Genomic DNA, 47,676 nt, shown 5'->3' on the forward strand with positions numbered 1-47,676 from the left:
CCTCTCGGGCTTTCCTCCGGGCTTTTCCCTTCGGTCTTTCGTGTTTCCAGCTTAGCAGATCCGTTTTCCGTTTCCGCCACCCGCTGGAGCGGGTTCCACCTTCCGGGAATTCGCTTTCGCGCTTTCCTTTCCGGCGGCTCCGACTTTATCAGAACTTCTGAGTCGGAATTCCCGCCCCTCCCGTTCCCCCGTTCTCGCACGCAAGCGTGCCCGGTTCCCGTTCAGGCGGAGCCGTAAACGTACTGGAGCGGGGCGCCCCGATGCAAATCGAGGCGCCCCGCTCCTGGTTGGGGGGTCGAGGGTCAGACCTCGACGACCACCGGGAGGATCATCGGACGCCTGCGGTAGGTGTCCGAGACCCACTTGCCGACCGAGCGGCGGATCAGCTGCTGGAGCTGGTGCGGCTCGACCACGCCGTCCTGCGCGGACTTGTTGAGGGCCTCCTCGACCTTGGGGACCACGGCGTTGAACGCCGAGTCCTCGATGCCGGAGCCCCGGGCGTGGATGTTCGGGCCGCTGACGATCTTGCCGGACGAGGCGTCCACGACGACGAAGACCGAGATGATGCCCTCGTCGCCGAGGATGCGGCGGTCCTTGAGGTGGACCTCCGTGACGTCGCCGACCGAGAGGCCGTCGACGTACACGTATCCGGCCTGGACCTTGCCGACGATTTTGGCCTTGCCGTCGACCAGGTCGACGACGACGCCGTCCTCGGCGATGACGATGCGGTCCTTCGGAACACCCGTCATGGCGCCGAGCTCGGCGTTGGCGCGCAGGTGGCGCCATTCGCCGTGGACCGGCATCAGGTTCTTCGGCCGGCAGATGTTGTAGAAGTACAGCAGCTCGCCGGCCGAGGCGTGGCCCGAGACGTGGACCTTGGCGTTGCCCTTGTGGATGACGTTGGCGCCCCAGCGGGTCAGGCCGTTGATCACCCGGTACACAGCGTTCTCGTTGCCCGGGATGAGCGAGGACGCCAGGATCACGGTGTCGCCCTGGACGATCCGGATCTGGTGGTCGCGGTTGGCCATGCGCGAGAGCGCCGCCATCGGCTCGCCCTGGGAGCCCGTACAGACGAGCACGACCTCGTCGTCGGGGAGGTCGTCGAGGGTCTTGACGTCCACGACCAGACCCGCGGGGACCCGCAGATAGCCCAGGTCCCGGGCGATGCCCATGTTGCGGACCATCGAACGGCCGACGAAGGCCACCCGGCGTCCGTACTCGTGGGCGGCGTCGAGGATCTGCTGGATGCGGTGCACATGGCTGGCGAAGCTGGCCACGATGATGCGCTTCTGGGCGTTCGCGAAGACGTTCCGCAGAACGTTGGAGATGTCCTTCTCCGGCGGGACGAAGCCCGGGACCTCGGCGTTCGTCGAGTCGCTCAGCAGGAGGTCGATGCCCTCCTCGCTGAGCCGCGCGAACGCGTGGAGGTCGGTGAGCCGGCCGTCCAGCGGGAGCTGGTCCATCTTGAAGTCACCGGTGTGCACCACCATGCCCGCGGGGGTGCGGATGGCGACGGCCAGCGCGTCGGGGATGGAGTGGTTGACCGCGATGAACTCGCAGTCGAAGGGGCCCAGGCTCTCGCGCTGCCCTTCGACCACCTCGAGGGTGTAGGGCCGGATGCGGTGTTCCTGGAGCTTGGCCTCGATCAGGGCGAGGGTCAGCTTGGAGCCGATGAGGGGGATGTCCGGCTTCAGCCGGAGCAGGAACGGAACGGCTCCGATGTGGTCCTCGTGACCGTGCGTGAGCACGATGCCCTCGATCTGGTCGAGGCGGTCACGGATGGTGGTGAAATCGGGCAGGATCAGGTCGATGCCCGGCTGCTCCTCCTCGGGGAAGAGGACGCCGCAGTCGACGATCAGCAGCCGGCCGTCGTACTCGAAGACCGTCATGTTGCGGCCGATCTCACCGAGCCCGCCGAGCGGGGTGACACGCAGGCCGCCCTTGGGGAGCTTCGGCGGGGCGCCGAGTTCAGGATGCGGATGACTCAAAAGACTCTCCTCACCACACGCGCCACGTACCGCTTGGGCACGTGGCGCGCATGACATTCGTGCACTTGCTGTTGTCTGTCGGATCGATCTCGTCGGACGTCGGGTGTCGCTCGTCGCGCCCGCAGATCGGATATTCAGTTGTGAAGTCTGTTGCTAGATCTGTACCCCGCCTGCGGCGAGATCGAGCTTGAGCTGGGCGGTTTCCTCGGCCGAAAGCTCCACGAGCGGCAGCCGCAGAGGCCCGGCCGGCAGGCCCTGGAGGGCGAGCGCGGCCTTGGTGGTGATGACGCCCTGGGTACGGAACATGCCGGTGAAGACCGGGAGCAGCTGCTGGTGGATCTCCGTCGCCTTCTGGACGTCGCCGTTGAGGTGGGCGTCCAGGAGGGCGCGCAGCTCGGGGGTGACGACATGGCCGACGACGGAGACGAAGCCGCAGGCGCCCACGGAGAGCAGCGGAAGGTTGAGCATGTCGTCGCCGGAGTACCAGGCGAGGCCGCTCCGGGCGATGGCCCAGCTGGCGCGGCCGAGGTCCCCCTTGGCGTCCTTGTTGGCGACGATCCGGGGGTGCTCGGCGAGCCGCACGATCGTCTCGGTGTCGATCGGGACACCGCTGCGGCCGGGGATGTCGTAGAGCATCACCGGAAGCTCGGTGGCGTCGGCGATGGCCGAGAAGTGCCGGTACAGGCCCTCCTGAGGGGGCTTGTTGTAGTACGGCGTGACCGCGAGCAGGCCGTGCGCGCCGTCGCGTTCGGCGGTGCGCGCGAGCTCGAGTGAATGGTGGGTGTCGTTGGTGCCGACACCCGCCACGACATGGGCGCGGTCGCCGACCGCCTCCAGTACCGCTCGTACCAGCTCCGATTTCTCCGCATCGCTGGTGGTCGGGGACTCGCCGGTGGTGCCGTTGATGACGAGGCCGTCGTTGCCGGCGTCCACCAGATGGGCGGCGAGTCGCTGGGCACCGTCGAGGTCGATTGCGCCGTCAGCCGTGAAGGGCGTGACCATGGCGGTGAGGACCCGCCCGAAGGGGGTCTGCGGAGTGGAGATCGGAGCCATGGGTAACACGCTACTCGTTGCTCGGCGTCCGGTGTCCCCTCGGGGGACGTGAGAAGAGGAGCCCGGCACTGCCTGCTCGGGGGTTCAAGCAGTGCCGGGTCCGTTTGATCAGCCTAGATGAACTTCGTGAAACGTCGCAATACGGACACTTCGCGTGACGGGATCGCACAGATGTGCTTTATGGGGCCACGCGGCCGTTGTTGTTGAAGGCGGCGTAGGTCAGCGGCATCAGCCGGGCCCAGTGCTCTTCCATCTTCTCGCCGACCATCTCGATCTCACGCTGCGGGAAGGACGGCACCTTGGCCAGCTCGTGCTGGGTGCGCAGGCCGAGGAAGTGCATCAGCGAGCGGGCGTTGCACGTGGCGTACATCGAGGAGAAGAGACCGACGGGCAGGACCGCGCGAGCGACCTCGCGAGCGACACCGGCGGCGAGCATCTCCTGGTACGCCTCGTACGCCTGGACGTACGAGTCCTCCATGGCGCGGCCGACCAGCTCCTGCTGGGCCTCGGTGCCCTCGACGAAGACGTACTTGCCCGGGCGGCCCTCCTGGACGAGCTTGCGGGAGGCGTCCGGGACGTAGAAGACCGGCTCCAGCTCCCTGTAACGGCCCGATTCCTCGTTGTACGACCAGCCCACGCGGTGGCGCATGAACTCGCGGAAGACGAAGATCGGAGCGCTGATGAAGAAGGTCATCGAGTTGTGCTCGAAGGGGCTGCCGTGCCGGTCCCGCATCAGATAGTTGATGAGCCCCTTGGACCGCTCGGGGTCCTTCCGCAGCTCTTCGAGCGACTGCTCGCCGGCGGTGGAGACGCGGGCCGCCCAGAGCACGTCCGAGTCGGCCGCACTGTGCTTCACCAGCTCCACGGTCACATCGCTGCGGAAACTGGGCTTGAGGTCTTCTGCGGGGGTGTCGCTCACCGCGGGTCCTTCCATCGCGTCGCTCGGGCGGCGCCCACTTTACGGGGAGCCGCCGACAACGCGGCCGTGCACCCACCTGGGCGGCCTTCTTTGACCAATCCGGGGAAAAAGGGCACCGAGCCGCGACTTCGATCGTCTGACTCTGTGACACCGCACACCACCCGACCCAAGGAGTGTTTCCCCATGTTCAGCCGGCGAGAGCCCGTTCCGTTCGCGTTCGTCGCCGAGGCAGACCGCTTCCGCAGTAACGTCACTCCGCCGCCGAGGGAGCGCCTCACCGTCTCCCAGCTCGCGGGCCGTACGCTGGTCGGGCTGACCGTCGTGGCCGGTCTCGTCGGATCGCTGCTCTTCGGCATGCCCGCCCTGCAGTCGGGCGCCGCCGACGGCCCGCGGCAGCACTCCGAGGCCTCCGTCGGCCGCTGAGCAGTACAGCCCCCTGAGGTGGCCCGGTCGAGACCACCTGGGTAGCCTCACCGGGCACAGCCCCTTCGAGCGTGCTTGTGAGTGAGGAACCGCCGTGCCCCTGCCCTTCCTGACGGCCGACCGCGCTTTTGACGCGACCGACGATGTCGCGCTGCCGTTCGACGACCACGACCAGTGGCGGCGTCCCTATCGGCCCGGCCCCTGGAGGGTGGGCGCGGCGGCGCTCGCCCTGCTGCTGGCGTCGTTCGTGCTCGTCGCCGCGGTGATCATCGCCGCCGCCGGAACCATGGCCGGGGCGGCGGTCACCTTCGCGCTGGCGGCGCTGATCATCGTCTCCGCGCTGCGGATGCTCCGGGTGGGCGCCTGGGTGAGCCGCCACGGGGTGCGGCGGGTCGGGTTCTTCTCGACGACGACCGTGGAGTGGCGGCAGGTCGGCGCCGTGCGCACGGCCCAGCAGCCGGTGCGCTGGCTGGGGCTCCCCCGCACCGTCCAGGGCCAGGCCCTGATCCTCGTACGGCAGGGCGGTGAGCAGACCACGCTGCTCACCGACCACAGTGCCGACTTCCTCTCCCGCGTCGAGGCGTTCGACCGCGCGGCCGACACCGTCGAGGCGTGGAACGCCGAGTACGGCGTGGTGACGGCTACGCGCTGATCGCGCGGCCCTCGTGGAGGGCGATCGCGCGCTGCATCGCCTTGCGGGCACGCGGGGTGTCGCGGGCGTCGTGGTAGGCGACCGCGAGACGGAACCAGCAGCGCCAGTCGTCCGGGGAGTCCTCGGTCTCGGCGCGCCGCTTCGCGAACACCTCGTCGGCCGAGTCGCGGTCGATCCGACCGCCGGGCGTCCGCTTCAGCTCGTCCACCGGGAGGCCGCCTTCGGCCTCCAGCTCCTGGGCGAGCCGCTGCGCCCGGCGCGCGAAGCGGGTGTTCTTCCACAGGAACCAGCCGCCGACGCCGGGCAGCAGGAACGCCACCGCGCCCATGCCCATGGCGGCCGGTTCGCCGGTCAGCAGGAGCAGGACCCCCTCCATCGCCACCACCGCGAAGACGAGCACGAGGACGGTGGCGAGGAAGAAGTACGTGATCTTTCCGCCCATGGCCGTCAGCCCAGGTCCAGGAAGTGCTCCAGGCCGAAGGTGAGGCCCGGGGCGGTGGTCACACGGCGGGCGCCCAGGAGGATGCCCGGCATGAAGCTGGAGTGGTGCAGCGAGTCGTGGCGGATGGTCAGCGTCTCGCCCTCGCCGCCGAGCAGCACCTCCTGGTGGGCCAGGAGACCCCTCAGGCGTACCGCGTGGACCGGAACGCCGTCGACGTCGGCGCCGCGGGCGCCGTCCAGGGCGGTCGCGGTGGCGTCCGGCTGGGCGCCGAGGCCGGCCTCGGCGCGGGCGGCGGCGATCAGCTGGGCGGTACGGGTCGCGGTGCCGCTGGGGGCGTCGACCTTGTTGGGGTGGTGCAGTTCGACGACCTCGACCGACTCGAAGTACGGGGCCGCGATCTGCGCGAACTTCATGGTCAGGACCGCGCCGATGGAGAAGTTCGGGGCGATCAGGACGCCGGTTCCGGGAGAGGCGTCGAGCCAGGTCCGCAGCTGCGCGAGGCGGTCCTCGGTCCAGCCGGTGGTGCCGACGACCGCGTGGATGCCGTGGCGCAGGCAGTAGTCGAGGTTGTCCATCACGGAGGCCGGGGTGGTCAGCTCGACCGCGACCTGGGCGCCCGCGTCGGCGAGCGTCTCCAGCTTGTCGCCGCGGCCGAGGGCCGCGACCAGTTCCATGTCCTCGGCGGCCTCGACGGCCCGTACGGCCTCGGAGCCGATACGGCCCTGGGCTCCGAGGACCGCCACGCGCAGCTTGCTCATTGCTCTGTGCACTCTCTCTAGGAGACGGATTCGTGCAGGCGTGCCGCCTGCTTGTCCTTCAGCGGCCCTATGACGGACAGCGAGGGGCGCTGTCCGAGCACATCACGGGCGACCTCGCGGACCTCGTCCGGGGTGACCGCCGCGATACGGGCGAGCATGTCGTCGACGGACATCTGGCTGCCCCAGCACAGCTCGCTCTTGCCGATGCGGTTCATCAGCGCGCCGGTGTCCTCGAGGCCGAGGACGGTCGAGCCGGAGAGCTGGCCGATCGCACGGTCGATCTCGTCGTCGGACAGGCCGTCGGAGGCCACCTTGTCGAGCTCGTCCCGGCAGATCTTCAGCACGTCGTGGACCTGGCTCGGGCGGCAGCCCGCGTACACCCCGAAGAGGCCGCAGTCGGCGAATCCGGAGGTGTACGAGTACACGCTGTAGGCCAGGCCGCGCTTCTCCCGGACCTCTTGGAAGAGCCGGGAGGACATGCCGCCGCCGAGGGCGGTGTTCAGCACGCCGAGGGCCCAGCGGCGCTCGTCGGTGCGGGCCAGGCCCGGCATGCCGAGGACCACGTGGGCCTGCTCGGTCTTGCGGCCCACGACGTCGACGCGGCCCGCGGTGCGGATGGTGCGGCGGCCCTCGCGGGGCGCGACGGGGAGCGCGTCGGTACGGGTGAGGGCGCCGGCCTTCTCGAAGGCGCGGCGGACCTGGCGTACCACCGTGGCGTGGTCGATGTTGCCCGCGGCCGCGACGACCAGGTGGGTCGGGTCGTAGTGCTTCTTGTAGAAGCGGGCGATCCGGCCGCGGTCCAGGGCGTTGATGGTGTCGACGGTGCCGAGCACCGGCCGGCCCAGCGGGGTGTCGCCGAACATGGTCTGCGCGAACAGGTCGTGCACGACGTCGCCCGGGTCGTCCTCGGTCATCGCGATCTCCTCGAGGATGACGCCGCGCTCGGCGTCCACGTCCTCCTGGAGGATCAGCGAGCCGGTGAGCATGTCGCAGACGACGTCGATCGCCAGCGGCAGGTCGGTGTCGAGGACCCGTGCGTAGTAGCAGGTGTACTCCTTCGCCGTGAAGGCGTTCATCTCGCCGCCGACCGCGTCGAGCGCGGCGGAGATGTCGAGGGCGCTGCGCTTCTTGGTGCCCTTGAAGAGGAGGTGTTCGAGATAGTGCGTGGCGCCGTTGAGGGTGGGCGTCTCGTCGCGGGAGCCGACGTGTGCCCAGATGCCGAAGGTGGCGGAGCGTACGGAGGGCAGGGTCTCGGTGACGATGCGCAGGCCGCCCGGCAGGGTGGTGCGGCGGACGGTGCCGATGCCGTCCTTGCCGGGGAGAAGCGTTTGGGTACGGGCGACGGCCCGCCCCTCCGAAGAGGGGCGGGCCGTCGTCACGGAACTACGGGACGTCACTGGTCGGTGTCGTCCTTCTCCGCGGCGGAGCCGCTAGTCGACGCAGTCTCGGAAGCGCCTTCCTCGTCCGCCATGACAGGGACGAGGGAGAGCTTGCCGCGCTGGTCGATCTCGGCGATCTCGACCTGGACCTTGGAGCCCACCGCGAGCACGTCCTCGACGTTCTCCACGCGCTTGCCACCGGCGAGCTTGCGGATCTGCGAGATGTGCAGCAGGCCGTCCTTGCCGGGCATGAGGGAGACGAAGGCACCGAAGGTGGTGGTCTTGACGACCGTACCCAGGTAGCGCTCGCCGACCTCCGGCATGGTCGGGTTGGCGATGCCGTTGATCACGGCGCGGGCGGCCTCGGCCTGCGAGCCCTGGGCGGCACCGATGTAGATGGTGCCGTCGTCCTCGATCGTGATGTCGGCGCCGGTGTCCTCCTGGATCTGGTTGATCATCTTGCCCTTGGGGCCGATGACCTCACCGATCTTGTCCACCGGGATCTTGACGGTGATGATGCGCGGCGCGTTCGGGGACATCTCGTCCGGAACGTCGATCGCCTCGTTCATCACGTCGAGGATGTGCAGACGCGCGTCACGGGCCTGCTTCAGCGCGGCGGCCAGGACCGAGGCGGGGATGCCGTCGAGCTTGGTGTCCAGCTGGAGCGCGGTGACGAAGGTCTTCGTACCGGCGACCTTGAAGTCCATGTCGCCGAACGCGTCCTCGGCACCGAGGATGTCGGTGAGGGCGACGTAGTGGGTCTTGCCGTCGATCTCCTCGGAGATCAGACCCATGGCGATACCGGCGACCGGGGCCTTGAGCGGCACACCGGCGTTCAGCAGCGACATGGTGGAGGCGCAGACCGAGCCCATGGACGTCGAGCCGTTGGAGCCGAGGGCCTCGGACACCTGGCGGATCGCGTAGGGGAACTCCTCGCGCGTCGGCAGCACCGGCACGATGGCGCGCTCGGCGAGCGCGCCGTGGCCGATCTCGCGGCGCTTGGGCGAGCCCACGCGGCCGGTCTCACCGACGGAGTACGGCGGGAAGTTGTAGTTGTGCATGTAGCGCTTGCGGGTCACCGGGGAGAGGGTGTCCAGCTGCTGCTCCATGCGGAGCATGTTGAGGGTGGTGACGCCCAGGATCTGGGTCTCGCCACGCTCGAAGAGCGCCGAGCCGTGCACGCGCGGGATGGCCTCGACCTCGGCGGCGAGCGTACGGATGTCCGTGAGGCCGCGGCCGTCGATGCGGACCTTGTCCTTGATGATCCGCTCGCGGACCAGCTTCTTGGTCAGCGCGCGGTACGCGCCCGAGATCTCCTTCTCGCGGCCCTCGAAGGCCGGGAGGAGCTTCTCGGCGGCGAGCTCCTTGATGCGGTCGAGCTCGGTCTCGCGCTCCTGCTTGCCGGCGATGGTGAGCGCCTGGGCGAGCTCGCTCTTGACGGCGGCGGTGAGCGCCTCCAGGACGTCGTCCTGGTAGTCGAGGAAGACCGGGAACTCGCCGACCGGCTTGGCGGCCTTGGCGGCGAGGTCCGACTGGGCCTTGCACAGGACCTTGATGAAGGGCTTCGCGGCCTCGAGACCGGCGGCGACGATCTCCTCGGTCGGCGCCTCGGCGCCGCCCTTGACGAGCTCGATCGTCTTCTCGGTGGCCTCGGCCTCGACCATCATGATCGCGACGTCGCCGTCCTCCAGGACGCGACCGGCGACGACCATGTCGAAGACGGCGTCCTCGAGCTCGGTGTGCGTCGGGAACGCGACCCACTGGCCCTTGATCAGGGCGACACGGGTGCCGCCGATCGGGCCGGAGAAGGGCAGGCCGGCCAGCTGCGTGGAGCAGGAGGCGGCGTTGATCGCGACCACGTCGTAGAGGTGGTCGGGGTTGAGCGCCATGATCGTCTCGACGATCTGGATCTCGTTGCGCAGGCCCTTCTTGAAGGAGGGGCGCAGCGGGCGGTCGATCAGGCGGCAGGTGAGGATCGCGTCCTCGGAGGGCCGGCCCTCACGGCGGAAGAAGGAGCCGGGGATCTTCCCGGCGGCGTACATCCGCTCCTCGACGTCCACCGTCAGGGGGAAGAAGTCGAGCTGGTCCTTGGGCTTCTTGGACGCGGTGGTGGCCGAGAGGACCATCGTGTCGTCGTCCAGGTACGCGACGGCGGAGCCAGCGGCCTGCTTGGCCAGGCGGCCCGTCTCGAAGCGGATGGTGCGGGTGCCGAACGTGCCGTTGTCGATGACGGCCTCGGCGTAGTGGGTCTCGTTCTCCACTATGGGTTTCTCCTACGTGTTCGTCTTTTCGTCCGTCGGCCCGTGTGGCCGGGGACGGTGGTGGAGGAGAAGCGCACCTCGGGTGCGGGCCGGTCTTCGATCGAAGCACCCGGGGGTATGGGTCCGGGGGCCACTACCGAGGACCGGCGGCGGTCGGCGGCTTCTCGCTCACTCCTGTGTGGCGTTGTGTGACCAGACTAAGTGCCGGTCGGCACATCGCGCACGTACAGCAAAGGGAGCGGCCCCCTTGTCGTGGGAACCGCTCCCTTCACAGCGTTCTCCATGGAATGGATTACTTGGCGCCGCCGGCCGCACCGCGGCGGATGCCGAGGCGGTCGACCAGCGCGCGGAAGCGCTGGATGTCCTTCTTGGCGAGGTACTGCAGCAGGCGGCGGCGCTGGCCGACCAGGATCAGCAGACCACGACGGGAGTGGTGGTCGTGCTTGTGCTGCTTGAGGTGCTCGGTCAGGTCCGAGATACGACGGGAGAGCATCGCGACCTGGACCTCGGGGGAGCCGGTGTCGCCCTCCTTGGTGCCGAACTCGGCCATGATCTGCTTCTTCGTAGCGGCGTCGAGAGACACTCGGTACTCCTCTTGGTGTTCGTGCGCCGGCGAGTGCCCCTGGTCTTGGTCTCAGGGGAGCTTCCGTGACTCGTCAGGCGAAGGTCCGATGGGCGCAGCTTCCAGAGCGGTGGTGCTCGGTGATCTCCGGGAGCGCGTACACAAACGGCCGTCACACAGCGTACCAGCCTCGCGGAGCGCCTCTTACGTGCCGGAGCGCCTCTTACTTGCTGGTGAGGGAGCGGGCCGCCATGAAGACGTCGAGGACGGCCAGGCAGAGCGGGACGAGGGAGAGCAGGACGAAGCTCTCGGCCAGGTCGAGCAGGCGCCCCCAGAAGGGCGAGAGGCCCTTCCTGGGGATGATCAGGCCGATGGCGGTGGTCAGGGCGGCGCCGGCGGCGACGGCCGCGGTGAGCCAGATCGTACGGATGTCCAGGCCGCCGCGGTCCCCGTACATCAGGAGGTCCTTGACCAGGTCGGCCGGCGGGTTCAGGGAGAGGCCGAGGATGAGCAGCGCGATCGCGGCGATCCCGGCGACCAGGACGCAGGCGACCTGCGAGGTGTAGCGGAAGAGCCGGGCGCGCAGCAGCATGGCGAGGCCGGCGGCGAGGGCGAGGAGCTGGCCCCAGACGTTGTCGGCGAAGCCGAGGACGGCCGCCGAGCCGACGACGACGGCGGCGCAGCCGCCGACCAGGCCGAGGAGCATCTCGTGGCCGCGGCGGGCCTGGAGCGCGATGCGCTCGCCGTCGACGGGCCGGCCCTCTTCGGCGGCGGGCTGGTTCGGGTCGGCGTGGAACTCCTCGTCGGTGGCGCTGCGCGGGGAGGCGTAGCCGATGGGGAGCCGGGCGAAGCGGGCGGAGAGGCCGGGCAGGAAGGCGACCAGGCCGATGGCGACCGGGGCGCAGACGGCGGCGGTGGAGGTGGCGGAGCCCTCGGCCAGGATCGCCAGGAAGGTCGCGAGGGTGCCGACGGCGGCCAGGAAGGTCGCGGCGACGAAGGGGGCGTCCCCGCTGGGGGTGAGCGCGACCAGGGTGACGGAGGCGACCAGGACGGTCAGGCAGCCGAGCAGGAACTGGAGGCGTCCGGGGCCCTGGCCGGCGTCGGGACCGATGATCCCGGAGCCCGCGATCAGCAGCAGCGGCAGGGCGCCGAGGCCGAGGGCGACGGCGGTGGCCCGGTCGCCGTAGACGCGGGCGCGCACCCCGGCGAAGGCGGTCAGCAGCACACCGGCGGCGCCGGCGACGATGCCGGGGAGGCCGTGCATGTCGTGGCGGACCGGGTCGGCGAACCACAGGACGAAGCCCATGAGGACGAGGAGCAGCACGCCGCCGACGAGGCCGGCGCCGCGCAGCAGGTCGTCGCTCCACAGGTGCCGGTCGCGGGTGACGGCGGAGGCGACGGCGTCGGAGACGTCGTCGAAGACGGCGGGCGGCAGCGACTGGGCGAAGGGCCGCAGCGAGAGCACCTCGCCGTCGAGCACCTGCTGGGCGGCGAGGGTGCGGGCGCCGTCGAGGACCGATCCGTCGCGGCGGACCAGGTGGTAGCCGGTCGGGGCGCCGGCGGCCTGGGTCTGGCCGGTGAGCCGCAGGATCTCCGGATAGACGTCGGCGACGGCGATGTCCTCGGGGAGTGCGACGTCGATGCGGCTGTCAGGCGCCACGACGGTGACGCGGCAGAAGCCGGTCGCTGCGGTCGTACTCACGTGTCTGGACCCCCTGATTCGCGGTTGCGCACAGTGCGCGGGCCACCCTACCGGGGACGGGTGGTGGTCGCTGCAAGTAGGATCGCGGTCTCTGGGGGAGGCCGTCGCCGACGGGGGCGCCGGTGCGGAACTCCCGCACGAAGTCCGCCCGTAACGAGGGATTGATGCGCCGGTGAGCCAGATCGTCGTCAAACGCCCGCCGAGGTCCCTTCCTCCGGAAGTACCCAGCGAGGAACTGGTCCTGGAGCCCCCGCCCGAACTGCCGCGGGGTCAGCAGGAGGGCATCCTGATGCAGCTCCTGCCGATGCTCGGCATGGGTTCGTCGGTGGTGTTCTTCTTCATGCCGGGCGCTCATCCGTTCATGCGCATCATGGGCATGCTGATGCTGGTGTCCACGGTCGCGATGCTCATCGCGCAGCTCGTGCGGTTCCGGAAGGGTACGCAGGGGCAAATTGCCGATGTCCGGCGCGACTATCTCAAATACCTCGCGCAGACCCGGCGTACGGTCCGGCGCACGGCGCGCAAGCAGCGTGACGCGCAGTTGTATCTGCACCCCTCGCCCGAGCAGTTGTGGTCCGTGGTGGCCGAGGGCTCGCGGGTGTGGGAACGCCGGGTCGGGGACAAGGACTTCGCCCAGGTGCGGATCGGGCTCGGTGCCCAGCAGCTGTCGACGCCGCTGGTGGCGCCGGACACGGCTCCGGTGGACGAGCTGGAGCCGCTGTGTGCGGGTGCGATGCAGCAGTTCCTCGCGGTGCACGGTTCGTTGGACGGGCTGCCCATGGCGGTCTCGATGCGCGCCTTCTACCACGTGACGGTCTCCGGTGAGCCGGAGGCGGCCCAGGCGGCGGCGCGGGGTCTGGTGGCCCAGTTGGTGACGCTGCACTCCCCCGAGGACATGATGGTCGCGGTGGTGGCGGCGCGGGGCGCGCAGGAGCGCTGGGACTGGACGAAGTGGCTGCCGCACACGCAGGTGCCGGGGCAGGTCGACGGGGCGGGCACGAAGCGCCTGTTCGGCGACGACCTCGGCGAGTTGGAGCAGATGATCCGCTCCCGGCTCGACGGGCGGCCGCGGTTCAGCCGGGACAACCAGCCGGTCCTCGACCAGCCGCACGTCGTCGTCGTCCTGGACGGTGGCATGGTGCCGCCGGACTCGCTGTTCGCGGCGCCGGAGGGCCTGCAGGGCGTGACGATCGTCGAGGTGGTCTCCGGTGAGCTCGACGAGCCGCGCGGCGGCCTGTCGGTGGTGGTACGGCCGGGGCGGCTGCGCCTGGAGTCGGGCGGCGGTTTCGCCTACGAGGGTGTGCCGGACGGGATCTCGCTGCCGGCCGCCGAGGCGCTGGCCCGGCAGCTCGCGCCGCTGCGGATGGGCGGCGGGGACGACGACGAACCGCTGCTCGCCAACCTGGACTTCACCGATCTGCTGAACCTGGGCGACGCGGGGTCGGTGGATGTGGCGCGGACCTGGCGGCCCCGGTCGGTGGCCGAGCGGCTGCGGGTGCCGATCGGTGTGGGCGAGGACGGCCAGCCGGTCATGCTGGACCTCAAGGAGGCCGCGCAGGAGGGCATGGGCCCGCACGGACTGTGCGTGGGCGCGACCGGTTCGGGCAAGTCGGAGCTGCTGCGGACGCTGGTCCTGGGTCTGGCGGTGACGCACTCCTCGGAGACGCTGAACTTCGTCCTGGCGGACTTCAAGGGCGGTGCGACCTTCGCGGGCATGTCGCAGATGCCGCACGTCGCGGCCGTCATCACCAACCTGGCCGACGACCTGACGCTGGTCGACCGCATGGGCGACGCGATCCGCGGTGAGCTCCAGCGCCGGCAGGAGCTGCTGCGCTCGGCGGGCAACTACGCCAACATCCACGACTACGAGAAGGCGCGCGCGGCCGGTGCGCCGCTGGAGCCGCTGGCCTCGCTGGTCCTGGTCATCGACGAGTTCTCCGAGCTGCTCACCGCCAAGCCGGACTTCATCGACATGTTCATCCAGATCGGCCGTATCGGCCGTTCGCTGGGTGTGCACCTGCTGCTGGCCTCGCAGCGCCTGGAGGAGGGCAAGCTCCGGGGCCTGGACACGTACCTGTCCTACCGGATCGGTCTGCGGACGTTCTCGGCGGCCGAGTCGCGTACGGCGATCGGCGTCCCGGACGCGTACCACCTGCCGTCGGTGCCGGGCTCGGGCTATCTGAAGTTCGGTACGGACGAGATGACCCGCTTCAAGGCGGCGTACGTCTCCGGTACGTACCGGACGGGCGGGCCGCGGCTGACGGCCGGGCAGTTGCCGATCGAGCGGCGGCCGGCGCTGTTCACGGCCTCGCCGGTGCCGGTGGTGTACGCGGCGCCGGACCCGGCGTATCTGACGGCGCAGCGTGAGGAGGAGGACGACGCCCTCGCGGACACCGTCCTGGACGTCATCGTGCGCCGGCTGGAGGGGCAGGGTGTGCCGGCCCACCAGGTGTGGCTGCCGCCGCTGGACCAGGCTCCCTCGCTCGACCAGCTCCTGCCGGGTCTCGCGCAGACGGCCGACCGCGGTCTGACGGCGACGGAGTACACCCGCCCGGGCGGTCTGACCGTGCCGCTGGGCCTCATCGACAAGCCCTTCGAGCAGCGGCGCGAGGTGCTGTACCGGGACTTCTCCGGCGCGGCGGGCCACATGATGGTGGTCGGCGGTCCGCAGTCGGGCAAGTCGACGCTGATGCGGACGCTGATCTCGTCGTTCGCGCTCACCCACACCCCGCGGGAAGTGCAGTTCTACGTACTGGACTTCGGTGGTGGCGGCATGGTGTCGCTGGCGGACCTGCCGCATGTCGGCGGGGTCGCGTCGCGGCTGGACCCGGAGCGGGTGCGCCGGACGGTCGCGGAGGTCCTGGGCGTGCTGAACCGGCGCGAGGAGTTCTTCCGGTCGCACTCCATCGACTCGATCGCCACCTACCGCCGCAAGCGGGCGGCGGGCGAACTGCCGGGCGAGGCCTGGGGCGACGTGTTCCTGGTGATCGACGGCTGGGGGGGGTTCCGGGGCGAGTACGAGGGGCTCGAAGCGGTGGTCTCGGACATCGCCGCGCGTGGCCTCGGGTACGGCATCCACATCGTCATCACGGCTGCCCGGTACATGGAGGTCCGTGCCGCCATCAAGGACCAGATGCTGAGCCGTCTGGAACTGCGCCTCGGTGACGTCATGGATTCGGAGTTCGACCGGAAGGTCGCGGCCAATGTGCCCACCGGGGTGCCCGGTCGTGGCCAGGTGCCGGAGAAGCTGCACTTCATGGGCGGACTGCCGCGGATCGACGGGTCGGGTTCCTCCGGCGACCTCGCGGAGGGAACGGCGGCGTTCGTACAGGCGGTGCGCAGTGGCTGGAACGGCCCGGCCGCCCCCGGCGTCCGGCTGCTGCCGCACAAGGTGCCCGCGGACCAGCTGCCGAAGGGCTTCGAGTTCCCGCAGCACGGTGTCGCGATCGGTATCGACGAGACCAGACTGGAGCCGGTGTTCGTCAACTTCGAGACGGACCCGTTCTTCCTGATCTTCGGTGAGAGCGAGTCCGGCAAGACGAATCTGCTGCGCCTGATCTCGAAGCAGATCGCGGAACGGTACTCCCCCGACGAGGCCAAGTTCGTCGTCGGCGACTACCGCCGGGCTCTGCTCGGCGCCCTGCCGGAGGAGCACCTCCTGGAGTACGCGCCGATGGCGAGCTCGATGCAGATGCACATGGAGGCCCTGGCGGGCGTCTTCGCGCGCCGCCAGCCGCCGCAGGACGTGACCCCGCAGCAGCTGCGGGACCGCAGCTGGTGGTCGGGGCCACAGGTCTTCATCGTCGTGGACGACTACGACCTCGTGGCGACGAGCGCCGGCAACCCGCTGGCGGCGCTGGCGGAGTACTTGCCCTTCGCCCGGGACACCGGCATCCGCTTCATCATCGCGCGTAACACGGCGGGTGCCTCCCGCTCCATGTACGAGGGGTTCATGCAGCGCATCAAGGAGCTCGGCGCGCAGGGCGTGGTTCTGTCGGGCGACCCGAACGAGGGCGATCTGCTCGGCAACGCGCGGCCGCGGCCGATGCCGGCGGGGCGTGGGTACTTCGTGGGGCGCAGGGGCGGTATGTCTCTGGTGCAAACCGGACGCATGCCGGGGTTGTGACGAAGCCGGTCAGGTTGTCGACGGACATGAGGTGGTTGATGGACGTGGGCACTTCGAAACTGCAAACATCGCCGTAATCCAGCAAGGGGGAAGCAATGTCGTTCCAGGACGAGTGGGCACAGGAGAAGAGTGCCGCGATCGAGCGTCAGTCGTCGAGCATGCAGCTCAACCAGGTCTCCGCCGAGAACGGCGGTGGCGGGCCGAGTAATCCGGACCTGGCGACCACGCCCGCGAGGAAGAAGAAGGCTGCCAACACCATCGAGAACAATATCCAGCCGGACACCAAGGCGGCCGCCGACGCGGCCGACGAGCCCACCACCGCCGCAGTGGCCGAGTTCAAGGGCTGGGACACGGCGGCCGGCCTGAAGAAGGCCCATGAACACTGGGACAGTCAGGTGAAGCGCCTCATGGCGCGGCTCGACTCGGAGAAGGTCGCACTGCGGAACACGTCGACGCTGTTCAGCAACAACGACATCGTGACGGGGGCGGGCTTCGCCCCGGCAAAGTCCAAGGTTTCGGGAATCTAGGGGGAGACGCGGTGCCTACGTACCAGGAGATCATGCAGATCTCCTTGCCCAAGCTGAACAGCGCCGCCGACGGCTGGAAGAGCATGGCGGAGAAGTTCAAGAAGGTCGAGGACCTGTACGCGAAGGAGGTCCAGAGCATCGCGGCGGGAGGGCCGCTCTGGACGGGTCACAGCCAGGCCGTCGGCCTGAACAACTTCAACATCACCCGGAACGAGCTGGCGGCCGCGCAGAAGGAAGCGCTGGCGATGGAGTCGTTGCTCCGGGACGCCCACAACACGTTCACGGAGCTCAAGGGCCGGGTGAAGGCGGCCGTGGACGAGGCCGTCGCCGCAGGTATGAAGGTCTCTGAGTCCGGCAGCGCGAGCTACGACTTCAGCAAGGTCAGCGCCAAGGAGGCGTACACCATCCGCCACGACCCCGACCTCCGCGAGGTCGAGATGTCGTACACGCGAAAGATCGGGGACGCGGTCAAGGCGGTCAATGAGTTCGACGCGGACGTCAAGGTTGCCCTGCTGAACGCGTCGGGGGCCGACGGCACGGCGCCGCTGGGCTTCAACTCCAAGCCCGTGGGCGACGTGGAGGCCGTCGAGGCGCTGGCGCTCTCGGAGAAGGTCCGGGAGGGCAAGGCGTCGAGGCAGGAGCTAGAGCACTACCGGGACCTGCTGAAGGAGAACTCCGGCGACAAGCGCTTCAGTGAGGCGTACCTGCACGCGCTGGGGGCCAAGGACACGCTGGCCATCGCGGACGCGATGAACCTGGCCGCGAACGAGCGGGGCGTCTCGGACGCGGACAGGAAGTTCTACAACTCGATCAACACCGGCCTGGCGGACACGATCGCCAGCGGTACGAAGGACCCGAACGGCTATGCGTACAAGCCGTTCGTGGAGGGCCTGAAGAGCCTCGGCGACAAAGACGTCACCGGCGGCCAGGTCCCGACGCAGGGCTACCAGGTCCTCGTCACCCTGATGAACCAGGGGAACCCGGACGGCTACGGCAAGGAGTTCCTCAACGATCTCGGTCACCACATGATCGAGATCGAGAAGAAGGACCCCGACAACTGGCTGCACTTCAACGACGTCAAGCGTCCCAACGTCGCCGCCGACCCGCTGGACGGCCTGCTCAACATCATGAGCAAGGACCCCGCGGACGCGGAGTACTTCCTGGACCCGAAGGCTCCGGGGAACGAGAACGAGCACCTGAAGTTCCTCCTCACGGAGCGGGAGTGGCCGAAGGAGGGGCTGAACAACATCTACGGGCCGCCCCAGTTCATGGACGACCCGGCGAGGGCCACGGGCCTCGGGAACGCCATCCAGGCGGCGGCGACGGGCCACGAGCCGGGCGAGAAGCCGGGTCCGGTCGGCGCGCACACCGAGGGCCAGGCGCGGGTGATGCACCACTCCGTCCAGTACCTCGACTCCAAGCTGGAGGAGGGCAAGTTCCCCCCGGACCTGGCGAACCTCGAGAAGCCGATGGCGCACGCCCTCGCGGACTACGTCAACGACACCCATGTGATCCTCAACGGCGAGAACGACGAGTACGGCCTCAGCAAGGGCAGGGAGACCAGCTTCGGAACCGGCGACAACGCGCACATGGCCGTGTCGCAGGGAAGCCTCATACGCGTCATGCGGGGAGTCGCCGAGGACGGGGACTCCTTCGCCCTCCTCTACGAAGCGGAACGCGCGTACTCCGCCAAGCAGCTCGACGAGCTCCGCGACTTCGAGGGTGACCCGAGGGACGGTCAGAGCTCCGACTGGGATCACACGGCGAAGCATGTCGGAGGTGCACTGGGTGCCCTCAACGGAATCGGCGCCGATGTCTACATTGACAAGAAGGACGACAGGATCGAGTGGGCCGAGACGACCGCGGAGTACTCGGCGAACGGCGTCAACAGTGTCGTGGGTGAGATTCCGTTCGCGGGTTCGGCCGCGGGCGCCATTGTCGACACCGCCAAGTACGAGTGGGTCAAGGACATCACCGACGCCGCCGAGGAACAGGCCAAGAAGGATTCCAGCGACAACTACACGTCCGGCAAGGACGGCACGACCGACCTTGTGAACGCCTGGGGGAAGAAGGAAGGAATTTTCGATAATGGTCCGCACAAGTCCGCGAGGGACGCTGCGAGCGGTGGCTACGAGGACGGACGCAGCGCCGCGGCGGCTCATCTGGGCAACTGACCGTGCTGGGGCCCTCACCCGCTCCGCGGCCGCGGTGGCGCTCGCGCTGGTCGCGGTCTCCTGCGGTTCTGGAGACTCCGGCTCCCAGGTCGAGGGAGTGTGCGGCCCGAGCGCCGACTCCGCGGCCGGAAAGGCGCTGCGCCAGGTACTGGGGACGGACGACTTCACGGCCGAGGCAACCATGTCGGACGAAAACTTCGCGGAGAAGTTCAAGAAGGACCTGAAGGAATGGCGGGGCGGCCCGGACTCGACCTCGCCCTCCTTCCTCTGCAAGTACCTGCCCGACGGCAGTGACGAGCGCGTCGTCCTGAGCTTCGCGTGGTCTCCCGCCGAGCAGCCGGTGAAGGTGCGCGCGGAGGGCGGCAAGGTCTACGACGTGAGCGGTGCCTTGGGGTCGGCGGGGCACCTGGCCGCAGAGCTCTACACACCGTGCACGCTGGGCGGCGGGCTAGGCGAGCCGTCACGCAAGGCCGTTCTCCGCGCGGATGCCACGCTTACGGTCGATCGCGGCAAAAACGTGGACCAGCGGAGGGAGTCGTCCGAACTCTCCTTCCTCTATCTCATGACGCGCGAGGTCACGGAGGCCCTGGACTGTCAGAACGAGCCGCTGGCGAAGGAGCCCGTGGTGAAGCCGTACTCCGCGACGCGTTGAGAGGGATCATGCATCACATGAAGCGCCGAGTCGCCGCAGCGGCCGGCATCACCGTCCTGTCTACCCTGGTCGGCTGTGGAAGCGGCGGGCCCGATACAGGCGGGTCCCTGAGCCTGGACCGGAGCATCACGCTCGCGGAGGAGACCGGGAAGGATGGGGCCAACAGTTGCCCGCTGCCGTACGACGTCGGCAAGGCGGCGGAGGCGGCCGAGCTGGACGAGACCATTGAGCCGGGCGCGGCGGGCGCGGAAGCGGACGAGCCGGTGGCGACCGCCGAGGGCGGGAGGAGGACGGATCCGCAGTCACCGTGGGCGGGCAAGGCCGGTGCGTGGATCACGTGCTCGTACCACGTGGGCGGGGAGGATCTGGATATCCACACCGCCGGTACGGAAGCGGGGAGCGCGGTCAACTTCCTGCTGCCCACAACGCAGCACGCCAGCGGCATGAGCGTCGAGGAGCTGAAGTCCTACCACGAGAAGACCGCGAAGGCGAAGCCCGGAGAGGCGGTGCCGAGCAAGGGCGGGAACGTCGTCACGGTCCGGCTCGACTCCGGCGGCAAGGGCGATGTGGCCCTGCTGCTGACCGTCGGCGAGTCTGACAAGAGCACGCTGAAGCCGGAGCAGGTCCTGGAGCTCGCACGGACCTTCGCCACACAGGCGAAGTGAATCTGTCGATTCCGTCTGACAGATGACCCGTCCGGCCCGATCATTGACCTGCGACGACGTTCCACCCGCACAAAGGAGCAGAGCCTGATGGGCACTCAGCAGGAGAAGGACGAGCTGTACGCGCTCGACATCAGCGATGTCGAGTGGCACGGCGCCCCCGGCACGAGCCCGGACGAGGAGCGCGTGGAAATCGCGTACCTCCCGGGCGGAGCTGTGGCGATGCGGTCCTCTCTCGACCCCGGCACCGTCCTGCGGTACACCGAGGCTGAGTGGACCGCATTTGTCCTGGGTGCCAAAGATGGTGAGTTCGACCTGAAGTGACTCAGGTCGAGTACATGCGAAGGGGCCCGTACCGCAAAGAACGGGCCCCTTCTTCGGCTTCTGGCCTCGGGCGAATCGGGGTCAGTAGCCCTCGGTGAACAGCCGCGACGCCTTGACGTCCGTGGCGCGGTAGCTGTCCTTGCCCGACTCAATCTGCTTGGCGACCATTTCGAGCCGGTTCTTCATGTCCTCGGCGCGCTTCTTGTACTTGCCCTGGAGGATCACGTACTGCTGGTGTGCCTCACCGTCCCAGGTGTCGGTGACGACCCGGAGGGCGGCGTTCATCTCCTCAAGGTCCTTGACGATGTTCTGAGAGACGACCCGGAGGCGGTTCGCCATCTCCTGGACGCTCTCGTACTTGACTTTGGTGTTCTGATCGATGCCGGACATCGTGCTCTCCTCGGATTCAGACGTTGTTCAGCGCGGAGTTGTTGGCCTTGAGGGTCTGGTACACCTCAAAGTCGTTGGCGGCGCTGAGGTTCTTCGTTTCGTTCACCGCGTTGAGCAGCACGTTGAGCAGCCGACGGATGGTGTCGTGGTCCTCGTTGAGGGCCGACTGGGCCGTCTTGAAGCCCGCCGCGCCGGCACCCGTCCAGCCCGCATGGACCGTCTCAAGGATGTTGGCCATCTCGCGGGCCTGCTTGGAGACCTCTTCACCGGTCTGCATGATCTTGTTCTTGGCCTGGGTTACCGGGTCCTCGGCAAGTCCGAACCCACCTGCGGGGCTGGTCATGTGATGCTCCTCGTTGTCGGAAAGGTGCTTGTGCGCATAGCTCGTGGCTACGCTCTCCTGTTGCGTCTGCCTACCGCCACGACGACGCCGATGACGGCGACGACCGCGACTGCACTCGCGGCGATGCCCCAGAGCGGGAATCCGCTCTCTTCGGGCCGGGCTGCCGACTCGGGCTTCTTCGGTTCCTGAGGCTGCCCGTTGCCGCTTGCCCCCGTGCTGCCAGGAGAGGGGGAAGTCTGAGGTGTGGGTGACTGGTTCTTCTTCTGTGCGGCGAGCAGCGGATTGACGTTGGGGTCACCCGGGTTGCCCTTGCCTTCCAGGAGGATCTGGGCGGGGCGGATGGAGCCGTACCCGATGTACTTGCTCGGAACGGCGCCGACGTGGCCAGCGGTCTCCATCATGACGCGGAGGACCTGGTTGGCGGTCCAGTCGGGGTGGGCGGACCAGATGAGGGCGGCGGCGCCGGAGGCGATGGCGGTGGCGTGGCTGGTGCCCTTGAAAGCGCAGTACTTCGTCTTGTCGTCGGTGCAACGGCCTGGCATCTCGACACCTGGGGCTGCGAGGGCGAGGTGAGAGCCATAGGTGGAGAAGTCGGCAACCTTGCCCTTGGTGTCGAGCGCGCCGACAGCGATCACTCCGGGAATCGATGCCGGGTAACTGGGGATCTCGAGCCCCTCGTTCCCTGAAGCTGCGAAAACCAAGGCCCCCTTCTTGTGGGCGTAGTCCACGGCCTCCCGCCAACCTCGATTTTCGTCCTCGTCGGCGGGGCCACCCGAGGAGATGTTGATCACTCGAGCGCCATTGTTCACGGCATAGCGGATGCCCTTGATTGTTGGCTCAGACCCGAAGAAGGCGTAGTCACCCGTCTTCACCGGAAGGATCTTCGCGGCCGGGGCAATACCCTTCACGCCGCCGTTGGCCCCACTGCCCGCAATGGTGATGGCCATGTTGGTGCCATGGCGATCGTCGTCTCGTTCGTCGATACGGCCCTCCCCTCCCCCCGCGTCGTAGAAGTTGCGGCCCGGCAGCACCTTCCCGCGGAGTTCCGACACCGTCGAATCAACTCCGCTGTCGAGCACGGCGACGGTGATCCCCTTGCCCGTGGCCACCTCCCACAGCTGGTCCGCCTTCATCGCGTCCAGGTACCACTGGCGCGCACGCATGTCGTCCGCGTGCGCAGCAGGCGCCGCGACGGTCCACGTCGCGACGACGGCGGCCATGGCGCCGAGCAGGCCGACCGCGCGGCTGCGGATGACGCGGGCAATCGGGGACATCAGCGGGTGACTCCTAGTCGATGACGGGCGGGACGATCTGGCGCTGGCCCGTGGCCCACGTCTCCTCATCCTCGGTCACATAATCTGGGCGAGGACGGGAGGCACGCCGCTCCTCCTGACCCGGCTCGGTCGAGCCCGGCGGACGAACCAGTCCGGTGCCGCCAGGGGTGAACGCCGGGCGTCCACTGGCACCGGACGCAGTAGGAGCACCTACGGTTCCGCCCGGCTGCGTGGCCAGTCGTCGGCCCGCCGCGCCGCCCGTGCCCCCGCCCGGTGCTCCCTGCATGCCGGCACCAGCGCCGGGCATTCCGGCCGCGCCACGACCGAACTGGCCACCGCGCTCCTCGCCGACGACGGTACCCATGGGAAGTCGAGGCCCCTGGCCGGTCATGGTCGGTCGGCCAGGCACCTGACGACCGCCGGTGATGCCCTCCGCGCGGGGCGGAGCGCCAAGGGGATTGGGCCCCGTCAAGCCCGTGCGAGCAGGGCCCGGCAGGCCTGGGGTGGCCGTGCGAGGCAAGCCAGCGTTCGAGTGAGGGCCGAACGGCTGAGCAAGGGGCGGCAGGGGAACAACCGGCGGGCCGCCCGTCGTCACCGGTGGCGCCGTGGGCGGCTGAACGGTGGGACGGGCCGGAGCCTCCGGTGTGATGGTCACGGAGTCTAGGTTCGTGTTCACCTCGGTCTCCGGCGGCGCTACAGGCGGGGTGGGAGGCAGGATCACCGGGTCGGGGAATTCGTCGGTACGGACAGGAGACGGCTTGTCGGCGCTCCGGAGGGTCGACTGTTCGGCGTGTGCCGCGCGCGTCCCGGAGGAAGTCGAGGAACTCTCGCTGCTCCCGCTCCCCGGGCCGTACGCACGTTCACCCGCGTCCCAGCTGGCTTTGACCGGCTTGAACTCCGGCTCCCGCTCCGTCGTCATCCGCTCCCGCGAAGCGTCGTAGTACGACGACAGCCGCTCCATCTGCTGGATCGCTTCCTGGAGCTTGGGGCCCGACTCCGACTCGATACGGGCCTTCTCCTTCTCCGGGTCCGCGAAGCACATCCCCGCTGGCTTCGGCACCGCTGCCTTCGCCTCAGCCAGCGCCTGGCCGGCTCGCTCCATCTCGTTGGCGACGACTTTCGTGTAGTCACCGAGAACCAGCGTTTCGGAGACCATCCCGGCACCCCAGGTACGGAAGGCGTTGGCTCCCTCGCCTTCCCACTGCACGCGGCTGATGTAGAGCCGCAGGTCCGCGGCGATGTCGAGGATCTTCGGCACCGCCGCCGCCAGCGCCGCGCCGGTGGTCGTGAGTTCCTCCGGCTTGGCGGACGCGATCATCGCGTACAGGGCGTCCAGGGACTTCCCCTCGAACTCTCCTGCCATGTTGCTGCAACTCCCCCGTTAGCTGAATCCGCCGGAATCGCCGGTGCCACCCGCGCCCTTCGCAGGCTGCTCCGGCTTCTTGGCGGTGCCCTGACCGCCGTCGCCGTTCCGCTCGTTGTACTCGTCCTGGGTGCGCTTCTGGATCTCCGCGAAGCGCTGGCGCTCCTCTTCGTCCACACCCGTGTAGCCCTTGTCGGCGATGTTGGCCGCGATGCCCATCGCCTCGATCGTCTCGCCGAACGTCCTCGTCAGCTCTTCGAGCCGGGTGTGCACCTTCTCGTACGCCGTGTGCAGTTCGGTCGCCGCGGAGAAGCCCGTGCCGTACGACGCCGCCGTGACCTTCTGCTCGCCGATCTTCTTGTGCTCGGCGGGCGAGCCCTTCAGTTCCTCGACGAGCTTCTGCATGCGCGCGTAGAAGCTCTGGAGAGTGACCTCTCCGATTTCCAGGCCCTGCTTGCCACTGCCCCCGTCCGGTCCTGCCACTTCATTTCCCCCTCGCCACGCTCGCGAACTCGGTCACCACTCTAGCCATTTGGTACGACAGTTCCAACTGCAAAGTCGTGTTCAGCAACCAGCTCACCGGGCGGCTCCGTGGCGGCGCCTGCTGTCACGGATCACGGTGGCGGTCCCGGCGACCACCGCCACCAGCACACCACCGATGCCGAGGGCATAGGTGGCGAGTCGTTCGGTGCGCTCCTGCGGCGTCTCGGTCAGCGCCAGGTGGGCCGGTTCGGGCGCGGGCGGCTTGGGCGGGCCCGGGTCCGGCGTGGGGGCGTTCTGCGGTACGGCTCCGTCGGCGAGCGCCCTGACCGGGTCGACGACGCCCCAACCCACGTGGTTGTCGCGGCCGTTGACGGACCGCACGGCGGTCTGCTCGATACGGGCGACGATCTGGGCGGGGGTCCAGTCGGGGTACTTGGCCCGGAGCAGGGCCGCGACCCCGGAGACGTACGGGGCGGAGAAGCTGGTGCCGTTGTCGACGCACTGGCCGCCGCCGGGGACGGTGGAGACCATGTCGACGCCGGGCGCCGCGACGCCCACGAAGGTGCCGGACTGGGAGAACACGGCCCGTTCGTTGTTGCGGTCGGAGGAGGCGACGGCGAGCACGCCGGGGAAGGCCGCGGGGTAGGTGTTCTTGAGCTTGCCGTCCATGCCGTCGTTGCCGGCCGAGGCGACGACGACGACCTTCGCCTTCAGCGCGCGGGCCACGGCTCTGCCCATCGCCGAGTCGGGGCTCAGCGGCTGGGTGGTGTCCTGCGAGATGTTGATGACGTGGGCGCCCTTGGCGACGGCGTGGTCGATCGCCTGCGCCATGGTGTCGGACTTGCCGCTGTTCTTCTCGTCGTTCTGGCGGATCGGGATGATCGTGGCCTCGGGGGCCAGGCCGACGAAGCCGGTGCCGGGGCGGGGCCGGGCGGCGATGATGCCGGCCACCTTGGTGCCGTGGCCGACCAGATCGACCGTGCCGTCGGTCTTGCCGCGCTGTTCGTCGCCGGGGCCCGGGTTGTTCTTGTCGGGCTTCAGATAGTCCTTGCCGGCCTTGGCGTCCACCGCGGTCTTCAGCTGGGGGTTGACGTCGTCGACTCCCGTGTCGATGACCGCGACCCGGATTCCCTTGCCCTTGGTGTCCTGCCAGAGCTCGTCGAGGAGGACCCGCTGGAGCGACCAGGGGATGCCCTCGATCTGCTTCTTCATGGGGAAGGTGCACTCGCCGCTGCCGTCGAGGGACGGCTCCCGCGGTTCCCCGGCCGCGACGGCGGCCGGCGGGGCGGCGAGCAGGCCCGTCAGGACGGTGGCGGTGAGGAGGGCCGCCGTTCGGTACGTCACCGGTGCCACCCCCTTACGAACCCTGCGGCTGACGCGCGCTGTTGGTGTCGAGTCGCGGTCCCTTGGAAAGGAACTCCGACCACGTGATCGGGACGAGGACCGGCGTGACCTTCTCGTAGCCCAGACGTGTCTGTGCCTCGCTCGGTTCCGGGCGGCCGTCGGTCTGCTTGTCCTGGTCGCCCGTTCCGATGTCGGAGCGCGCGGCGTCGCTGTCGCCGTTCGCCTGGACCGCGTAGCGCAGACCGGTGTCGGTGACCAGGAAGAGCGAGCCGTCGGGCTTGGTCTGGTTGCCCTGGACCTGGGTGTAGAGCAGGCCGCTGCCGGGCGTCACGTAGGTGCTGGTGCCGCCGGCGGTGATCTCGGCCGGGTACTTCGTACCGGCCCAGGTGGTCAGGGTGGTCCTGCCCTTGTCGTCCACGCTGTTGAGGACGCTGCACACGGTGTCGCGGGCGCCCGCGCCGCCGGCGGCGTTGACCTGGGTGGACTTGCGGGCCGGCCAGCGGTACTGGGCGGCGAAGGTGGCGGCGTCCGGGACGAAGGAGGCGGCGTCGACGGCGGTCGCCTGGCCGTCCATGTCGAGGGTGTCGGTCTGCGGGGAGTTGATCAGCAGCCAGGCGGTGAACTCGGAGACCGGCTGGACCTTGCCGGGCAGGACCACGTAGTGCTGCGGCCCGGAACCGGTCTGGGCGATCAGGACCATGCCCACCCGGTCCTCGGTCTTGGTCAGGCCCCCGCCGATGCCCGCCGGGTCGCCGACCTTGCCGGGGAGCCGCGGGAACTCGACCGGGCTGCCGGTGTGCAGGGTGGCGAGCCAGTCGTCGGTGACGGACTGCGGCTCCTTGTGGAGGCCGACGAGGGCGGTGGTGAGTCCGGCGGACTCGTCGGGCGTGCCGGGCACCAGGTACTTCGTACCGGTGTGGTCGACGAGGTAGCGGGCGCTGTCCTTCTGGCCCTTGACGTACATGATCTGTCCGTCGGCGAGCTTCTGCCCCTTGCCCTCGGTGCGGTGGAAGTCCCGCTCCGCGAAGACGAAGGTCGCCTTCTGGACGCTGCCCCCGGCCCCGCCGCCGGGCTGTTCGCACACGGCCCAGCGCTTGGCCTTGCCGGCCTCACCGGCGGCCGGGAGCCGGTCGGGCGCGTAGGGGATGCCGAGGATCGGTCCGCGCGGCGGGTTCCCCTTGTCGAGGGTGGAGTCGTCGACCTGGATGACCGCGAACTCCTGCGGGGTGAGCAGCAGGCGGGCGGAGGCGAGGTTGAGGACGGGGTGCAGCAGCGTCTTCTTGTTCTTGCCCTTGCCGGTGGAGAGCACGACGTAGCGGGTGGTCGACTGCTTGCCGACGATCACCTTGGTGCCCGGCTTGTCCCAGCCCTTGGGCGCCTTGGGGCTGAACATGCCCCAGGCGCCGAACCCGGCGAGCACCAGCGCGCCGACGATCAGGCCGGGCACGACCGCCCGCAGCGGCCTCGGCGCCCCCTCCTCCGTACCCGAGGGCGAGGGTTGGAGGAATGCGGCCACCGTGCGCTTCTTCGCAAAGGTGTACGCGTTGAGCTCATCCCGCCGTGATGCCATGAGTCCCCATATTCGTCAGACGCAGTCTTCACACGAGAGACCGGGGAGCATGGCACCCGGGCTCCGGCTGTCGGACCGGCCCCCTACTATGCCTGCTGTCCGGCAGTGCGTGTGGGGCGGGTAGGGTGATCCAGCCGCCAAAGCCCTGGCGGGCCAGGGGTGATCGGGACGAATTGGGGGGATTCTCCATGATGGCATCCGCGACGCGGACGCGGCCCGCGGCGGCCGCACCCTCCTCCGCGCCCCCGGCGCAGCCGCAGGGCGGGGCACCGGCGTCGGTGGCTCCCCGCCTGCGGGCACGCCCGGGACACTTCGGATCGTTCCGATTGCAACAGCTGGTACTGATCGAGGTCGCGGCGGCGCTGCTGCTCGTGGCGTGGGTCGTCGAACCGTTGTTGCTGCTCCCCGCGGGTGTGGTCGCGGCGCTGCTCGTGCTGCTCGCGGTGGTGCGCCGGCACCGCCGGTCGATGCCGGAGTGGCTCGGGACCTATCTCGCCCTGCGCGCGCGGACGCGCCGGGCCGCCTCGCTCTCGGTGCCGGAGGGCACGGAGCCGGGTCTCGCGCCGGTGGTGGAGTGCGATCCCGCGCTGCGGACCTACGCGTACAGCGACCGGGACCGCCGACCGGTCGGGATGATCGGTGACGGCACGTTCCTCACGGTGGTCGTGCGGGTCGAGTCGGACGGCACGGCGCTCCGCCCGGACCGCTCGGCACGGCCGCTGCCCGTCGCGCTGGTACGGGACGTGCTGGAGGTCGACGGCATCCGGCTGGAGTCCGCGCAGATCGTGCAGCACACCCAGCCCGCGCCCGCGCCGCATCTGCCCGCGCAGTCGATGGCGGCACGCAACTACGCCCCGCTGCAGGCGCAGACGGGCTCGCCCGCGCTGCGGATCACCTGGGTCGCGCTGAAGCTCGACCCGGAGCTGTGCCCGGAGGCGGTCGCCGCGCGCGGTGGCGGCATGGAGGGCGCGCAGAAGTGCGTGGTGCGGGCGGCGGACCAGTTGGCGAGCCGGCTGGCGGGCGCCGGGTTCCGGGCGACGGTGCTCACCGAGCAGGAGCTGACGGGGGCGATCGCCACGTCGACGTGCGCGAGTCCGATGGCCATAGCGCAGGCCGGTCGCGGCCAGGCGCAGGCGCGCCGCACCCAGGAGACCTCGCGGACCTGGCGGGTGGACGACCGGCGGCACACGACGTACTGGGTGGGGCGCTGGCCCCAGCTGGGCGGCGCGGGCGGCGCCGCGGGGGCGTCGATGCCGCAGCTGGTCGCGCTGCTGACCTCGCTTCCGGCGCTGGCGACGACGTTCAGTCTGACGCTGAGCGGCGGTGACCGTCAGGAGGTGACGGTGACCGGGCATGTGCGCATCACCGGGCGGAGCGACGAGGAACTGGTCACGGCCCGGCACGAACTGGAGCGCGCGGCACGCGGGGTGAAGACGGGTCTGGTGCGGCTCGACCGCGAACAGGTGCCCGGCATGCTGGCCTCGCTGCCGCTGGGAGGTGCGCGCTGATGTCCTTCTCTTCTTCCACGGGTACGGGTACGGGTCCCGGTGCGGGTACGGGTGCCGGACGGCACGGCCGGTCGGACCGGGGTGCCGGCCGGGCCGCCAAGCCGCGGTTCGGGTTCGGGCTCATCGGGCCGCGCCGCGACCGTCACGCGGTGGCGCTGGAGCAACTCGGCGCGCTGAGCCTGCCGGTCGGCGACGACGGCATGGTCATCGGGGTGGACGCGGAGGGCCGTCCCGCGGTCCTGGGCATCAACCGGCCCACGCCGTACGAGGTGACGCTCATCGGCGGCCTGTGGACGGCGCAGGTGCTGGCCTTGCGCGCGGCCGCGACGGGAGCGCGGGTCGCCGTGGAGACCGGCCGGGCGCCGGCGTGGACGGCTCTAGCGCAGGCCGCGGGCGGCGGTCAGCCGTGCGTCACGCTGCACGATGTCGGACGGGTCCCGCCGCAGGGCGCCTCGGCCGGCAGTCCGGTGGTCGTGGTGCGGGACTGCGGTATGCGGCCGCCGCGCGGCCGTGTGGTGTCGGGTCCCTGGCAGTCGGTGGTGACGCTGCTGCCCTATCTGAGTCCGGTGGCGCCGCGTCTTCTCGAGAAGTCCGCGCTGGTCGGGGTGCAGCGGGTGTCTCCGGACGAGGCCGCGCAGATCGGCCGGATCATGGGCATCCCGCGTGCGGAGTCGGAGGCGTTGTCGACGCTCGCCGACGGGGTGACACTGTGGTGTACGCCGGGTGACCGCCAGTTCGTCATGACCCAGGCGACCGATGCCGAGACCGGATTGTTGGGCAGCGCGCGGCGCATGGACTGAGCGCACACGACTACTCAAGTCCGTCCGTTTTTGTACCGATTTGAATCGCCATTCGATCACGCGGGTGTTCACTCTGCGCTGGGGGCAGGTCACTTGGGGGCGAGACGTGACCTATCGGGCGGGCGGGGACGGGTTGTCCGCCCTGCCCCATCGACACGGTTGGCGATTAGGGTGGGAGGGGCCCGCCCACGACGGCACAAGGGTGCGCGACCACACCAGGAGGCAAAGTGAACGGCGATCGGGACGAGATCCACGGGGGCTGGAATCCGCCCGTCGATGATCAGTCCGACGCGGATCCCGCCGAGATGACGGGTGAGTTCACCATCGACTACACCCCTCCGGCCTGGTACACGCAGAACGCGTCGGGCAGCGGGAGCACGGGGGGCTTGACCCCACCGCCGCCGACGGGCGCGCCCGTTGCCGTGCCGGGGCTTCCGGCGGGCAGCGGTTTCGAACCGCAGTGGACGCCGGCTCCCTCTCCGACCGCCGCTCCTGAGCCCCCGGCTTCGGCTCCCGTTCCGGCTCCGGCCGCTCCGGCGGACGGGGGCTCTTCCGGGGGCGGGGACCTGGAGAGCGGCGCGACGATGCGGTTCTCCCCCGCGACGCTGAAGCGCGAGATGGCGGAGATCGCCGAGCGCGCGGAGAACACCGGGACCGAGACCGCCGGCACGGGCGCGGACCAGGGCCCGGGGGACGGCGGTGTCCCACGGCAGGGCGGCTCCCCGGAGCAGCCGGCGGCGAGCGGCGCGTCCGCCGGTCCCGACGCCGGCTCGCTTGCGGGAGGAGCTGCCGCGAGCGCGTCCGCCGGTGACGGCCCGGCAGGGGCCGACCCGTCGGCGGCGACCGGCTCGGGCGGCACACCGGAATCGCCCGCCGCGAGCCCCGCCCTCCCCCAGGCCGACGCGGTGACCGGCGACGGCCACGCGGCGGGCGCGGACCCGTCCGCGACCGCCGCCGACGCGACCGCCGCGCCGGAGCGGCCCGCCCGGGCGGGCGACCGCCCCGCGGGAGCGGCCGATGACGAGGCGTCCGGCGCGGGCGAGAGCCCGGGGCCCGAGGCCACGGCCACGGGCGGCGACACCGCGGAGCCGGAAGGCCCGGAGGCCGGTACGGCGAACGCGGAGCCCGGTACGGCGAGCGCCGGTGCCGGTACGGCGGACCCGGGTGCCGATGCGGCCGTACGGGCGCCGGGCGACGGGGCCGCCGCGGCGCCGCAGGACGCCGCGCCCACCTCCACCCCCGTGGACGCCCCCCAGGACGCCGCGCCGACCGCGCCCGGCGCGCCCCCGCCGTGGAACCCCGGTGCCCCGCAGGGCGGCGCCGGACTGCCGCCGCTGCCGCCGTCCTTCCAGCCGGCGGCGCCCGCCGCCGCGCCGCAGTGGCCCGCGCCCACCGGTGAACAGCCGGTCCCTCCGGCCGCTCCGCTGCCCGCCGCCGCGTCCTGGCCCACTCCGGGGACGCCGGGCGCCCAGGCGCCCGTACCGCCGCAGGCCACTCCCGGCGGTTACGGCTTCCCGCACCCCGGGCAGCCGGGCCGACCGATGCCCGCGCCCGGCCCGGTGCCGCCGCAAACCCAGGCTCCCGACGCCCACGCGCCCACCCCCCAGGGCGGGTACGGCTTCCCGCACCCGGGCGCCGCCCAGCAGCCCGGAACACCCCCCACCCCCCAGGGCGGGTACGGCTTCCCGCACCCGGGCGCCGCCCAGCAGCCCGGAACACCCCCCACCCCTCAAGGCGGGTACGGCTTCCCGCACCCGGGCGCCGCCCAGCAGCCCGGAACACCCCCCGCCCCGCAGGGCGGATACGGCTTCCCCCACCCCGGCGCGCAGCCCATGCCCGGGCAGATGCCGCCCGAGCACCAGGTGCCCGCGCAGCAGGGTCCGGTGCCCCAGCAGCCCGGGCAGCCGGCGGTGGATCCGCGGACCGGGGGCGCCTGGCCCACGCCGGTCACGCACGACCAGCGCGAGCGTTCCGTGCCGGGCGCCCCGCTCGGGTACAACGCGGCCGTGGAGCTCTCCTCCGACCGGTTGCTGCGCAACAACAAGCAGAAGCCCAAGTCCAGCCGGACGCCCGGTGCCGCCGCCCGTTTCAAGCTCGGCGGCAAGAAGGAGGAGGCCGAGCGGCAGCGCAAGCTCGACCTGATCCGTACGCCGGTGCTGTCCTGCTACCGGATCGCGGTCATCTCCCTCAAGGGCGGTGTCGGCAAGACCACGACGACGACCGCGCTGGGCGCCACGCTCGCCACCGAGCGCCAGGACAAGATCCTCGCGATCGACGCCAACCCGGACGCCGGTACGCTCGGCCGCCGCGTGCGGCGCGAGACGGGGGCCACCATCCGGGACCTGGTGCAGGCGATCCCGTACCTGAACTCGTACATGGACATCCGCCGCTTCACCTCGCAGGCGCCCTCCGGTCTGGAGATCATCGCCAACGACGTGGACCCGGCGGTCTCGACGACGTTCAACGACGAGGACTACCGGCGGGCGATCGACGTCCTGGGCAAGCAGTACCCGGTCATCCTCACCGACTCCGGCACCGGTCTGCTCTACAGCGCGATGCGGGGTGTGCTCGACCTCGCCGACCAGCTGATCATCATCTCCACGCCGTCCGTCGACGGCGCCTCCAGCGCGTCGACGACGCTCGACTGGCTCTCGGCGCACGGGTACGCGGAGCTGGTGCAGCGCTCCATCACGGTCATCTCCGGCGTCCGCGAGACCGGAAAGATGATCAAGGTCGATGACATCGTGCAGCACTTCCAGACCCGCTGCCGCGGGGTTGTCGTGGTGCCCTTCGACGAGCATCTCGCGGCGGGTGCCGAGGTCGACCTCGACATGATGCGGCCGAAGACCCGTGAGGCGTACTTCAACCTCTCGGCGATGGTCGCCGAGGACTTCGTACGCGCGCAGCAGGCGCAGGGGCTGTGGACCGGTGACGCCCAGGGCGGCATGCCGCCGCACATGGCCCCGCCGATGCCGGGCCAGCCGGGCCAGCCGGGCCAGCCGCAGGCGCAGCCGTACCCGCAGCAGGGCCGGCCGTATCCGCAGCAGCCGGGACAGCCGTACGCTCCCCAGGCGCCGCAGCCCGGTCAGCCGTACGGCGGACAGCCGGGACAGCAGCCGTATCCGCAGCAGGGGCAGCCGCAGCCGTATCCCCCGCAGCAGCCCTATCCGCAGCAGCAGGCGGGGCAGCAGCCCGGACAGCCCGGCGTCCCCCAGGCCTGGCAGCAGCAGCCCCCGGCCCCGCAGCCGCAGGCGGAGGCACAGGGTCATGTCCCGCCCGCCGGATGGCCGCAGCAGCCTCCGCAGACGCCTCCGCAGGCTCCGCCAGCCTCTCAGCAGTAAGGCGTCACAGGAGTAGACCAATGAGGCTCCGCACCGGTGGTCCGGTGCGGAGCCTTCTTGTATTCCCGCAGCCCACAAGGGGTTTGAGTCATCGTTGACTCGCCCGTCCCCCGCTGATAGACCTTCGCTTCACCAGTTGGCGCCCCAAGATCCACGACGCGAGGTCACGTCCCATGGTCATGGTCACGAAGGTTCCACCCCGCCCGCTCGTCCCCCGCAGACTCCTGCGACTCCTCCTCGCCGCCGGCGTCACCGCCACCACCGTGGTGGCCGTCCCGCAGGCCGCCCAGGCAGCCGCACCCGCGAAGGACGACGCGAAGGGCGGCGGCACCACGCTCACCGTCGCCGTCTCGCAGAGCGTCGACTCGCTGAGCCCCTTCCTCGCCCAGAAGCTCGTCTCCACCAGCATCCACCGGCTGGCCTACGAGTACCTGACGAACTACGACGCCAAGGACGCCAAGCCCATCCCGGGCCTCGCGACCGAGTGGAAGACCTCGCCGGACAAGCTCACGTGGACGTACACGATCCGCGAGGACTCGAAGTGGTCCGACGGCAGGCAGGCCACCGCCGAGGACGCCGCCTGGACCTTCAACAAGATGATGACGGACGAGAACGCCGCCACCGCGAACGGCAGCTTCACCGCCAACTTCAAGAAGGTCACCGCGCCCGATCCGCGGACGCTCGTCATCGAGCTGAAGAAGCCGCAGGCGACGATGACGGCGCTGGACGTGCCGATCGTGCCCAAGCACGTCTGGGAGAAGGTCGGCGACTTCTCGAAGTTCAACAACGACAAGACGTTCCCGATCGTCGGCAACGGCCCGTTCGTGATCACGGACTTCAAGGTCGACCAGTACATCAAGCTGAAGCCGAACAAGACCTTCTGGCGCGGCGCGCCCAAGTTCGACGAACTGGTCTTCAAGTACTACAAGGACGGGGACGCGGCCGTCGCCGCGCTGCGGAAGGGTGAGGTGTCCTTCGTACCGAATCTGACGCCCGCTCAGGCGGCGTCGCTGAAGTCGGCGGAGAACATCAAGGTCAACGACGCCCCCGGCCGCCGCTTCTTCGCGCTGGCCACCAATCCGGGCGCGCGGTCCAAGGACGGCAAGACCTTCGGCAACGGCCACAAGGCGCTGCTCGACCCGGCCGTCCGCAAGGCGCTGTTCCTGGCCGTGGACCGGACCACGATCGTCGACAAGGTCTTCCAGGGCCACGCCGTGGAGGGCGAGGGCTACATCCCGCCGCGCTTCGGCCAGTACTTCTGGAAGCCGGGCGCCGGGCAGAGGCTCGGTTACGACCCGGCGGCGGCCGGGCGGATCCTCGACAAGGCCGGATACCGGAAGAACGGTGAGGGCAAGCGCGTCGGCAGGGACGGCAGGCCGCTGGACTTCCGGATCCTGTGCCACGCCACCGATCCGAACGACAAGGCGGTGGGCAAGTACCTCCAGGAGTGGTGGGGCGCGCTCGGCATCGGGCTGAAGGTCGAGTGCCTCGACAACGTCGGCGACCCGTGGACCAAGGGCGACTACGACCTCGCCTTCGACGGCTGGTCGGTCAACCCGGACCCCGACTACGTCCTGTCGATCCACACCTGCGGCACCCTACCCGCGACGCCGAAGGACACCGGCGCCACGGACAACTTCATCTGCGACCGCGAGTTCGACGCGCTGTACGCGCAGCAGTCGGCGGAGTACGACGGGGCCAAGCGGGCGGATCTGGTCAAGCGGATGCAGTCACGGCTGTACGACACCGGGTACATGAACGTCATGGCGTACCCGAACGCCCTCGAGGCGTACCGAACGGACCACATCGAGTCGATCACCACCATGCCGGAGGCCGCCGGCAACCTCTACGGTCAGGACGGCTACTGGAGCTGGTGGTCGGCCGTGCCCGCGGCCTCCGCCGACGGCGGGGAGTCCGGTTCGTCGACCGGTGTCTGGCTGGTGATCGGCCCGGCCCTCCTCGTGCTCGCCGCGGTCGGCGTCTGGGTCGCCGTGCGCCGCCGCTCCACCGCCGACGACCGCGAGTAGTGGCGTGACGACGGCAGGCACCCCCGCCGACGTGGTGCGGACCGACCAGGTCCGCGCCACGGACGGCGCCTCCCGCACTGGACCGGCCCTCGGCTACCTCCGCCACGCGGCGGGCAAGCTGGGCGGCGCGGCCGTCTCGCTGTTCGCCGTGCTCGTCACCAGCTTCTTCCTGTTCCGGATCATCCCCGGCGACCCGGTCAAGGCGATGACGCACGGCGTGCCGACCTCGGCCGAGCAACTCGCGACGCTGCGCAGGCAGTTCGGTCTCGACCTGCCGCTGTGGCAGCAGTTCACGGACTACTGCGGCAAGGCGCTGAGCGGCGACCTCGGCACCTCGTACCAGTTCCACGCCCCGGTCGGCGAGCTGATCGCGCAGAAGCTGCCCGCGACCCTGCTGCTGACCGGTGTCGCGGTGCTGGTCTACTCGGCGCTCGGGCTCTGGCTCGGCACCCGCTCCGCCTGGCACCACGGCGGGCTCGGCGACCGGCTGAACACCGGCATCGCCCTGACGCTGTGGTCCGTCCCGTCGTTCTGGCTCGGACTGCTGCTGATCATCGTGTTCTCGGTCGGCATCGGCCCGGTCCCCGGGCTCTTCCCGACCGGCGGCATGGAGTCGGGCGCGGGCGGGACCGGCTTCGCGTACGTCCTCGACGTCGCCCACCACATGGTGCTGCCGGTCCTGACCCTGGTGGCCGTCGGATACGCCCAGACCCTGCTGGTCATGCGCTCCTCGCTGCTCGACGAGATGGGCGGCGACTATCTGACGACCGCGCGGGCGAAGGGGCTCTGCGACGACCTCGTACGCCGTCGGCACGCCGTGCCCAACGCCCTCCTGCCGACGGTCACCATGGTCTTCATCAACCTCGGGCATGTGGCGGCCGGTTCGATCCTGGTCGAGACGGTGTTCTCCTGGCCGGGGCTGGGCGGGCTGTTCTACCAGGCGCTCAGCGTGCCGGATCTGCCGCTCGTACAGGGCCTGTTCGTGGTGTTCGCCGGAGCGATGATCGTGATGAACCTGATCGCCGACCTGCTCTATCCGCTGCTCGATCCCCGGGTGGGCCGATGACGACCTCGCCGACGGCGACCTCTCTGACCTGGGCGCGGCGGAGGAACGCCGTGGCCCGCTTCTGGCGGCAGTACCGCGGTCACCGCGCCGGGCTCTACGGCCTGGCGGGTCTGGCCCTGATCGCGCTGATCGCGCTGACCGCTCCGCTGACCGTCGGCGACGACGTGCGGTCGGTGACCAACGCGCCCGGTACGGCCATGGAGTCGCCGAGCGCCGCGTTCCTCCTGGGCACCGACCAGTTCGGCCGCTCGCTGCTCGGGCTGCTGATCTGGGGCGCGCGGATCTCGCTGCTCGTCGGGCTGCTCGCGGCGGCGCTCTCGGTCGCCATCGGGACGCTCGTCGGTATCGTCGCGGGCCACTACGGCGGCTGGTTCGCGACCGTCGTCATGCGGATCACCGACTGGTTCCTGGTGATGCCGGCGCTGGTCCTGGCGATCGTGCTGGCGACGGTGATGTCCCGCTCGATCTGGACGGTGATCCTGGCGATCGGTGTCACCAGCTGGCCGACGACGGCCCGGCTGGTGCGCGCGCAGACGATCGCGGTGGAGTCCCGCCCGTACATCGAGCGGGCCACCGCGCTGGGCGGCGGGCACGGGCACATCATGAGCCGGCACGTGCTGCCCAACGTGATGCCGCTGGTGCTCGCGCAGACCACGCTCGGCATCTCCACCGCGATCCTCACCGAGGCGACGCTGGCCTTCCTCGGCCTTGGCGATCCGACGGTGGTGTCGTGGGGCAGCATGCTCCAGGACGCACGGGAGGCGGGCGCGGTCTCCTCGGGCCACTGGTGGTACCTCGCCCCGCCCGGGATCGCGATCGCGCTGGTCGCGCTCGCCTTCACGCTGTGCGGCCGGGCGATCGAGTCCGTGCTCAACCCGAAGCTGGGGGTGGGGCGTTGAGCCTCCTGGAGATCCGCGACCTGTCGGTGACCTACGGGTCGGGGGCGGTCGCCGTCCCCGCCGTCCGGGGGGTCGACCTCACGCTGGGCGCCGGACAGAAGCTCGGGGTGGCGGGCGAGTCGGGGTGCGGGAAGTCGACGATGGCGCTGGCGCTGCTGCGGCTCCTGCCGCCCTCGGCCCGTCTGACCGGCGAGATCCTGCTCGACGGCGAGGACGTCCTGACCATGAAGTGGGGGCGGCTGCGGGCCGTGCGCTGGGCGGGGGCGTCGATCGTCTTCCAGGGCGCGATGCACTCGCTGAACGCGGTGCACCGGATCGGCGACCAGATCGCCGAACCGCTGCTCGTGCACGGGCGGGCGACGCCCGCGGCGGCGCGGAAGCGGACGGGTGAGCTCCTGGAGCACGTGGGGCTGCCGGCGGCGCGGGCGGTCGCCTATCCGCACGAGCTGTCCGGCGGGCAGCGCCAGCGGGTGATGATCGCGATGGCGCTGGCCTGCGGTCCTCGACTGATCGTGGCGGACGAGCCGACGACCGCGCTGGACGTGATGATCCAGGCGCAGATCCTGCGGCTGATCGAGCGGCTGGTCGCCGACGAGGACATCAGCCTGCTGATGATCAGCCACGACCTGGCCGTCCTCGCCGACACCTGCGACCGGCTCGCGGTGATGTACGCCGGGCGGGTGGTGGAGGAGGGGCCGGCGCGGGCGGTGTACGACGCCGCCGAGCACCCGTACGGGCGGGCGCTGTCCTCGGCGTTCCCGAGGATCGGCGACCCGGCGTCGCGGCGGGCGCCGCGCGGGCTGCCGGGCGACCCGCCGGACCCGGCGGACCTGCCGGGCGGGTGCGCCTTCCATCCGCGCTGCCCGGTGGCGGTGGAGGTGTGCGGCGAGCTGGACCAGGAACTGCGGGAGGCGGGCGCGGAGCGCCGGGCGGCCTGCGTACATGTCGGGAGCGGCTCATGAAACCACTGGATCCGCACGCGGCGACGTCGGGCACGGCGTCGCCGGACGCCGTGGCGGCCCCGGATGGGGCGCCGGCGCGGCCGCTCCTTGCGGCGTCCGGGCTGCGCGTCGCCTTCCCCGGGCGGCGCGGGGCTCCTGCGGCGCGGGCCGTGGACGGGGTGGATCTGGACATCGGCGCGGGCGAGATCGTCGCTCTGGTCGGCGAGTCGGGGTGCGGCAAGACGACGCTGGCCCGCTCGCTGCTCGGTCTGGTGCCGCCCACGTCCGGGACGGTGGCCTTCGCCGGTGAGCCGCTGGCGTACACCCCCCGCGCCCTGAAGGCGTACCGGAAGCGGGTCCAGCTGGTCCTGCAGGACCCGAGCGGCTCGCTGAATCCGCGGCACACGGTGTACGACGCGGTGGCGGAGGGGCTGCGGATCCACGGGTACGCCGGGGACGAGCGGGCCGCCGTCGCCGCGGCCCTCGCGCGGGCCGGGCTGCGACCGCCGGAGCGCTTCTTCCTGCGCTATCCGCACGAGCTGTCCGGCGGCCAGCGTCAGCGGGTCGTCATCGCGGGCGCCCTGATCCTCGAACCGGAACTGATCGTCGCCGACGAGCCGGTGGCCTCGCTGGACGCCTCGGTGCGCGGTGAGATCCTGGCGCTGCTGCTGCGTCTGCGGGACGAGCTGGGCCTCTCGGCGCTGGTCGTGACCCATGACCTGGGTCTCGCGTGGAACATCGCGGACCGGGTGGCGGTGATGTATCTGGGGCGGATCGTGGAGACGGGCTCCGTGGAGTCCGTACTGACGTCGCCCCGGCACCCGTACACACGGGCCCTGCTGTCGGTGCTTCCGGAGTCCGGGGGCGAGCCGGTGGTGCTGACCGGCGAGCCCCCGGACCCGTCCCGGATCCCCTCCGGGTGCCGCTTCCACGCCCGCTGCCAGGTCCTCGCCTCGGGCGAGGCGGCCGCGGTCGCGGACCGCTGCCGGGCCGAGGACCTGCCGGTGCTCGGCGGCGGCAGCGGGGCGCGGGGTGCGGCGTGCCACTGGGTGGCGAGCCGCGGGGCGACGGGAGGCTGAGCCCGTCGGGTGAGCGTCGGGTCAGTCGGCCTCGGGACCGCTGGGCTTCGACGCTCCCTCTCCCTGGGGCAGCTGCTCGCAGGAGCTGATGGACGTCCGCGTGGAGACCGACTTCACGAGGCAGGTGTCCTTGCCGACGCCGGCGTCCACCGACCCCCAGTGCTCTCCGACGGTCAGGATGGCACCGCCCGGTCCGCTGATCCTGTCGTTGCCGGGTCCGGCCTGGATCAGCCCACCGGACTCCGGGCCCAGGGCGGCGGCCTCGATGGTGTCGTTCTCGCTGCCGCCGAGGACACGGCCGGAGAAGTCGATGACGCCCGTCTTGATGGTGTCGGCACCGTCGTTGCCGGTCACGATGCCGCCGCCGCGGTTGAACTGTCCGGGTGCACCGGAGACCGAACCGGTGGTGATCTTGTCGTCACCGTCGTCGCCGTGGACGACCGCGCCGAGCTTCGCGCCGTCGCCGCGCACGGTGGCCACCTTGATGATGTCGTTGCCGCGGTTGCCCCGGACCATGCTGAACGTGGTCTGCGGCACCAGGTGCTTGGCGCGGATCACGTCGTCGCCCTCGCCGCCCATCAGGGCGGAGTCGATGAGCAGACCCCTGACCTCGATCATGTCGTTGCCGCCACCGCCCGAGACCGTGACTCCTTCCAGGTCGCTGTCGCAGAAGATGTGGTCGTCGTGCGGGGTGCCGTTGACCTGGTTCCCGGGCGGCGCGGGCACGTCGTTGACCCAGCACTGGTGCATGGGGACGCGGGCCTTGTGCGCGCCGGACGCCTGGGCGGGCGCTCCGGCCACGGTGACGACGGCGACGCCGGCGAGCAGCGCGGTCAGCGCGGCCGGGCCGCGTACGGCCTTGCGCAGGGATGGCGGGGTGGTGACGGACATTGCGGGTCTCCTTTGCGAAATGGCGAGAGATGCCAGGGGGACGAGCGGTCGAGCGGTCAGGTGGTCGTGGTGCGCGCGGGGTGCGCCGCGGGCGGGCAGCCGACGATCCGGCGGGTGTTGAGGTCGGGCTCCAGGGACGGCACGTCGGCCGTGGTCCATCTGCCGAGGCACATCTCCGCGGTGATGCCGGGGCCGAAGCCGGCCACGATGCCGCGGGCGCCCTCGGACAGGCCGCCCTCCTCGAAGAGCCGGCGTACCGCGTCCAGGACGACGGCGCTGGCGATGTTCCCGTACTCCGTGAGGGTGGCCCGGCTGAACCGGAAGTCCTCGGGCGGGACTTCGAGGAAGTGGCTCAGGTCGTCCAGGATCCGGGGGCCGCCGGCGTGGATGATGTAGAAGTCCAGGTCGCCGGCGTCCCAGCCGTGCGCGTCGGCGATCTCGCGGAGCGCGGGTGCCAGCGGCTCCATGGTGGTCGGCACCCGCTTGTCGAGCAGGAAGTGGAACCCGGTGGCCCGGACGCTGTACGCGATCCAGTCCTCGGTGTCGGGGACCAGGTGGGAGTTGTTCCGTTCGAGGGCGATCCCGGTGCCGCCCCTGCCCCGGACGACCGCCGACGCGACGGCGTCGCCGAACAGTCCGTTGGAGAGCAGCGAGCCCACACCGAGGTCGGTCGGCTGGTAGCACAGCGAGCAGAACTCGCAGGCGACGATGAGGACGTTGGCGTCCGGGTAGGCGACACAGAAGTCGTGCGCCCGGTTGATGGCGGCGCCGCCCGCCGCACAGCCCAGCTGGGCGATGGGCAGCTGTCGGGTGTGGCTGGGGAAGCCCATCGTGTTGATCAGCCAGGCGGTCAGCGAGGGCATCATGAAGCCCGTGCACGACACGAAGACGATCATGTCGATGTCGGCGGGGCGCAGCCCGGCGTTGCGCAGGGCCTCCTCGACGACCTTCGGCACGCGGGCCTTCGCCTCCGCCTCGTACAGCGTGTTGCGCTCCTCGAAACCGGGATGTTTCAGCGTCTCCTCGATGGGCTGGACGATGTGCCGCTGAGTCACACCGGTGTTCTCGATCAGCCGCAGGGCCAGCGGCAGTTGGGGGTGATCGGCATGGCGCGAACGGGCGAGAGCGAGCGTCTCCTCCCTTGTGATCACGTACTCGGGTACGGCCACCGCGGGTTTGCACAGAGTCACCACGACACTCGCTCCTTCGATCAGGTACGCCGTGAACTGCCGCCACACTCACCCGGCGGCGGCGACCTCGCAACCGCGAGCGTCATGAAATACGCACGGAGAGTCACCCGGGGCCCCTCGGCGGCCGGTCCCGGCCGTGCTCCGTTCAGGGGGCTGTGGCCGCCCACCGTGTCGCGGCCTCCCCCGCCCGGGAACAGCCTCACCATGAGCTCCGAACCGACGGCCGCGTCACGGCCGGCACACACCTGGGCGGTCGACGACCTGCCCGCGCTGGACTTCGACCCCCTGCTGACCGAACTGCTCGACAAGGAGCCGGTGGCCCGCATCCGGCTGCCCTTCGCCGCCGAGAACGAGGCGTGGCTGGTCACGCGGTACGACGACGTCCGCGCGGTGACGTCCGATCCGCGGTTCAGCCGGACGGCCCTGCTCGACCGCATGGTGACCGGGATGACCGGCCACATGGTGGCCTCGAAAGCGGCGCTGAACTACGCCGATCCGCCGTACCACACCCAACTGCGCAAGGCCGTGACCAAGGCGTTCACCGGCCAGAGCACCAAACGGCTGCGTCCGTTGGCGCAGGCGACCACCGACCGGCTGCTCGACGCGATGGAGGAGTCGGGCCGCCCCGCCGATCTGATGAGGCATCTGCACGGACCCCTGCCGATGGCCGTGGTCTGCGATCTCCTCGGCATCCCCGACGAGGACCGCGCGGAGCTGGCTTCCTGGCCGGACCTGATCCTGTCCTCGGGGCCCGGCCCGGAGAGCAGCAGGGCGGCCAAGGCGCAGATCCACGGCTACATCAGCAAGCTGCTCGACCAGCGGCGCGCGGAGCCGCGCGAGGATCTGGCCGGGGTGCTCGCGGAGTCGCTGGAGGAGGGCCGGATCAGCATGGACGAGGCCGTCTCGCTGGCCATGGCGATCCTGATCAGCGGCGCGCACGCGGTCCGGAACAACAGCGCCAACATGGTGTACGTGCTGCTCACCCGTCCGGACCTGATGGCGCGGCTGCGGGCCGAGCCGGAGCTGCTGCCCCAGGCGGTGGACGAGCTGCTGCGCTGGATCCCGCACCGCAACGGCGTCGGGCTGCCGCGGATCGCCACCGAGGACGTGGAGATCGGCGGGGTGCTGATCCGAGCGGGTGAGGCGGTGTACGCGTCCTACCTCGCCGCCAACCGGGACCCGATGGTCTTCAAGAACCCGCACGACGTCGACTTCGACCGTACGGGCACCGGGCACGTCTCCTTCGGGCACGGGCCCCACCACTGCATGGGGGCGATGCTGACCCGGATGGAGTCGGAGGTGATGCTCTCCACGCTGCTGAGGCGCTACCCGGAGCTGCGGCTCGCGGGGGCGCCGGAGGAGACCGTCTTCCAGTCCAAGGGCCTGATCCGCGGCCCGAAGGAGCTGATCGTCACCTGGTGACGCCGGAAGCCGGGCCGGACGGAAACCGGCCGGGGCCGCTTCCCTGACAGGGGCACCGTGCTCAGGCGCGGTGCCCCTGGTCGTACGCCTCGGTCAGCTCGCGGCACCGCTTCACGTCCCCGGCCATCGCTTCCAGCAGATCGTCGAGCGTGGCGAACTTGAGCATGCCGCGGACGTACGCGAGGAAGTCCACGGCCACGTGCAGGCCGTACAGCTCGAGGCCCTCGCGGTCGATGGCGTACGCCTCGACGGTCCGCTCCGTGCCGTCGAACTGCGGGTTGGTGCCGACGGAGATCGCGGCCGGCATGCGCTCCCCGGCGGCCGTCAGCCAGCCGGCGTACACGCCGTCGGCGGGGATCGCGGTGTGCGGCAGCGTCTCGACGTTGGCGGTGGGGAAGCCGAGCTGCCGGCCGCGCTGGGCGCCGCGCACGACGATGCCCTCGACGCGGTGCGGGCGGCCGAGGATCTCGGCGGCGCCCTCCACGTCGCCCTCGGCGACCAGACGGCGGGTGAGGGTCGAGGAGAACGGCTCGCCGCCGCCCGCCGTACCGCTCACATAGAGGTCGACCACTTCGACCTCGTAGTCGTAGGTGGCGCCCAGTTCGGCCAGGAAGGCGACGTCGCCGGCGGCCCGGTGGCCGAAGCGGAAGTTCGGGCCCTCGATGACGGCCTTGGCGTGCAGCTTGTCCACGAGGACCTTCACGATGAAGTCCGCCGGGGAGAGCTTCGAGAACTCGGCCGTGAACGGCAGGATGAGCACCGCGTCCACCCCCAGCTCCGCCATCAGCTCGGCGCGCCGGTGGTGCGGGGCGAGCAGCGGCGGGTGGCTGCCGGGCCGCACGACCTCGGAGGGGTGCGGGTCGAAGGTGACGACGACCGAGGGGATACCGAGCTCGCGCGCCCGCTCCACCGCCCGTCCGATGATCAGCTGGTGCCCGCGGTGCACGCCGTCGTAGGAGCCGATGGTGACGACGCTGCGCCCCCAGTCCTGGGGGATGTCCTCCAAGCCACGCCAGCGTTGCACTGTGACCGCTCCTCGTCCGCCTGTTCGCCGATTACGCAGGTCTAAGACTGCCATGCTCCCGGCCGTCGGTTCGCATCGGCATGGGACTGCCGAGGCTCTCGACGGTACGGCGGGTGCTCGACCCGACGAGGCCGGCCCATTCAGGGGGGTCCGCGCGCAGCCAGCCGGCCAGTCGCGCGGCGAAGGCGGGGACTTCACGGGCGAGCTCGACGAGCCGGCGGTCGAAGTGGGCGGCGCCCTCGGGGGTACGGACGAGGAGGAGACCGGTGCGGTGGACGAGATCGCGGGTGCGGACCTCGCTGCGCCGCTCGCAGCCGAGGGCGGCGGCGCGCAGCAGCGCGTCGAGGACGGCCGGGTCGCGCGACGCGTCCGGTTCGTCCGTGTCGTACGCCTCGTGTGTCTCGTACGTGAGGAGTACGTCGAGGAGCTCGGTCCGCAGGAGGCGGGAGGCGCCGGTGCCGGGGGCCGCGAGGACGGGGGCGAAGGCGCTGCGGACGGCGGCGGAATGGACCCGGAGGAGGCCGGTGACCAGGGGGAAGAGGACGGCCCTGGCGGCCGGGCCGTGTTCGAGGCGGCGGTCCACGTAGGCGGCGGCGTGCGGTGCGCCCTCCGGGTGGCGGTCGACGTACTCGCGGACGAGGTCGGCGGCGCGGCGGGCGAGGGCGGGAGCGGTGATCTCGGCGAGGGCGCGCAGGACGTCGGCGGCCGCGGCGCCGGGTCCGTCGAGACGGCTCCGGAAGGCGGCGAACACCGGCTCGGGGTGGGTGGCGAGCGCGGCGGCCAGGGCGCTCGCGGGCACCCGGGGCTCGGCGAGGGCACGCGGCAGATGGCGGGTGCGGGTGTGCGGGTCGCGGACCAGGAGGCCGAGGGCGGGGCCGTGCAGGTCCGCGTCGCCGGGACGGGCGAGCAGGGCGAGGGCGGCGTAGCGCAGGAGCTCGCGGTCGGCGCCGGTCCTGACGTGCTCGGCGACCAGGCTGCCGTAGGCCGCTGCCGCCGCGCGTCGCTCCGGGCGGCCGTCGTCGTGCGCCCACCGGTCGACGGCCCGGCACACGGCGGACGGCTCGTCCTCGGCGAGCGCGGCCAGCAGGCCGTCGGCGAGGGGGTGGGCGGTGGCGGCGAGCGCCTCGCACAGGTCGTCGACAGCCTGCTTCCGGTGGGTGTGGAGCAGCGCCTGGGCGGCGGTGCCGACGGTCGCGTACGGGGCGGCGGGCAGCGGCCGCCCGTCGCCGAACCACCGGCACAGCAACGGCTGTACGCTGCGGGGCTCGGCGGCCAGCCGTGCGGCGACGGAGTCGAGGTAGCGCGGCCGCCCCGCCTCACCGGGCAGGCCGTCGGCGGTCACGAGCCGTCGCCACAGATCCATCCTCTCGTCCTCCCCGATGCGCAGGGCGTCCCAGAACGCCGGCCCGAAGATCCCGAAGGCACCCGCTCCGTCGCGGGCGGACGAAGGCCCGTCCGCCGGGGAGGAAGCACCGCCCGGGGCGCGCCGGGGGTCGTGGGCGGCCCGGGCCGCGGGCCCCGCGACGCCGGGCCAACCGGTCCCGGCCGCTGCGGGGACGAGCCCGGGGACCGCGGTGTCGGGCCCGGCCGCTGGTTCGATCCGCCCGCCCGGCCGCTGGGACCGTCGGTCCGCCTGCTGCGGGACGGTGGGGGCGGCCGGCGGGGGCGGGATCGCGCCGATGCGGTCGGCGAGGTGACGCAGGACGGGCAGGTACGGCCTCGGGTCCGGGACGCCGAGGAGGCAGTCGGCGAGCAGGCGGCTTCCCCACCAGGCGCCGTCCGTGGCGTCCAGGCCTGCGTCGGAGAGCCGGGCGAGGGCGTCGACCAGCCCGTCCAGCCGGGGCGCGAGCGCGCCGGGGCCCTGGTCCCGGTCCAGGAGGAGCAGGGCCTGGAGCACCGGGCCGACACGGTGGCGCGGTACGGGGAGCGCGCTCGGCGCCTCCAGGGCCGAGCCGTGCGTGCCGGGCGGCGGGTTCAGCGCCTCCACCTCCAGGGCCGAGCCGTGCGTGCCGGACGGCGCGCACGGCGCCTCCACGGCGGATCCGCCCCCTGGCTCGGGCGGCCCGCCGGGCGGCAGCGGCACACGGGGCGGCGCGCTCCGCGCCTCCCGGGCGGAGCCGTGCCCGCCGGGCGTGGCCGCGGCGCCGGAGGCGGCGGGCCGGGAGGGGAGCGGGGCCGGGGCGTCCTCGTGCCAGCGGTGGACCAGGGTGTGCAGGGCTCCGTCGATGTCGAGGTGGGCGCCCTGGATCCAGTCCGCGAGCTCCTCGTGGCCGAAGCGGTAGCCGGAGCCCGCCGGGACGAGGAGCCCCTCGGTCAGGACGGCGGAGGCCCAGCCCGTCCGCCACGGGAAGAGCTCCTCGAAGGACTCCCGGTCCAGTTCACCCTGGCCCGGGCCCAGGCACCGGCGGGCGGCCTCGTGGACCTGGCCGCCGACCCGTGCCGCGAGGCGGCGCACGGCGGTGCCCCGGACGAGGGGGCGGGACCCGGCGGCGATCCGTACGGCGATCCGCAGACACATCAGATCCAGGTGGGCCGAGAAGATCTCCTCCCGTCCGGGCCGCCCCGGCACCGCTCCGGGCAGCGCCTCCCGGACCTCGGCGAGCAGCCGCAGCGCCAGCGGGTGCCGGGCGTCGGCGGCGGCCAGGTCCCCCTCCCCCAGCCCGTACCGCTCGCGTGCCACCCGTGCCTCGTCCTCGCTCAGCTCACCGATCATCACGGGTGAGGGGCGGTGCGAGGCGTCCGTCGAGTAGAGCCGGCCCGCCTGCTCCCAGTGCTCCGGGCGGCAGCCGAGCATCAGGCGGACACCGTGGGCGCGGAGCCAGTGCTGGGTGCCGGTGGTCCATTCGGCCAGGCGGTGGGCGAGGGCCGGGGGCATCTCCTCCGGGCCGTCGAGGATCACCAGGAGCGGGCGGCCCGCCTCGCGGGCCAGGGCCGCGGCCCGGTCCGGGGTGGCGGTGGTGACGTCGCCGCGGACTCCGGACGTGGCGACGATCCGCCCGGCCTGACGCAGGGCGCGACCGACGGCGTCGGCGACGGAGGCGTCGTCGGCGTGCAGGTCGGCGCCGCGCAGCCAGACGGTGGGGGCCGGTTCCGTGCCCCGGGCGCGGCGGGCGCAGTGGGCGGCGAGTGCCGTGGTCCGTCCGGTGCCGGGGAGGCCGACGAGCGCGAGGACCAGGGCGTCACCGGCGGCGAAGGCGGCGAACTCGCGGACGAGATCCGCCCGTTCGACCGGGTGGGCCCGCTCGCCGGGCGCGCCCGCCGAGCCGGTGGAGGTGGCGGTGAGTTCCAGGACGCCGGCGAGGTTGAGGTCCTGGCCGTAGCAGGGGACGGTGGCGGCGTTGCGCCGCAGCAGCGCGGCCAGCGGCCCCGCCGGGCCGAGCGGCAGCGCGTATCCGGCTGCCCGGCGCTCACCGTGCAGGGCGGTGCCGAGGACGGCGAGCACGGCTCCGGTGTCGGGGTCGAGGACGGGTCCGCCGGCCGCCTGCCCCCCGAGGCGCAGCGCCTCGGCGCCCTCGGTGCCGATGGCCAGCTCCAGGGCGTTGTCGAGGACGTGGAAGCGGTCGAGTGCGGTGTAGGTGACGGACGCGGCGGCGAGGACCCGTGCCTCTCGCCAGCCGTGCGCGGCGATCCGTACGTACGCGCCCGCCTCGATCTCCCGGCGTGCCGCGATCGGGAGCGGGCGGACCCCGAGTCCGTCCGTGCGCACGAGTGCGAGCCCGGACTCGGGCAGGGGGGTGATGGCGTCGGTCTCCGCGAGGCAGGTGCGGTCGCCGGGGGCGGTCAGGAGGAGGCGGACGAGGCCGTCGACTGCCTCGTGGCTGGTGACGACGGTCCCCCGGTCGTCGGCGACGAATCCGGTCCCGCGCGGACGGCCCGCCGGATCACAGATCCGTACGAGCGTCGCCAGGTCACCGCGTGCCATGGTGTCGACGTTAGGTCGGTGGTGATCACCCCGAGAACCACACGGGACGAACGCGCCCCCGAGCGCTCCCCCGTATCACTCCGAGCGCCTGCCTGAACGGGTGAAGGGAGGGGCCGTGATGGAGAGACAGTTCCTGGAGGGGGATCGTGGGAGCGGGCACGCGCGCGTGGCCGCCGCCCCCCCCCCCCACCCCCC

Annotated in this window: 37 protein-coding genes; 17 read left to right on the plus strand and 20 right to left on the minus strand. The window is 71.1% G+C overall.

Features of this window, described 5'->3' with window-relative positions; all coding sequences use genetic code 11:
- Positions 1-302: 302 nt before the first annotated feature.
- From ACWDX6_RS26160 to thyX, 3 genes are all read right to left on the minus strand, one after another.
- Positions 303-1,988: a ribonuclease J gene (locus ACWDX6_RS26160; RefSeq protein WP_451487331.1), complete on the minus strand. Its 1,686-nt coding sequence runs from the start codon at positions 1,986-1,988 to the stop codon at positions 303-305.
- A 153-nt stretch (positions 1,989-2,141) separates the two neighbouring features.
- Positions 2,142-3,041, minus strand: a complete 900-nt coding sequence (dapA, locus tag ACWDX6_RS26165; protein ID WP_451487332.1) for a 4-hydroxy-tetrahydrodipicolinate synthase — start codon at positions 3,039-3,041, stop codon at positions 2,142-2,144.
- A 178-nt stretch (positions 3,042-3,219) separates the two neighbouring features.
- Positions 3,220-3,960 carry an FAD-dependent thymidylate synthase gene (gene thyX / locus ACWDX6_RS26170; RefSeq protein WP_451487333.1) on the minus strand — a complete coding sequence of 247 codons (741 nt, stop codon included), beginning with the start codon at positions 3,958-3,960 and terminating at the stop codon, positions 3,220-3,222.
- Between the two features lie 183 nt (positions 3,961-4,143).
- Here thyX and ACWDX6_RS26175 point away from each other — a divergent pair, with 183 nt between their 5' ends.
- Positions 4,144-4,383, plus strand: coding sequence for a hypothetical protein (locus tag ACWDX6_RS26175; RefSeq protein WP_451487334.1), 240 nt, complete (start codon positions 4,144-4,146; stop codon positions 4,381-4,383).
- A 94-nt stretch (positions 4,384-4,477) separates the two neighbouring features.
- The gene (locus ACWDX6_RS26180) at positions 4,478-5,035 is read left to right on the plus strand and encodes a hypothetical protein (RefSeq protein WP_451487335.1); all 558 of its coding nucleotides are present in this window, start codon (positions 4,478-4,480) and stop codon (positions 5,033-5,035) included.
- On the opposite strand, the gene ACWDX6_RS26185 is transcribed toward ACWDX6_RS26180, so the two are convergent.
- The 6 genes from ACWDX6_RS26185 to eccD form a co-directional block, all read right to left on the minus strand.
- Positions 5,025-5,477 carry a hypothetical protein gene (locus ACWDX6_RS26185; protein ID WP_451487336.1) on the minus strand — a complete coding sequence of 151 codons (453 nt, stop codon included), beginning with the start codon at positions 5,475-5,477 and terminating at the stop codon, positions 5,025-5,027. The two genes, ACWDX6_RS26180 and ACWDX6_RS26185, sit on opposite strands and share 11 nt — an antisense overlap.
- A gap of 5 nt (positions 5,478-5,482) precedes the next feature.
- The gene (dapB, locus tag ACWDX6_RS26190; RefSeq protein WP_451487337.1) at positions 5,483-6,235 is read right to left on the minus strand and encodes a 4-hydroxy-tetrahydrodipicolinate reductase; all 753 of its coding nucleotides are present in this window, start codon (positions 6,233-6,235) and stop codon (positions 5,483-5,485) included.
- Positions 6,236-6,252: 17 nt separating this feature from the next.
- A complete protein-coding gene (locus ACWDX6_RS26195) occupies positions 6,253-7,632 on the minus strand; it encodes a M16 family metallopeptidase (RefSeq protein ID WP_451487338.1) in 1,380 nt (459 codons plus the stop codon).
- A complete protein-coding gene (locus tag ACWDX6_RS26200; RefSeq protein ID WP_451487339.1) occupies positions 7,629-9,875 on the minus strand; it encodes a polyribonucleotide nucleotidyltransferase in 2,247 nt (748 codons plus the stop codon). Before ACWDX6_RS26200 ends, ACWDX6_RS26195 begins: the two co-directional genes overlap by 4 nt.
- Before the next feature lie 292 nt (positions 9,876-10,167).
- Positions 10,168-10,458: a 30S ribosomal protein S15 gene (gene rpsO / locus ACWDX6_RS26205; RefSeq protein WP_158991116.1), complete on the minus strand. Its 291-nt coding sequence runs from the start codon at positions 10,456-10,458 to the stop codon at positions 10,168-10,170.
- 202 nt (positions 10,459-10,660) lie between these two features.
- Positions 10,661-12,139 carry a type VII secretion integral membrane protein EccD gene (gene eccD, locus ACWDX6_RS26210; RefSeq protein WP_451487340.1) on the minus strand — a complete coding sequence of 493 codons (1,479 nt, stop codon included), beginning with the start codon at positions 12,137-12,139 and terminating at the stop codon, positions 10,661-10,663.
- Between the two features lie 172 nt (positions 12,140-12,311).
- On the opposite strand from eccD, the gene eccCa reads away from it, so the two are divergent.
- The 6 genes from eccCa to ACWDX6_RS26240 all read left to right on the plus strand — a co-directional run bounded on the left by eccCa (position 12,312) and on the right by ACWDX6_RS26240 (position 20,604).
- Positions 12,312-16,265 (plus strand): type VII secretion protein EccCa, encoded by a 3,954-nt coding sequence (gene eccCa / locus ACWDX6_RS26215; RefSeq protein ID WP_451487341.1) that lies wholly within the window; start codon positions 12,312-12,314, stop codon positions 16,263-16,265.
- Positions 16,266-16,360: 95 nt separating this feature from the next.
- A complete protein-coding gene (locus ACWDX6_RS26220; protein ID WP_451487342.1) occupies positions 16,361-16,792 on the plus strand; it encodes a hypothetical protein in 432 nt (143 codons plus the stop codon).
- An 11-nt stretch (positions 16,793-16,803) separates the two neighbouring features.
- Positions 16,804-18,966, plus strand: coding sequence for a hypothetical protein (locus tag ACWDX6_RS26225; RefSeq protein WP_451487343.1), 2,163 nt, complete (start codon positions 16,804-16,806; stop codon positions 18,964-18,966).
- A 34-nt stretch (positions 18,967-19,000) separates the two neighbouring features.
- Complete coding sequence (locus tag ACWDX6_RS26230) at positions 19,001-19,618, plus strand: hypothetical protein (RefSeq protein ID WP_451487344.1); 618 nt, start codon at positions 19,001-19,003, stop codon at positions 19,616-19,618.
- A gap of 17 nt (positions 19,619-19,635) precedes the next feature.
- The gene (locus tag ACWDX6_RS26235) at positions 19,636-20,283 is read left to right on the plus strand and encodes a hypothetical protein (RefSeq protein WP_451487345.1); all 648 of its coding nucleotides are present in this window, start codon (positions 19,636-19,638) and stop codon (positions 20,281-20,283) included.
- An 87-nt stretch (positions 20,284-20,370) separates the two neighbouring features.
- Positions 20,371-20,604: a DUF397 domain-containing protein gene (locus ACWDX6_RS26240; RefSeq protein WP_451487346.1), complete on the plus strand. Its 234-nt coding sequence runs from the start codon at positions 20,371-20,373 to the stop codon at positions 20,602-20,604.
- An 81-nt stretch (positions 20,605-20,685) separates the two neighbouring features.
- Here the strand turns inward: ACWDX6_RS26240 and ACWDX6_RS26245 are convergent, their stop codons facing one another.
- The 7 genes from ACWDX6_RS26245 to eccB all read right to left on the minus strand — a co-directional run bounded on the left by ACWDX6_RS26245 (position 20,686) and on the right by eccB (position 27,371).
- Positions 20,686-20,994 (minus strand): WXG100 family type VII secretion target, encoded by a 309-nt coding sequence (locus ACWDX6_RS26245; RefSeq protein ID WP_451487347.1) that lies wholly within the window; start codon positions 20,992-20,994, stop codon positions 20,686-20,688.
- Positions 20,995-21,010: 16 nt separating this feature from the next.
- Positions 21,011-21,337, minus strand: a complete 327-nt coding sequence (locus ACWDX6_RS26250) for a WXG100 family type VII secretion target (RefSeq protein ID WP_451487348.1) — start codon at positions 21,335-21,337, stop codon at positions 21,011-21,013.
- A gap of 47 nt (positions 21,338-21,384) precedes the next feature.
- Positions 21,385-22,611 (minus strand): S8 family serine peptidase, encoded by a 1,227-nt coding sequence (locus tag ACWDX6_RS26255; protein ID WP_451487349.1) that lies wholly within the window; start codon positions 22,609-22,611, stop codon positions 21,385-21,387.
- A gap of 13 nt (positions 22,612-22,624) precedes the next feature.
- Entirely contained in the window at positions 22,625-23,929 is a 1,305-nt protein-coding gene (locus ACWDX6_RS26260; protein WP_451487350.1) for a hypothetical protein, read from the minus strand.
- 63 nt (positions 23,930-23,992) lie between these two features.
- Complete coding sequence (locus ACWDX6_RS26265; RefSeq protein ID WP_451487351.1) at positions 23,993-24,457, minus strand: hypothetical protein; 465 nt, start codon at positions 24,455-24,457, stop codon at positions 23,993-23,995.
- 93 nt (positions 24,458-24,550) lie between these two features.
- A complete protein-coding gene (gene mycP / locus ACWDX6_RS26270; RefSeq protein ID WP_451487352.1) occupies positions 24,551-25,801 on the minus strand; it encodes a type VII secretion-associated serine protease mycosin in 1,251 nt (416 codons plus the stop codon).
- Between the two features lie 13 nt (positions 25,802-25,814).
- Entirely contained in the window at positions 25,815-27,371 is a 1,557-nt protein-coding gene (eccB, locus tag ACWDX6_RS26275) for a type VII secretion protein EccB (protein WP_451487353.1), read from the minus strand.
- Positions 27,372-27,559: 188 nt separating this feature from the next.
- Here eccB and eccE point away from each other — a divergent pair, with 188 nt between their 5' ends.
- The 8 genes from eccE (at position 27,560) to ACWDX6_RS26315 (ending at position 39,032) form a co-directional block, all read left to right on the plus strand.
- On the plus strand, positions 27,560-28,879 hold the full coding sequence (gene eccE, locus ACWDX6_RS26280) for a type VII secretion protein EccE (RefSeq protein ID WP_451487354.1): 1,320 nt from the start codon (positions 27,560-27,562) through the stop codon (positions 28,877-28,879).
- A complete protein-coding gene (locus tag ACWDX6_RS26285) occupies positions 28,879-29,679 on the plus strand; it encodes a hypothetical protein (protein WP_451487355.1) in 801 nt (266 codons plus the stop codon). Before eccE ends, ACWDX6_RS26285 begins: the two co-directional genes overlap by 1 nt.
- 227 nt (positions 29,680-29,906) lie before the next feature.
- Positions 29,907-33,020, plus strand: coding sequence for an SCO5717 family growth-regulating ATPase (locus ACWDX6_RS26290; RefSeq protein ID WP_451487356.1), 3,114 nt, complete (start codon positions 29,907-29,909; stop codon positions 33,018-33,020).
- A 179-nt stretch (positions 33,021-33,199) separates the two neighbouring features.
- Entirely contained in the window at positions 33,200-35,047 is a 1,848-nt protein-coding gene (locus ACWDX6_RS26295) for an ABC transporter substrate-binding protein (RefSeq protein WP_451487366.1), read from the plus strand.
- 4 nt (positions 35,048-35,051) lie between these two features.
- Entirely contained in the window at positions 35,052-36,113 is a 1,062-nt protein-coding gene (locus ACWDX6_RS26300; RefSeq protein WP_451487357.1) for an ABC transporter permease, read from the plus strand.
- Positions 36,110-37,012: an ABC transporter permease gene (locus ACWDX6_RS26305; RefSeq protein WP_451487358.1), complete on the plus strand. Its 903-nt coding sequence runs from the start codon at positions 36,110-36,112 to the stop codon at positions 37,010-37,012. The genes ACWDX6_RS26300 and ACWDX6_RS26305 overlap by 4 nt, the downstream gene beginning before the upstream one ends.
- The gene (locus ACWDX6_RS26310; RefSeq protein ID WP_451487359.1) at positions 37,009-37,974 is read left to right on the plus strand and encodes an ABC transporter ATP-binding protein; all 966 of its coding nucleotides are present in this window, start codon (positions 37,009-37,011) and stop codon (positions 37,972-37,974) included. The genes ACWDX6_RS26305 and ACWDX6_RS26310 overlap by 4 nt, the downstream gene beginning before the upstream one ends.
- Complete coding sequence (locus tag ACWDX6_RS26315; protein WP_451487360.1) at positions 37,971-39,032, plus strand: oligopeptide/dipeptide ABC transporter ATP-binding protein; 1,062 nt, start codon at positions 37,971-37,973, stop codon at positions 39,030-39,032. The genes ACWDX6_RS26310 and ACWDX6_RS26315 overlap by 4 nt, the downstream gene beginning before the upstream one ends.
- A 21-nt stretch (positions 39,033-39,053) precedes the next feature.
- Here the strand turns inward: ACWDX6_RS26315 and ACWDX6_RS26320 are convergent, their stop codons facing one another.
- Positions 39,054-39,923 (minus strand): hypothetical protein, encoded by an 870-nt coding sequence (locus ACWDX6_RS26320; protein WP_451487361.1) that lies wholly within the window; start codon positions 39,921-39,923, stop codon positions 39,054-39,056.
- 56 nt (positions 39,924-39,979) lie between these two features.
- On the minus strand, positions 39,980-41,116 hold the full coding sequence (locus ACWDX6_RS26325; RefSeq protein ID WP_451487362.1) for a type III polyketide synthase: 1,137 nt from the start codon (positions 41,114-41,116) through the stop codon (positions 39,980-39,982).
- Between the two features lie 201 nt (positions 41,117-41,317).
- Here ACWDX6_RS26325 and ACWDX6_RS26330 point away from each other — a divergent pair, with 201 nt between their 5' ends.
- The gene (locus ACWDX6_RS26330; protein WP_451487363.1) at positions 41,318-42,535 is read left to right on the plus strand and encodes a cytochrome P450; all 1,218 of its coding nucleotides are present in this window, start codon (positions 41,318-41,320) and stop codon (positions 42,533-42,535) included.
- Between the two features lie 61 nt (positions 42,536-42,596).
- Here the strand turns inward: ACWDX6_RS26330 and ACWDX6_RS26335 are convergent, their stop codons facing one another.
- Positions 42,597-43,559, minus strand: a complete 963-nt coding sequence (locus ACWDX6_RS26335; RefSeq protein WP_451487364.1) for a bifunctional riboflavin kinase/FAD synthetase — start codon at positions 43,557-43,559, stop codon at positions 42,597-42,599.
- Positions 43,560-43,590: 31 nt separating this feature from the next.
- Complete coding sequence (locus tag ACWDX6_RS26340; RefSeq protein ID WP_451487365.1) at positions 43,591-47,481, minus strand: trypsin-like peptidase domain-containing protein; 3,891 nt, start codon at positions 47,479-47,481, stop codon at positions 43,591-43,593.
- Positions 47,482-47,676 lie beyond the last annotated feature (195 nt).

This window comes from Streptomyces sp. NPDC003027 (genome assembly GCF_053591435.1).

Coding starts and splice junctions, on each gene's coding strand:
- dapA (WP_451487332.1), bottom strand. CDS start 3,041: ATGGCTCCGATCTCCACTCCGCAGACCCCCTTCGGGCGGGTCCTCACC.
- ACWDX6_RS26175 (WP_451487334.1), top strand. CDS start 4,144: ATGTTCAGCCGGCGAGAGCCCGTTCCGTTCGCGTTCGTCGCCGAGGCA.
- ACWDX6_RS26185 (WP_451487336.1), bottom strand. CDS start 5,477: ATGGGCGGAAAGATCACGTACTTCTTCCTCGCCACCGTCCTCGTGCTC.
- dapB (WP_451487337.1), bottom strand. CDS start 6,235: ATGAGCAAGCTGCGCGTGGCGGTCCTCGGAGCCCAGGGCCGTATCGGC.
- ACWDX6_RS26220 (WP_451487342.1), top strand. CDS start 16,361: ATGTCGTTCCAGGACGAGTGGGCACAGGAGAAGAGTGCCGCGATCGAG.
- ACWDX6_RS26235 (WP_451487345.1), top strand. CDS start 19,636: ATGAAGCGCCGAGTCGCCGCAGCGGCCGGCATCACCGTCCTGTCTACC.
- ACWDX6_RS26240 (WP_451487346.1), top strand. CDS start 20,371: ATGGGCACTCAGCAGGAGAAGGACGAGCTGTACGCGCTCGACATCAGC.
- ACWDX6_RS26245 (WP_451487347.1), bottom strand. CDS start 20,994: ATGTCCGGCATCGATCAGAACACCAAAGTCAAGTACGAGAGCGTCCAG.
- ACWDX6_RS26250 (WP_451487348.1), bottom strand. CDS start 21,337: ATGACCAGCCCCGCAGGTGGGTTCGGACTTGCCGAGGACCCGGTAACC.
- ACWDX6_RS26255 (WP_451487349.1), bottom strand. CDS start 22,611: ATGTCCCCGATTGCCCGCGTCATCCGCAGCCGCGCGGTCGGCCTGCTC.
- ACWDX6_RS26260 (WP_451487350.1), bottom strand. CDS start 23,929: ATGATCGCGTCCGCCAAGCCGGAGGAACTCACGACCACCGGCGCGGCG.
- eccB (WP_451487353.1), bottom strand. CDS start 27,371: ATGGCATCACGGCGGGATGAGCTCAACGCGTACACCTTTGCGAAGAAG.
- eccE (WP_451487354.1), top strand. CDS start 27,560: ATGATGGCATCCGCGACGCGGACGCGGCCCGCGGCGGCCGCACCCTCC.
- ACWDX6_RS26285 (WP_451487355.1), top strand. CDS start 28,879: ATGTCCTTCTCTTCTTCCACGGGTACGGGTACGGGTCCCGGTGCGGGT.
- ACWDX6_RS26295 (WP_451487366.1), top strand. CDS start 33,200: ATGGTCACGAAGGTTCCACCCCGCCCGCTCGTCCCCCGCAGACTCCTG.
- ACWDX6_RS26305 (WP_451487358.1), top strand. CDS start 36,110: ATGACGACCTCGCCGACGGCGACCTCTCTGACCTGGGCGCGGCGGAGG.
- ACWDX6_RS26315 (WP_451487360.1), top strand. CDS start 37,971: ATGAAACCACTGGATCCGCACGCGGCGACGTCGGGCACGGCGTCGCCG.
- ACWDX6_RS26320 (WP_451487361.1), bottom strand. CDS start 39,923: ATGTCCGTCACCACCCCGCCATCCCTGCGCAAGGCCGTACGCGGCCCG.
- ACWDX6_RS26330 (WP_451487363.1), top strand. CDS start 41,318: ATGAGCTCCGAACCGACGGCCGCGTCACGGCCGGCACACACCTGGGCG.
- ACWDX6_RS26340 (WP_451487365.1), bottom strand. CDS start 47,481: ATGGCACGCGGTGACCTGGCGACGCTCGTACGGATCTGTGATCCGGCG.